This is a genomic window from Maribacter ulvicola, assembly GCF_900155985.1.
GTDB classification, from domain to species: domain Bacteria; phylum Bacteroidota; class Bacteroidia; order Flavobacteriales; family Flavobacteriaceae; genus Maribacter; species Maribacter ulvicola.
Genome location: NZ_FTMA01000004.1, coordinates 173,015 through 230,685 on the forward strand (window position 1 = coordinate 173,015; position 57,671 = coordinate 230,685).

Below are 57,671 nucleotides of genomic sequence, written 5' to 3' on the forward strand. Positions count from 1 at the left end.
CGACCGCAGAGCCCATGAAAGTTTCAATATCCGAAGCGTCTATTTCCCATTGCCCTAGGGCGGTCTTGATACCTTGGCGATACATTTGGTTTGCCACTACTGCATCTTCATCATATACTAGGGCCGCCTCTGCTCTAAACAGCCAAGTTTCTGCTGCACTTATAAGATAAATTTTACTATTGGGGGAAGACAAAGGAATACCAATATCTGATTTGTCCGCAAAATTGGAGGCACCAAAAGCAGTATCGTCCAAGCCATTCACCATTCCGGAATAGGTGCCGTTACTATTTTTACTTACAAAAACAGATAATCTAGGATCTGCCGAACCCTGTAATTGATCAATCAACCTTACGGACATTTTAATTGAAGGAAACCCCGTGCGATTATTAAACCAAGCATTACCAGTACCTTCGGTTTGGATGATGAACGCATTATGATCATTGGTTTCCATCAAAGGAGCGGTGAGACATTGGGCAACCGTGGCCTTTGACAGCGCATTGTCCGCAAAACGTATCCGCATTGCCAATCGCAACCGTACACTATTTGCAAAACGTACCCATTTTTCCATATCATTATTGAAAATGGGTTCTGAGTTAGGGTAGCCCAAAGCGGCATCTGCACCTTGTAATATTGAAATGCTAGATGTTAAACGGGCAATTAGGTCCTTGTAAATACTTTCTTGGGTGTCATAAGAGGGATGTACTATATTTTCGGTTTTTCCTTTTCCTCCTTGAGTATAAGGTATATCGCCATACGCATCGGTAGCCTTGGCATAGGCCAATACCGCAATGACATTGGCCATGGCATTACGAACGGGGTTCTGTGTTTTGGGAGAAGAGGTAATGGTCAATACTTCTTCTATGTGCCTAATGGCACCTCCGTAGAGTCCGTCGAACATGGCGTTGTAATTATTGTCGAAACCATCACCATATTGATCTGGAATTCTTGCCGTACTTCCGGCAACAAAATAATGCCCGTAGTGGCCTGCAAACCGTGAGGCAGATAGATCGGTGGTTTCTAAAAACAGGCTTCTGACCGCTTTTGTATATAGTGCGGCATCATCAATTGTGGTTACCGCATTAGGGTTACTGTAAAGGTCGTCTAACCGTTTTTCACAGGAAAATAGTACCGTAGCGATGATAGTTACCACCGCGATTTTTCTTGAAATGTGATATCGATTTTTCATGATGGTTTGTTAAAAGTTAAGTTTAAGGTTTAGTCCGTAACTTCTTGTAGACGGTAACGAAGAGTGTTCAAAGGCCGTTCCCGTAGGTCCACTGCTGTAACCTGCTTCGGGATCAATATCACCTGCCGCATTATATAAAAAGAAAAGGTTACGCCCAATGGCGGACAAACTAGCGGATTGTATAAAGGTATCACGTAGTATAGTCTGTGGAAAACTGTAGGTCAGCGTAACTTCACGTACTTTTACATTACTGGCGTCTAAAACTTGATCTTTAGACACTTCATTGCTGAAAATATCAGTAAACTGTTTTAAGAATGCCGGTGCGGCAACTTCGTTCTTAAAGCCTGTATTTTCGTTGATACCATCTTCAATGATACCATTTTCCCTACCTACAAGACTACGTTTGTCAGTTCCAAAGTAGGTACGGTAGGCGCGACCGTAAGAATAGAATTCCCCGCCTTGTTGTACACTGATCAAAGTACTTAACGATAAATTCTTAAAGCGGAAAGTATTACTGATGCCACCAAACCAATCAGGGTTTATATTTCCTAATAAAATACGCTCGCCCCTTTGTGTAAGACCGTTATCGGTAATAAGTTTTCTTCCAAAATTGTCCCTTTTGAAATCGTTTCCGTATAGTCCGCCGAATTCTTCACCAGGCCGTGCTTCTACTGAAACCGACCAAAGTCTTCCTAGTTCAATACTAGAGAGCCCTTCGTTTAAAGATGCTACAAAAGAATTATTTTTGGTAAAGTTTACCCCCAAATTCCATTGAAAATTATCGGTTTCTACAGGAACGGCATTCAGTTGTACCTCGATGCCGTTGTTCTTTATATTTCCGGCATTGACTACCACAGTTTCAAATCCGCTTGCCCCAGAGATAGGAACCGCTTGAATCTGATCTTTTGTATTCGTCTCAAAATAAGTGAAATCGAGCATCAATCGATTATTGAAAAAACCTAGATCAGCCCCAATTTCCCAAGATTTTGAAGTTTCTGGCCTTAAATCAAAAGAAGGCAGACTACCGGGAATTGAAGCCACGGTATAGGGTAGTGTTACCGTTTGGTCCACATTGTAAAAAGCTTGGGTACGATAAGCACCGGTATCATTGCCGACTATGGCATGTGAAGCTCGCAGTTTTCCTTTACTGATGAATTTAGGGTTTAAACCAAAAGCTCGGCTAAACAGAAAACTCAAGTTTTCGGAATGATACCAATAGGAATTATTGTCCTTTGGTAATGCAGATGAATTATCGTTCCGTAACGAGGTGTCAAAATAAAGGTAGCCACCCCATTGAAACTGACCCAAGGCATAATAAGATGTAATCGCTTTTTTGGTAATGCTTTCGCTACTAAAAGAATTTTTGTAATTACTGATATTATAAAAATCACGCACTTTGCTATCAAAACCATTAATATACTGGTTATTGAATGCCTCATCGCGGTGCATGGCACCCACACTGGCCGTCAATTTAAACCCGCCAATTTCTGCCTTGTAGCTCGCTAGCATATCAGAATTCCAAATTCTACTTTTTCCGTTGTTATGACTGTATTCTCCAAGTCCGCTTTTAATGGACTGCGCCCCTCTTGCACCGTGGCTGGTATAATCAAAAACACGGTAGTCCATACCCGTTCTGGCGGTAAGAGAGAAATTTTTGAACATTTTCCAATCTATGGCCAGCAATCCTTGAAAACGGTCGCGGTTATCTGTATTGCGCAGATGGTTCAGGGCCCAATATGGATTGTTAAAGGTGTTGTCTAAATTCCATTTAATTTCTTGGCCTTGGGCATTGATGGTATTGTTACGAACATCTGTCAGACGAATGTCACGCGGCATCAGAGAAAGTTGTAAGGCTGTATTCCCGTTACCTTCTGCCAAATCTGGACGGTTTTCTACTTTTGAAGTAATAAAGGTCATTTTACCGTCAATACTGAATTTATCGGTCAATTGAGATCTACCACGAATATTAAAGGTTTGTTTTCCCAAAGTATTATTACTGACAATGCCCTGAATATCTTCGTCGGTAATTGACATTCGAAAAGAAGTTTTGTCTGAACGACCTTCAAAAGCGACGGTGTTGGCAATGGAATACCCTGTCTGATAAAAATCTTTATATGGATTTCCTTGTGGAGAATAGCTATCTGTTTGTCCCAACCAATTGGTATATGATTGGCCCTCTAACCGTGGTCCCCAACTCCATGAAAACGGATAATCCAATACGGGTTTCCCATCTGCGTTGATGGGTGCAAAATCATTAAAAAACCCTGTCCCGTACTCATTTTGAAAATTAGGGGTAAGCATTATATCGGTGAACATAAATGTAGAACTTAAGCTAACCCCAATGCCAGGTCTTTTATTACCGGTTTTTGTGGTGATTAAGATGACACCATTAATACCTAAGGAACCATAGGCGGCAGAAGCGCCTGCACCTTTGAGAACGCTAATGGATGCTACATCATCTGGGTTGATATCGGAGAGCGCATCGCCGCGGTCTACCCCGCCACCTTGCCCCGTACCGCCACCGCCATTATCAATGGGGATACCATCAATGACTACTAATGGTCTGTTGTTGCCGCTAATAGTGGTAATGCCACGTAAAACGATACGGCTAGAACCGTCGACCCCGGTATTGGATTGGGTAACCTGAAGACCCGAAACTTTTCCGTTCAGGGAATTCATTACGTTATTTTCACGAACAACATTTACCTGTGTTGCATCAACTTGGGAAATGGAATAGCCCAGTGATTCTTTGTCTCGTTCAATGTTCAGGGCGGTTACCACCACTTCATCTAACTTTTGACCATCTTCTTCTAGCCTAACATTGATAATCACTTGCCCTGTTACGGGAACTTCTAAGGTTTTAAAACCTAAATAGGAAAATTCAAGTATGGCATCCTCCGCAACGTTGTTTAAGGAATAATTACCGCTGAAATCGCTCGTAGTACCAGTGGTAGTTCCTTTTACTAGAACGCTAACGCCCAATAGGGGTAGGTCAGAATCTTTTTCTAGTACCGTACCGGAAATGGATGTTTGGGCCATGCCTGATACAGTAAAGACCATTGCCGATAACAATCTTAATAGGTTTTTCATATTGGTTGGTTGATATGTTAGTATTTCATTATGGGTTTAATGACGTTGTAACCTCATCTGGTTTCATTGCTAGAATATATTCTGCAACTGCAATTTTTGCGGCGTCATCGAGATAATCTTGCGGTGGCATTTCAGGATAATCTTCTCTAAGGTTTTTAGGGTTGTTAATATAATTGACGATACCTTGAGGATTGCCGTTGTGTATTGCTTGTATAATTTCTGTTGGAGGACCGATCAAGCGGTTTCCAAAAGCATGACAGCCGGCGCAGACTCCGTAATAGGTAAGTTCGCCCAATTCAGCTTTGCTTACTGCTTTTATGGGTACAGGTTCTGGTAACATTAAAGTACGTACATCTTTTGTGTCTGTAATCTGGGCTGGCCCCCAATGATCGATGCCAAACGTGCGGTATTTGTTCTTGTCCCTAATAGTTCCAGAGCCATTTCCATAAGCAAAAATATCAGGACCTTTAGTCTCTAATTGGGTCAACATAATTGCCTTTAGTTCCCCAGTGGTTTCATTGCCATTATCAAACATGATATTATCTAAAATAATAGTACGGTCAGGGTTGCCCTCAGAATTGGGATCATTGGCTTTAGGAGCACCTGTTGCCAAATCAACAATGGTAACACCGGTATTATTGTTACCTGTAATGATATTGTTTTCAAGGATTACGTCATCTGCAGCCATAATAAGAACACCTGTTCCTGTTGGAATTCCAGCGACCGTAGATCCGGGGGCACCAAAATTTGGTGTGTTGTTATTTACCACGAAGTTATTGCGAAAGATGACATCAAAAGTCGTTTTTATGGGAAGTCCCGGGGTAACAAATGCCAATAGTCCGCCTGTATTATCGTGTACATAATTGTTCTCGACCAAACAATGTCTTGAATTTTCAATTTCGATACCGGCGACACTATTGAATGTTTCGTTGTGGAGAACATCAACATTATCGCACATGCCTACATAGATGGCAGCATCTGCGATTTCACTTACTACATTATGTTCTATAAGTCCGTTTTTGCCAAATTGAGGAAAAATGCCATAGACGCCGGTATCAATGATCCAATTGTTTCGGATAACAAAGTTATTACCGGCCTGCCCCATGATACCATTGCCTTTATAATCGATGATTTTAAAATTTTCGATTAGAATTCCGTTTCCGGAATAGAGAAAAGCATCGTTTATTTTCTTTTTACCGTCTAAGGTGGGCCATTCACCGTCTATGACGATACCTTGCAGTGCAATATTGTCTTTATCTATATATACGTTTTCGGAATAGGTACCGGGATAGACTCTGATTAAATCTCCAGGATTGGCATTTTTAACGGCTTCCTGTATGGATCCGCCACTTTTTACTTCAATAATTTTCCCGTTATAAGAATTTGATTGAGCAATTAAAGTGTCGTTAGTACTGCCCACGTTACGATAGGTCATACCCGGCGGTATGGGAACCGTTGCCTCGCTGTTATCTGCAAAATAGTTTTTTCCAACTAAAATTCCGATAGCCAATAATGCAAAGGCACCTAAAAATTTAAAAATTGTTTTCATTGTGTTGTTTTTTTTATGTTGATGGTTGTAGTCCAGAGGGTAAACGTTCTGGTATTTGTGGGATAAATGTTTCGTCTGTCAAAGTTTTTAAGAAGTCTACCAATCTATCCAGCTCGTAGTTAGACAGTTCGGGTTCCCAAATATGCCAATGGATAATTAGGTTTTCATCTTTTGGAACGGCATGACCACGACCTTGGGTATAGAACTCCACCGTTTCACGAAGGGTTTTAAATTTGCCGGAATGCATATATGGTGCTGTTTTGGCAATATTGCGGAGGCTTGGTACCTTAAAAGCGCCCCTAAGGGTGGTATCTTTAAAGGGTACTTGTGCCCCTGGATCTAAGGGCAGTCCGTTAGGTTCTGGAGATCCAATAACGGCAAATTGCTGGTTAGTGAAAAGGGGTGGTGTATGGCATTCGGCGCATCGGGCCACAAAAGAACGAAAAATGTTCATGCCTTCAATTTCATTTGCGTTTAGGGCTTCGTGATAGCCGTGCGCATAATGATCATATTTACTGTTCAATGAAATCAAGGACGATTGAAAAGCAGAGATGGCGGTATATATTTCATGCAATTCAATTGCCTCGTGTATTTTCTTGTTAGGGTAGGCCTCTGCGAACATTACCCTATATTCCTCTATGGCGTTTAAGCTCTCTAAAAGATGTTTTGGTGTATTGTTCATTTCTTCTGCAGCAAACAGTGGTTCTTGCATTTGTTGTTCTAACGTGGTTGCACGACCGTCCCAAAAGAGTTTTTTTAGATAGGCAACATTCCATAAAGTAGGAGCGCCACGTTTTGTTTTCTGACCATTGTGGCCAATACTTGTAGGCAGACCGTCTGCAAATCCTTTTTTGGGATCATGGCATGTTGCGCAAGAAACCGTGCCATCGCCAGACAAAACAGGATCAAAAAAGAGATAGCGCCCTAAATCAATTTGCTGTGGAGAAAAACCATCACGAATTTCGGGCAGCGACGTCTGTAGGCCACCTACGCCATTATCGTGGGGAGAATCATACTGTTGGTAGAGGTTAACAGCAATACATTGGTTACTTGAGTTTTTCTTAAAACCAGGTGGACATTGGGTCTTTAATTTTAAAACGGTTACATAGGATTGGGAAACATCCTTTGAAATCAAGAAAAGCATGATGGCTATCAAGAAAACTCCTGATAGTCCTGATTTTAATACCAAACTTTTTCTTTTCATAGGTTGTGCTGAACGTTCTCAGTTTTACTATTTCCGAAGTAGACATAGGAGTGCGTTCTTACACGAATAAATAAAGAATAAGGGAAAAGTGTAGGTTCTTTGGGGGCTTTGTGATGAAAAGTAGCTATACTGTGACTAATGGGACATGTTCAGCTGAAGGACATCTTCAAAAGTATTTTTATAACTAGAGGAGACAGGTAATTGTTCAAACGGTACGTTTTGTACTATTAAGGCATAACCTTTACGAGTTCTTTTGAATGATGCGATATGTGTTTTATTAACAATATACGAACGGTGGGTTTTAATAATATTGGGATTCTTTATTTTTCCTTCTAGTTCTTTTAAGCTCATGCGAACAACTTCCTTAGCGGGAGAGTTTCCTTTTAAATAAAAAATATCGAGATAATTTCCGGATGACTTTACATATAACAGTTGATCATACTTAATAGCTAAGATCACTTTGTTATTTTCTCCTGTAAGAGTTAACATTTCATCCTCTTTTTTTGTGTCATATGAGGGTGGGTGCTGTGCCAGTTCTTGAAAAGATGAGAATTTATGTTGTAATCCTAAATACCAAACAAAAAGGAGGTAGGGACCTAACATTAAAAGGGTTACATGTTTAAAGGTCAAATAATACTCAGCCAGTTTTTCAGGGAAAGTATTGAGATCGGGGCTATAGAAAAAGTATATGGACGACGTAACCAATAATAGCTCAAAAAAGCACCATAGTATTAGACCGTAAATCTTGAAATTTTGTAACCCGAAAAGGGGTTTTAACACAAATTGACTACATAAAAGAATAGCACCACCAATAAGTACATAGTTTAAATAGAGCTCTTCAGCCCAACTGTTCATGTTAAAAGGGGCATATACCATTAAGAAAATAAAAACAAAACCTACCAGAAAACCTATTAGTAGGAGTTTACTTTTGGGAGTGGCCAAAAACAATATTTCGTGTTGGAAAAACTTTTTAAGATTCATGAAATGGAGTATTCCACATCAATTTAGCAAAAAAAAATATAGTGTTTCTGCTTTCCTTACTTTCTTCATAGTTTATACGTGTAAAAAGAATGAAACTCATGTTACTTTTGAAGTGGAAGTACTGTTTATGAAATTTTAGAAAAAAACAGAAATGTGTAAAAAATAGGGTAATCATTTAAAAGAGGATGCTAGTTCCTTTTTGAGAAAAATAATTTAAGAAAGAAAGGCGACAAAGATGAAAATGCACTTTTAATTTTATCTTTCACCTAATAAGTTTGCTAAGCAAAAGTTGTGGAAACTAATAATATCAGTATTCGTTATTCATGTATTCTGAAGGAGTCATCTCAAATTGTTTCTGAAAATTACGGCCAAAACTTGTGGCCGAATTGTATCCTACTATTTCGGCTACTTCAAAAATTCTATATTTTCCTGATTTCAGAAGTTCTGCCGATTTTTTTAATCGAGCAATATTAATAAGTTCGTTTGGGCTAAGGTTAGAGATGTCTTTTATTTTACGGTACAACGTAGACCTACTCATATTCATGATTTTGGCCAACGTTTCTACATTAAGATCACTGTCAGACATGTTTTGATAAATTACCTCATCTAATTTTTTTATAAAGGTTTCATCTGTTTTAGTATTAGCTATGCTCTTAATATGTGCTAGCGGAGAACTGGCATAGTGTTCCAATATGTTTTTGCGATTCTCAATAATGTTGGTGATGTGTACGTTAAGATGCTTAATTGAAAACGGCTTCTCGATATAAGCATCTGCACCAGACTCCAAACCTTTCATTTTGGCTGACATTGCGCTTTTAGAGGTTAGCAAAATTACCGGTATATGGCTGGTTTCGAGATTGGTTTTTATTTTTTTACACAAAGTAAATCCATTAATACCAGGCATCATAACATCACTTATCACCAGCTGAATATTATTTTCTTTGAGCAGATCCAGGGCAGCCTCCCCATTTGAAGCTTTCAGCACAATATATTTTTCCCTTAATTCTTTGGCAACAAATTCTAAAAGGTCAATACTATCTTCAACTAACAAAATACAATTACTATTAGAAACAAGAGTGGTATTGTTATTATTTGGCTGACGTTTATGGGTGTATTTTGGTCTTAATCTAAACTCTCTTTCTTGATGAATAGGAAGGACTAAAACAAAGCAGTTCATCTTATTGTCATTTGTATTTAAATTTAGACAACCATTGTGCATTTCTGTTAAGGAACGGGCTAGGGCTAACCCTATTCCTGATCCTGTTTGTCCTTCTGTTCCAGTAGCTCTATAGAACGGCTCAAATATGCGCTCTTTTAATTGACTGGGAATAAGAGGTCCGTCATTTCGTAAAATGATTGTTACATCCGTTTCATTGGCAATTAGATTAACATCTACCATTTTGTCTGCATACTTGAAGGCATTACCAAATAAGTTGCCAATAATTTTTTTAAAAGCCTCTGGGTCAACACAAGCAATAACCTGCTTATGTTCTGATCTAAATTTAAAATTTACTTGTTTGTCTTGTATGGCCTCACCAAACCTTTCATGCATATTATCAATTAAATCTGATATGTTCGTTTCTACAAAGGTTAAATCAACTCTTTCAATTTCAGTTTTTCTAAAATCTAATAATTGATTTACAAGATCTAAAAGATGATTCGTGTTTTTTTTGATAATTGTAAGGTTATCTTTGACATCTGGTAGTTGATTTAACTTTTTTATCACTTTTTCAAGGGGGCTTTGAATTAAAGTTAATGGTGTTCTTATTTCGTGAGACACATTAGTGAAAAATTCTATTTTAGCTTGGTATATTTCCTTCTCTTTTCTATTGTTTAATTGTTTTATTTTTTCAGCATTATTAGCCTTAATTTTTCGAGCATAGGTTATGAACCCTGCGAAAATTATGAATCCAATAATCAATAAATATAAGATATAAGCCATCTTGCTTTTCCAAAAGACCGGTAATACTTCAATTGCCAGTGGGTGGGTTTCTTTTCCCCATACGCCACTACTATTTTTTGATTTTACAATAAATTCATAGGTGCCAGGCGCAAGTTCCGTAAAGAAAACCTTATGATCTTTTTTAAGATAAACCCACTTATCGTTTAAGCCTTTCATTTTATACCAATATTCTGTGTTTTCTGGTGCGGTATAACTTAATGCCGCAAATTCTAGACTAAACGAAGCTTGTTCTGGAGTCAGTTTTAAACTTTTAAGAGAAGAAATAGATTCTGTAAGCGTAGCATCTTGTTGGCCAACAAAAACATCTTTATTATTTATTTGCAGGCTTGTGATATATATAGGGGCACGATAGGTGTTTTGAGTAAATTCTTTTGGATTAAAGCTGATCATTCCATTTACGCTTCCAAAATACATAGTACCGTTCTTGCTCTTATGTGCAGACATATAGTTGAAATTGTCACTACTAAGTCCATCTGCTTTGGTGTATATCTTTTTTTTACCGGTAATGGGATTGAAATTCACCAAGCCTTTAGAAGTACTTATCCATAAATTACCAGAATCATCTTCTAGAATAGTATAGAAAACATTGGAAGGGAAACCATTTTGTGTGCCAAACCTTAAGAAGGTATTATTCTTGGAATCAAAAAGGTTGAGCCCATCTTCAGTACATATCCAGATGTTTTTTTTAGAGTCTTGAAAGAGGTAATTAATGTGATTGTTAGAAATACTTTGAGAATTTTCTGGACTATAGGAATAAACCGTTTTTTTATTTGTTTCTGGATTAAATGACATTATTCCGCTAAAATAGCCTCCTGTCCAAAACACACCCTCGTCATCTTCTAATAAACAATAATAACCCTGATTTGAAGGAAAAATATCAAATGGTATAAATTTTTTGGAAACACTATCAAAAGTTTTTATTCCAACCGTGCTAATGTAGTATAATTCATCATTCCTCCCTTTATAAATAGCATATACAAAATCACTAGAAATACCGTCATCCCTACCATAATGCTCAATGATGTTGTTTGTTTTAATATCAAGTACATCTATTCCATTTTCGAACATACCAATATATAGTTTGTCTTCATTAGGGTACAGGGCATGAATATTATAATGGGAAAGAATCCCTTTTTTATCTTTTTCTTGAGAGGTAAAGTTGGTAAATATATTGGTGGTGGGATTTAATTTATTAAGCCCGCCATCTTCTGTACCTATCCAGAGGTTACCATATTTGTCTTCACAAATTTCTCGTATAGCATTTCCGTTTAGTGAATTTTGTGAAGATTTAGGGAAGTATTTTTTAAATGGAGTATATTGTTTAGGTTGGTAATTGATTCCACCAAAGTATGTGCCTGCCCATACCCCTCCTTCATTATCTACCGTTAAAGTATAAACGGCATTATCGCTTAGGGCGTATGGGTCATCATAATCTTTTGTTAGATTAATATATTCTTTAGTGAGCAAATCATAAATATGAATACCGGACTCTGAAGCTACCCATAGTTCATTTTCTCTTAAAGTAAAATCTCTTACATGGGGTTTTTCAGAACCAAAAAAGTCTACATTTTTAGATTTTTTGGTGTTGATGTCAAATGATACAATGCCATGATTAGAAGTGCCAATCAGAATTGTTGCCGGGTCAATTGAAAAAATTTCATTGACAGTAAAGGGTTTTTCATTTGTAGAATTTGTAGTGTGTTTAAAAGCTTCAAAATCATCTGTTTCATAATTGTAATGATAAAGATGAGAGTTTGATGATGTCCAGATATCATCTCCTATTGTAAGGACATCGGTAGCATAAAAATAATCTTTTGGTAAAAACCAATGGCATTTCTCTTCAGATAAATTATATCTTACCAATGTACCGTTGGCAAGAAACCAGAGGTTACCTTTAGAATCTCCGGTTATTTCCCAAATCTGACTATTTTTGGTGCCTTCAATGAAATGAAAATTTTCATTCTGCTCATTGTATATATATAATCCGCTGGCAGTACCTACCCAAAGTTTTCCTTCATATTCATGTAAACTTAAAATGTAATTACTATTAAGGGTATTTGGTTGTTCTTCATCTCTTTGGAACAGTCTAAAATTATAGCCGTCAAATCTATTGAGTCCATTTTTGGTGCCAAACCACAAAAAACCTTTTTTATCTTGAAGAGAGCTCATTACCGTATTATGAGACAAGCCATTTTCAACCATATAATGATCAAAGTAAATTTCTTGCCCATATGTTAGAATGATGGGGAGAGTTAAAAATAGTAAGCTTAGTTTAATCTTTTTCAAATCGCTCGAATATCGCTATAATTTAATAAAAGGGACCTTACAAATCATCTCATTGACACGACTATTTGGTTCAATTTAAGTATGTCACAAGCAATATTTCTTTGTAGCACATTATATATGAAACAATTAAAACAGTTTATAAAGTATTCTTTTTTATCCCCTTGATAGAAAATTTTAATTAAGAGAATAAAAATGATTTTAAAAGAGAGGGCTTAGTTTAATGTCCATTACTTAAAACTTGGAAAACGGTAGGCAAGCCATTACGTATCTAGAGCCTTTCAATACTATAAAAAGAGAATAGAAGGTATTTTAAGTATAACCGGAAAAACGACTACTTAGTTTAAAATAAAATAGAGCAGAAGACCTATAGCTTCGTGAGTCCCTAGGTTTTATTGTTCTAATATATAAGTTTCATTCATAGCGTATTTGTCTACTGCTAATGTTTTAATGTGTTACAAGGCTTAAAATAGCAATTTCGAATCATTTGTACTAGATAATGAGACGTATTGAATAGAGGGTCGGAGCTAAAATTATTTTATTTGAAACACGGTTGGTCCGTTGATTTTTTTTCAGCTTTTATAAAAGAAGAACCTCCTTTAAGGTTACTTGGAGAGTTAACTATGGTAAATAGAAATTTAGGTATTCCTTTTGGTTTTGTGAGACTATATACTATATACTATAGAAGAACGCTTCTATATAAATGGTAAACAATAACAATATAATAAGGCTATGATAATAATGAGATGTTCAACGGTATACAGAAATGGGATAGTAAATAATGAGGTAACCGTTGTGGTAGGTAAATAGGGTTAAGTAATGTCAAAGTGATTTCTTGAAAATAAAAAAAAACCATTTACCTAATTAAAGTATTAACTAAAATTAAATGAATATAGTAGTTGCACCAGATTCTTTTAAGGAATGTCTTTCATCGAAAAAGGTTGCCAATGCAATCTCTAAAGGGGTATTAAAAGTAATGCCGAACGCAGAGGTGTTTGAAATTCCAATTTCCGATGGTGGTGAAGGGCTTCTTGAAACAATATTATCAAATACAGAGGGGAGCTTGGTTGCTGTAGAAGTCATGAACCCTTTGTCTATCTCTATAAAAGCAACGTATGGTATTCTAAGAGATAACCAAACCGCAATCATTGAGATGGCAACAGCCTCTGGTCTTGAATTGCTTACCGAAGAAGAAAAAAATCCAATGGTAACAAGTACATATGGTACTGGTCAATTAATAAAAGATGCTTTAGATAAAGGATGCACGAAAATTATAATTGGACTAGGGGGAAGCGCAACGAACGACGGCGGAACCGGACTTGTAAAAGCCCTAGGTGGTAGATTTTTAAATAGTAGAGATGAAGAATTGACGGAAGGCGGGGGTGGTCTTAATCAATTATTTCGAATTGATGTTTCAAATCTTGATAAGAGAATTTTAGATTGTGAAATTCTTGTTGCTTGTGATGTCTCTAACCCTTTAACAGGCTTTAATGGAGCTTCTTGGGTGTACGGAAAACAAAAGGGCGGTTCAGATAGAGATATAGAACTTTTAGATAAAAATCTAAGTCATTATGCAGCCATTATAAAAAGAGATTTAGGCTTGGATATTTTAAATGAACCAGGTTCAGGCGCTGCCGGCGGAACCGGTGCTGCATTGATGGCTTTTTTAAAAGCAGATTTAGTAAATGGAATTGAGTTGATTCTCAAAACTATTGAAATAGAAAAATATATAGAAAAAGCAGATTTAGTACTAACAGGAGAAGGTAAAATTGATGAACAGACCTTAAGCGGGAAAACTATTATGGGCATTGCTACTATGGCAAAGCAGCATAATGTGCCAGTAATTGTATTGACAGGTAAAGTTGGAGAAAATATTGAAGAGATATACAAAATGGGAGTTTGCGGTATATACTCAATTGTAAACCAGCCCATGAAGTTGACCGATGCCATTAGTGGAGCCGCTAACCTTATTGAAGAATGTACTATGAATATAATTGCTACACTACAAACTTTTAGGACCATCCTAAGGAAAAGAAACAAGGTTCTCAACCCTTAATGAATTAAAATGGCAATAGAATCGAATAAAAAAATACGGAATGGCCACATAATGGTTATGATAGGTTGTTTTGACACCAAAGAGGTAGACTTTGAATATCTATACGCTTGCTTGGTGCAAAAGGGTGTTGAGGTTATTAGTATAAATACAGGAGTTTTTGGAGAAACAGATTTGTTCCCTGTGAATTACAGCGCAGAAAAAGTTGCTTTAAATGGGGGTACGAAACTTTCTGAAATACGTAAAAACAAAGATCGTGGGTCGGCTATTGATATCATGGGAAAGGGGGCGGAAAAAATAGTCACGGATTTAGTGATTAAAGGAAAGGTTAGTGGAATTATTGGTATGGGCGGGGGCGGAGGTACGTTTATAGCACTAAAGGCAATGACGGCGGTCCCTTTCGGTATTCCTAAAATATGTTTAAGCACTTTGGCAACAAAAGACCTTTCCCAAAAAGTGGGAGTTAAAGACATTGTCTTAATCCCCACTATTGTTGATGTTACAGGACTTAATAAAATAAGTACCGTTTTAATTAGTCAGGCGGCAGGAGCTTTATGTGGTATGATGTCAACAACAATTCAACGAAGTCAAGAGGTTAAAGGTAGTATTGCCATCAGCGTTTTTGGTAATACGACTATCGCTGCTGATGCATGTACACGAGTGTTAAAGTCTAAAGGTTACGATGTTCTTGCTTTCCATTCCGTTGGTAGTGGAGGTGCAGCTATGGAAACACTAACCGTTGATGGTGTTTTTGATGCAATACTTGATTTAACAACCACTGAACTGGCAGATGAGCTCTGTGGCGGAATTTGTAGTTCGGGTACGGATCGCTTGACTGCTGCCGGAAAAATAGGTATTCCCCAAGTGGTGGTGCCAGGGTGTATTGATATGGTCAATTTTGGACCGCTAAAGACAGTGCCAGAAGAATATAAAGATCGACAACTATTTAGTTGGGCTCCAGATGTTACGTTAATGCGAACCAATGCAGAAGAAAATAAAGTGTTGGGAAAAATAATTGCAGAAAAATTAAATTCATCAAAGGGTCCGGTAACTATTTTATTACCACTAGGGGGAGTATCAAAAATAGGGGGTATCGGAGAAATATTCTATGCTCCTCATATAGATACGGTCCTATTCGATTCAATTCGTGAAAATTGCAAGGAATCAGTGAAAATAGTAGAGGTAAATGCTAACGTGAATACAGTACTATTTGCTGAACGTGCAGTCCAGCAGCTTCTGGAATTATTAGCTTAAATTTTACTTAGGACAAACAAAATATTGGAAAGTAATTAATTAGAGATATACGGTGATGGAAAAAAGTACAATAAATAAAAGTCGTTTACTATTTGCAAGTTTTTTTACAATTGTTGCCGGTGGTGTAGGCTTTGCCGTAAGGGGTTCAATTTTGGTAGACTGGGGAAATCAGTTTGGGTTTACCATGACAGAATTGGGTTCAATAACCGGTGGTGGTTTTGCTGGGTTTGGGATCATTATCATTCTATTTAGTTTAATTGTTGACCGTGTTGGCTATAAACCACTTTTGATTTTGGCCTTTTTTGTTCATTTTCTCTCATTGGTAGTAACGGTAGGTACAGTTTACATATTTAATTCAATGGGGCGTGAAGCCGCTTATTGGTGCCTGTTTTCTGGTACGTTTTTGTTTGCCGTTGGTAATGGTATATGCGAATCGGTAGTTAATCCTCTTGTGGCAACATTATACCCAAAAGCAAAAACGCATTACCTTAATATACTACATGCAGGTTGGCCTGGCGGTATGATTTTAGGAGGTTTACTTTCTATCGCTTTTCATAACATTTTAAGCTGGGAAGCTTTAATGAGTTTCTTTTTAATTCCTGTAATCATCTACGGGGGTATTATTTTTAAAGAAAAACTGCCCTTGTCAGAAGCAAAAGAAGCAGGTATATCTTATAAGGAAATGTTCCGTCAATTTGGTAGACCCTTGTTATTGGTGTTAATGTTACTAATGGTATTGATAGGATATGTGGAATTGGGTACGGATAGTTGGATTCAGAATATAACGGGAAACATTCTTCATAACCCAACAAAAGGAGTACTTCTATTTATTTATACGTCTGCTTTAATGTTCATACTCCGTTTTTTTGCAGGCCCTATAGTACACAAGATATCTCCATTAGGACTCTTATTTGTTTGTTCAATATTAGGAGCAATAGGTTTATACATATTGGGTAACGCTACATCTGGCTTGATTATGGTTTTTGCGGTTACTATTTACGGTATAGCAAAAACTTTCTTTTGGCCTACCATGCTTGGCGTTGTTGGTGAACGCTTCCCTAGAGGCGGAGCCGTTACCATGGGTTTTGTTGGCGGCGTAGGAATGCTTTCGGCTGGTCTTTTAGGAGGTCCCGGTATTGGCTATAAACAAGATTATTTTGCTTCAACTAAAATGAAGCTAGAAGCACCGGAAGCATATGATAGGTATAAGGCAGATGATAAAAACAGTTTTTTATTCTTAACACCAATTAAAGGTTTAAACGGCAGTAAGGTTGCTATTATTAAAGATAATGGAGAACAGTTACAAGGAGATATTGAGCGATGGGAAAGTACTGGGAAAGCCATTGAAGAAAATAACAATCTTAGTGAATTACAGACTTGGTGGGTCAACGCAAAGCCATATGCTTTAAAAGATAAAGAACCTGTAGAGCAAGCGGGCTTTTATGGAGCCGGTAAAGCATTAGAGCTTACTGCCTTCATACCGATAATTATGGCAATAGGCTATTTTTTACTCATCTTATATTTTAAAAAACAAGGCGGGTACAAGCAAATAGAGATTAAGTAATAAACATTTATAAATTTAATATAGAATAGTATGCCAAATCCATGGACGGGTAAAGGAAACCCTTACACAAAACAAGAAGTTAGAGATAGGTTGCAAAAGGTAGTCGATAAAAAACAAGCGATAATAGCTGCTGGCGCAGGTACGGGAATTAGTGCAAAATTTATAGAAATAGGAGGAGCGGATCTTATCATAGTTTATAATTCTGGAAGATTTAGAATGGCAGGTCATGGATCTACCGCTGGTATGATGGCCTATGGCGATGCAAATGCTGTTGCTATGGAAATTGGCGAATTCGAAGTACTGCCCGTAGTAGAAGAAATTCCGGTAATTTGTGGAGTTCACGGCAGTGATCCACGCAGAAGAATGTGGCATTTTCTAGGAAAAGTCAAGGATATGGGTTTTTCTGGGGTGAATAACTTTCCTACACATTCTATCATTGACGGCCATTTTAGAAATGTTTTGGAAGAAACAGGTATGAGTTTTCAAAAGGAAGTTGAAATGGTGAAGTTGGCAACAAAAATGGACTTGTTTTCCATTGTATACGTAGCTAAACCAGAAGAAGCTGTACAAATGGCAGACGCAGGAGCCGATGCTATAATAGCACATGTTGGTACTACTGTTGGCGGTTCTATAGGTGTTACAGGAGCAACCGTAGGTATAGATGCTGCATTAGAAAGAACACAAGCCATTGTCGATGCGGTAAAACAAGCAAATCACGACACATTTTTCTTAGCACATGGAGGTCCAATAAATACTCCGGCCGATGTTCGCTATACCCTTGATCATACAACAGGTCTTCATGGTTTTGTGGGTGCTTCTTCGTTAGAAAGAATGGGCGTAGAGGCTTCATTGACCAATTTAACAAAAGAATTTAAAGCGTTAAAACTGTAGTATAACCACCCAGAAATCTAAATAAAATATGTCCAATACCTGGAAGTTTATAAATAAAGAAGATATAATGTTCGAAAAAGCTTTCGGGCGCAATCATTATTGGCACTACCATCCTAATATGATAAAGAGTGCTGGGTCTTATATGGTGAAAGTAGAGGTTTTAGAAGGTGACGGACATGACTTTCATAGACATCCGGAAATGCATGAAATCCTATATATCCTAAAAGGACAAGCTGAGCAATGGGTAGAGGATGAAATGCAGATTCTTGATGTTGGTGATTCTGTCTATATAGATGCAAATGTTGTACATGCCACTTTTAATGCCGGTAAAGGTAAACTGGAGTTTCTGGCAGTACTGTCCCCGCCCCAAGGGTGGGAGGCAGGCACGATAGATGTAAGTCAAGAAGAACCTTATATAAACTACAGGGCTAAGTAAACGATAGCGATATAAGAACAACGAATCTGATCGAGGGAATAACTAAAAAAAATAAAGTCTAAAATGAAAAAAACGAAATCTCCTTTACTGCTAATGTTTTTTGCGGTTCTATTTTTTTTCGCATGCTCCGGCGAAAAAATGCCACCACCACCTTTAACATATACAGGGAATAATCCTAAAGTACAAGTCCCATTAAGCCCAGAAGATTCACAGAAGCATATACAATTGCCCGATGGTTTTACGGCAGAACTTTTTGCGGCAGAGCCAAATATCATAAACCCTATAGCTTTCACTTGGGATGAGCGAGGTAGGTTATGGGTAATTCAATCTAAGGATTATCCACATGAATTGGCAAATGACGTAGGTGGAGACCGCATTACTATTTGTGAAGATACAAATAGCGATGGTAAAGCAGATAAATTTACTGATTTTGCAACTGAACAAAGTTTGTCTACAGGTATTGTTTTGGTCAAAGGTGGGGCTATTGTTGCTCAAGCTCCAGACATGGTTTTTCTAGAGGATACCAATGGTGATGATAAAATGGACAAAAGAACAGTGCTTTTTAATGGTTTTGGGACCTACGATACGCACGCAGGTCCATCAAGTCTACGCTACGGAATAGATAATGCCATTTGGGGAGCGGTAGGCTATTCTGGTTTTGAAAATAAGTTTAAGGAGAAGTCTGTTAAGTTTACAAGAGGTGTATATCGCTTTGGAAAAGACGGTTCTTTTTTAGAGCCCATCGGTCAATTTGATAACAATACCTGGGGTATGGGTTACAACGAGAATTTTGAGATTTTCGGTTCAACGGCCAATAATAATCATGCGTGTTATGTGGGTATTCCTTTAAAATATTATGAGTATTTGGATAAACTGCCTTCATGGGCCATTAATGCAGATTTTATTCAAGGGCATTATGAAATTAATCCTGTAGATACCATTCCGTTACAACAGGTTGATGTAAGAGGCGGATTTACGGCAGCATCTGGCGCTAATTTTTACACCGCAAGAAATTATCCTGAGAAATACCAAAATCAAATGTACGTTGCAGAACCTACAGGTCATCTTGTACACACGGCCAATATAGTAAAAGATGGAGCAGGTTATAAAGAAGTAGATGGAGGTCATATTTTTGCCAGCACCGATGCTTGGACTGCACCTGTTTTTGCTGAAACCGGACCAGATGGAAACCTTTGGGTAGCGGATTGGTATAACCCGGTAATACAGCACAATCCTGATAAAAGAGGAATGGACAATCAAATTTGGAATGCGGATAAAGGAGAAGGAAACGCACATATTAACCAATTAAGAGATTATGGGCATGGTAGAATTTATATTATAAAGTATCATGATATTGAAAGTTCAGAGATTACCGAATTAGATGCTACAGATGACAATGCTTTATTGAATGCATTACAAAGCGATAATTTATTTTGGCGTACAACATCACAACGCTTAATTATAGAAGGGAATAAAACAGGACTAATTCCTGATTTAATAGCATTGGCAAAAGATGAGTCTAACACCGATAAAAATGGATTGAATGCCCCTGCCTTACATGCACTTTGGACGCTGAATGGTCTTGGTGCTATTAACACGAATAATCCTGATGCTGATATGGCGGTAGTTAATGCCTTAACCAGCCGTAGTTATGCGGTTAAAAGAGCTGCTATGACCCTTTTACCGGAGACGGCAGAAGGTGCAGAGTTATTAGCAAATTCTGGAATTTTAACTGATGCGGATACACAATTACGACTTGCGGCAATTTTGAGAGCAGGTGAATTACCAGAATCGGCATCATTATATACAGAAATGGAAAAGGTTTCTAAAGATGCCGATAATTCTTCTGATAAATGGTTGAATGCAGCGATCAAGGTATATTTTAGGGAATTAGATCATGAAGAGGTAGCGGTTACTTCAGTAGAAATGTTAGAGGGGCTAGGTAAAGAAAAAAACACTTGGAACTATACAGAAAAAGAACCGGAAATCAATTGGATGGCTGTTGACTTTAAAGACTCTACATGGAAGAAAGGACAAGGAATGTTTGGGGGTAATGATGAAGAGCGAATAAAAACGAAGTGGACTACTAAAGAGATTTGGTTGCGTAAGGAAATAACAATTGATCATGAGATTGATGAGCCAGTAATAAAAATAGCTAATGATGACGATTATGAGCTTTATGTGAATGGAGAACTCTTAATGGCCGAAACAGGTTCTAATGCCAGCTATAGGTACCTAAAAGTTGATAAGGACAAAAGCGGTTTTTTCAAAAAAGGGAAAAATATAATTGCTGTTCATTGTAAGAATACTGGCGGTAATCAACATATTGATGTTGAAATTGGCAAAATTGGCAAGGCAAAAGTAGATGTCACTTTTGATCTTAAAACGGTGAGCCAAGAAATGGCTTTTGATAAAACAGAATTAAAGGCTGTTGCAGGACAAACCGTAGAAATTAAATTGGAGAACGTAGATCAAATGCCACATAATTTGGTAGTCATAACTGCTGGAAGTTTGGATGTTTTTGGACCTACGGTAGATAAATTCGTTACTACACCCAATGCAGAAAAAATGGGTTACGTACCAAATTCTAGATACGTCTTAGGAGCCACCAAAATGTTGAATCCTAATGAGAGCGGTTCTGTAATTTTTACATTGCCCAATACCCCAGGTACGTACCCTTTCGTATGTACTTTTCCTGGTCATTGGAGATTCATGAAAGGTGTTATTATAGTAACTGCACCAAAATCTGAATAAGGTATAGATTGTCAATCAAAAAAGTAAAATCCTAAATTAGAAAGAAGGAAGAATTGTAAAATTTATTAAAATGAAAAAAGTAGCAATTTTATTAGTACTAGTAGGTATGGCTTTTGGGTGTAAAGTTCAAGAATTACCAAAAGAGTATAAAAACGATGCATCGGTCGGTTACTATATATCCGGTAAAAAAAGAGCCACCAAAATTGCTGTTACAGGCGGCAGTGGCTCACATGATTTTTTAAAATATTTTGGAGAGGCAGATGGGAAAATTTTAAGTCAAAATGGAAAAAATACTGTGATTTTTACTCAAGATCCAAATGAAATGGATGCTTTAATACCAGTTATGGACATATTGATGCTTACAAATAACCAACCCTTGCAAAAGGTTTCTAAAGAAGCTATTTTTTCTAGGGTGAATGTCGGTAAGCTAAACTTGTTAATTTACCACCCTAGTACGTGGTATAATTGGAGTGATTGGCCAGAATACAACAAACAGCTTGTTGGTGGGGGGTCTCGTTCACATGAAAAATTACAAGAATTTGAAGTAACGGTTGTAAAACCTAACCATCCGATAATGAAAGGTGTACCGTCTAAATTTAAAATTGTGGATGAACTATATCGCTGGGAGAAAGATGCTGATGCAGAGATAGAAGTACTTGCCGTAAGTAAAGGATTGGAGTCAGGTGAAGAATACCCTTCTATATGGATAGTTAAACATCCAAATGCAAAAATAGTAGGTAATACTTTGGGGCATGATGCCGCCGCTCATGAAAATGAAGCCTATAAAACAATATTGGAGAACAGTATAGAGTGGGTCAAGTAGCATATAAATAATCATGTGTTTTACAATCTATGAATAGATACCACGTAAAACATATGATTATATCAATTTCAACTATTTGTTTAAATAGGTTAGAATTTTACGTCAACTTGCGTTGAACAAGGGATTTGAAGTTTTCACCAAAGCGTAAGCTATTTCATTTGAAGCAGTTTTTGGCGTTGAGCCCTTTTATGACCTCCTCCCATATGTAGTATACGTATTAAAAAATGTGTGGAAATATAGGACATAAAAAAACGGTTTAGTGAAAACCAAACCGTTTTTAAACTTAGTAGCGGGGACTGGACTCGAACCAGCGACCTTCGGGTTATGAGTTCAAGAAAATTCCTACGCTAAAAAATTAACTAATTGATTATCAGTAATTTATATTTTTGGTTTTACCGAAAATTGCTTCTCACCGTATGCGGTAGCGTATTCGGTCTTATTTAAGGTGAAGATAATAAATACTTAAGGAGAAAGAAAAATTGTTGAATTAATCTTCTAATTTGAACTATTCGTAGTTAATGATTCAGCTAAAACTAAAGCGTTATAAACATTTACTACGCTTCCTGTTTTGGAAAGTTCATTGAAGGGTATTTTAATGTTGTTATCCGATGAGTCTTTCATAGAAACTTCTATGTTGTATTGGACTCCAGTTTTAAGAAGTATGTCCTTTATTTGATGGGCTTTTAATTTAGGGTAATAGCATTTTATAATGGCAGCTGATTTCGATACAACTGCCGCAGCCTCAGATGTGCCGCTTCCATAAGCGTAATCTTCATTTTTGATGGAAGTAGCAGTGTATATTTCTTCTCCGGGAGCAAAAATATCTACCTCGGTTTTACCATAGTTTGTAGCAGGATGAACAAAGGTGCTGTCTAGAGTGTAATTTGAAGTTCCAATTCTCATAAAGTTATTAGAGATTTCTGTATGACCGGTAGGGGAGTTGTCATTAGGATATCTATACTTTGGTTCAGCATCTAGATCAATACCTACATTGCCAGAAGAAACAACAATCAGAACATCTTTAGATTCAGCATACTTAATGGCATCATGTACCCAATCTTCATGAAGAGAAAAGTATTTTCCAGAACTGATGTTAATGATATCGGCACCATTGTCAGCTGCATATCTAATTGCTAGCGCCATATCCTTGTCGTTCTCTCCACCCAAACCGGAAATAGGCAATGGCATTATTTTTATGTGTTTCATAATATCTTGAAGTGATTCTTCTCCAAAAGAAGAAACAATTACACCTGCCATTTTTGTACCGTGGGTGAGTATTTCGGTATTATGACTAACGTTGCCATTACCATAATTTGTGTCAATTAGGTTGTTTAGATCATCACCTATGATTGCTCTATCGTCGTAGTCGAAATTTAATTGGATAGCGATTCTTTTTTCAGCTTTTAGCATCATGTTATCTACGTAAGAATCATCAACATTCTCATCTTGGTACATCTTATGCAATTCAATGACCTCTGCCATCTTAGGGTTCGATGATAAAAGACTATCTAATTTGGTTTCATTAATTTTTTTATCCGGGAAGAAATTACTCAAGGTTGTTTTTGTATTGTAATACAAACTATCCATTTTTTTAACTCCTAATAAATTTTCTTCAGCATATTCCATCCTTTCATTATATACTTTTTGCGCTCTTGGGAGTTGACTAGCCAACTCAGGTCTTAATGGTATTCCCATCTTTTCTGCAATTAAAAATCTGGTAAACTCATAGTGCATGAATATGATATTTTCATTTTTAGAATTGCCTATAAAATTCCAGCCATGTATGTCATCAATGTAGCCATTTTGATTATCGTCAATATGATTTCCTGCAATCTCATTAGTGTTCTTCCATATATTATTTTTTAATGCTTTATGGTCAATTTTGATCGGCATATCTATTACGGCTACAATAACATCAGTTCCTTTTTTATTAGTAAGAAGTTCCTCCGTTGCCCTTAATAGACTAATGCCAGGTATCGTATCTTTTTCAATATCTCTAATTGCCCAACTTTTTAGTTGGTTTTTCATTCCCTCTTTAGACTTTTTTGAACTTAAAGCAATGGTATGTGAACTATTTATAATCTTAGTATTATTTCTTGTACATGAGAGCGTGAGTAAAGTAAATAAAATAATAGCTGTTATAGTTTTCATAGGCGTAAGTTAAAAATAACATGAGTAGATTATAGATTCTTTTTAACAAATGATGTCACTTTCTATCTGATTTTTTGATTAATTTCAAGTTCAATAGTTTTCTTTCACTTCCTATTTAAAAAAAAGCTAAATCGAGATAACAAACATTAAGAGGAAATAGTTATGAGTTACATGAATAAATTTGGTGCTGAAGATTTAGATTATCTTTTACATCATGATGAGGGATTAAAATGTTGGCAAACAGATTATAGATTGTTAAGAGAACGCGATGAGGAATATGATACGCTAATGTGGTTGGGTGGTATGATTGATTTTAAGAATTTATGTGAATTAGATAAGCCTAAACAATTACCGAGACAGCGCCCATTGTTTACTTAAAATAGTTTGCAAGAGCATTATTACCTTAGGTCTTTGTTATGTAAAAGCGAAATGTTTTCAGAGATATTTTCACTTCTTTAAATTAACGGGTCCAATTCATTTATTTTGGAAGTAACCCATTCCATCCATTCTTCAGTTTCCTCATTAATATTCCCTTTAGAGATTGCATCTTCTTTTTTGGCTTCCATAAATTTCCTTAGAAGTTCTGCCCTTTGCCAATTTTCTGCATCTGTATAAAGTTGTAGCTTTCTTTCTTCTTCTATTTTTTGTAAACGTTCCAATTCTTGTTGTTTTTGCTCTTCTAAAGCACGCTTGTTTCTAATGATTTCATTTTTTATATGGCACTTATGCCACATGGTGCAATCATTTTCTATATAATCAAGAATTTTTGGAATTTGTTCTTCAATTTTAATGTTATCGGTATCTAGCCAACTCTTTTTGTTGGTATACCCTGTTTGAAATTCTAGTTTATCACTTTTTACAAAATCATGAGTACTCCATCCTCCCTCTGTAATTCTCTTTTCACGATGGTATTTCTGTCTAAGATTTATTTGAATGGTTTGATTGTAAAGTTCGACATAACATGTGCCAAGATTAAACTTAATATTTATACCTCGTAATTCTGCATTCGCTATAAAAATGTTCATGAAGTTTAGAGCTCTTTTTTGTAGCTTTTTATCAGTATGTATGGGAAGTATATCTTTTTGTCTTTTATATTGGGTTCTAACAACTGAATCTCTATAAGATTTTGTAATTGTTAATTGCTGCTTGGTTTTTACTACTAATGGATGTTTTTTCTTAGGAATTATAATCTGTGGTTTTATTTCACGATTCCTCTGGTTTTTTTCAATTCACTTAAGTCAATCTGTTTACTTTCATCAACCTCTTCGGATAGAGCAATATTAGTAACATGCTTGCCAAACCTTAGCTTAGTCCAATAACCCAACTCAGGTAATGGTATGTTATTTTCAGTACACAATTTTCTGAAAGCTAGATAGTCTATGTCATGTTCTTTACATATTTGTTTTATTGGTGTAGTCCATACCAATTCATATAAGTTTTTAACATTCATGATTATACTTTTATATTGTACGGTTAATTGAGTGCTATTATTTATTCGAATACGATTTTCGACTTTAGCATATATGTGTGAATTTTCCCTTATTTTTAAATAAGTAATTAAAGTATTTACCTCTGAAATAAATCGATTTTAAAACAATTTTAAACTATAGAAATATGAGTGCTTCAAATTCAATCAAGAATATAGAAAGTAAATTAGACTTTGTAATAATAGGAGTTCTATTCTTTGGTGTAATAGCATCTGTGTTATTGACCATAAACCTAATTAATTAGGTTAAAAATCTCGATTCTCTGGATTGTCTAAAAACCTGTTTAAAATATCCCTAATATGTTTAGGTTCTTTGTGTATGGGTTTGTTATTGGCAACAATAATGTCAGAGGTTGGAGTTAAGGTAAACCAGGCATCATCGTGAGATCTGTCCCATACTCCGTAAAGACATTTAGTATGTTTTTTTATTATAATGTCTTCTTTGAAACTTATGGTTCCGCTGAAACGTGGTGTGTTACTGTTTCGATAAGACCTATTGTTTTCCAGTAAAAAACTTAATCTTGACCAAGAGCTTGTATCTTGAGTGATATTCTCTAAAGTTTCTTTGTTTAACCAGTTCATAAGAAGATCCTCAAGTTTATGAGAATAGCTGACAATTAAATATTTCTCAACTATGTTTTCTTGAAGATGAATAAGACCTAGCAAATTAAATTTATAGAAGACCTCATAGTTTTCGCCATGATTTAAGAAAGATATTTTTTTGATTCCTTCTCTAATGAAATGAAGCATGAATCGAGCTTCCTCTTTATTAAATTGTGTTTCTTCAAAATGTTCAACAGCGGCATTTAATTTACTGTAAAGTTCATTTTTCTTCTTCTCTTCTTGCTCTTTTTGTTCCCGTAATTTATTTATCTCTTCTTCTATTTTTAGTTCTTCCCTAATCTCACAAAGCTCGCAGATTGGTTCATCCTTAAGAATCTGTAAAAAGTTGGACTGAGAATACACTTCTTGTTCCAGAATCATATCACATGTTCTACACTTGTATTGTAGTTCTACATATGAATATTCTTTTACCACTACATAGATGTCATGAATTCTCAGTTTATTCTCGGTAGATAGCTGTTTTGGTTTATTGGGGAAAATGCCATTTTCAAAAACCCAATAAGTATTTAGTAATTGTAAAGTTGGCTTGTCGGGATTATTCTTGATAATAATCGAATAGTTAATTTCTTGAGAGTTGTCCATAAAAAAAGCGTGGAACTGAACTTGCTGACGTCAGAGGTATCGCCAGACACCCAACAACCAAACAAGGACAGCCCACGCAGTGGCGTGGGCGTCAAAACTTTGATTGAGGTTGTGAGATGAAAACTGGCGATTTTCTGACATCCAATCAAAAGCGAAACGCTTTCGTATATATTTTAAAAGTTCTTTATATTCCTATTTTAGATTAATTATTGTTATTAGAATCCAAATTTACTGAATATAAATGATTGGTAATTTAAAGGTGTTTATTGATTTGTTTCTTTAAATACTTAGAACAGTTTATATTTAACCGTGGTTAAGAAAGTAGTGTATATAGATATGGATGATGTTCTTTGCAATTATAGCAAAGCACATGAAAAGGCATTGATAGAAAAACCGGAAGTTCTATTCCCGCAAAGTCAGCCTGGTTTCTTTGAGAATTTAGAGCCAATGAAAAATGCAATCGAATCTTTTCACTTCTTTTTGAAAAGCGATTATTTTCAGCCATTTATACTTACCACACCTTCTATATTGAATCCTTTATGCTATACAGAGAAAAGACTTTGGGTAGAAAAGCATCTAGGTTTAGAAATGGTAGATAGATTAATTATTTCTAATCATAAAGGTTTATTAGTGGGTGATTATTTAATTGATGACCATAGTGATGGTCGTGGTCAAGAACACTTTAACGGAACACTTATACAATTCGGTCAATCTGATTTTGAAGATTAGGAAGCTGTGATATGTTTTTTTCTGAAGAATTGAAAAATATTTGAGAAGTAAGAATCGGTAATTAATTTTTAATTTAGGTCATTTACAAAACTTTAACTTTTATAGGTAACAATATCATTAACTTTTTATGTGTTAGTATAGGATATTTACTCATAAATAATTTTCTATGGCTAATAGTAAACACGCACACTTGCGGTATAATATTTTAGATGAGTATTTTAGGAAAAGAGCTTATTCATTTGAAGATTTATTAATAGCTCTCAATGCAGCTCTTGAAATTCATTACCCAAATGAGAGTATCTCTGTTAGAACACTTAGGGAAGATTTAAAGGTATTTCGAGATAATATTAATGGCTTTGCTGCTCCACTTCCAGAAAAAGCCAGAATATTAAAGTATTCAGATTCATCTTTTACTATTGCAGATAAACCCTTACTGGATTATGAACAATATTTAATTGATGCTGCTCAACAATTACTTCAACGATTTGAGAACCATCCTAAATATGATAGGCTATCAGAAGCATTATTAAAGTTTCAAGAAGAAGAGCAAAAGCAAAAAAATGATAATATCAATATTTTGTTTTATGATCATAACGATGAATACAAGGGAATACAGTTGTTGAAACCAATCTATCACGCAATTAATAATAAAACGGTCTTAACTATAACTTATAAAGGATTTAAGGATAAAGAAGTAACTACATACACGTTCCATCCACATGTTTTGAAAGAGTATAATAATAGATGGTTTGTATTTGGATTTAATGATACCAAAAATATTCAAAATTGGAGTATTCCCTTAGATGAGCGTTTAATTGATTTCACGAAAAACAACGATGTAATTTACGTAGAATCAAATACCGATTGGCATTTGTTTTTTAATTCTATGGTGGGTATTGTTAAGCCCTTAAACGCTATAAAAGAAAGGGTTGTTTTACGTTTTTATAATGGTCGAGAAGAATATTTTAAAACCAAACCTTTTCATTCAGGGTATGATTTGTTTTTTGAAAAAGATAAAAAGAATCAGGTTTGGTTTGATACAATAATTAATAGGGAGCTTGTCCAACAAATATTATCCTACGGTCAAGACGTCCAAGTCTTAGAGCCAGAAATTTTACTTATTCAAGTAGCACAGCAAATTAAATCCATGAATAACCTCTACAATTCTTAATTGTGCAATTACACCGCATAGTTATTTTAGTTCTTTACATCAGATTTTTAAAATGAAACAGACTGCTTTACGGTAAACCGTAATCAAATTATATTTTTCTAGGCTACTTTAACTAATTATTAAACTTAACCAAAATAATCTATGTCATTTTTTCAAACCCTAACGATATCAAAAAACAGTGATCAAGATAAAAAACAAGCTTTATGGAAATATGAGATAAGTGATGAAGATTTAGATAGACTTATTTCTACTTTAAAATATGGGAAAATTTATAATATAGACCCTAAAGACGTTTGTTTATACTATGCTGTATGGTGGAAAAGAAAGTATAATGGTGGTATACCTAGTAAGCAAGAAATATTTGAATCTATTGGGGGTAATCTTAAATATAACCTGACGAAGGAAGAGTTTTTTAAACTTGCTAAAATAGGTGCACGACAGCTAGGGGTTAAATGGATTAAAAAACAAAATACACTTTATTTTAAAACATTATTGTTGCAAGGCGGGTTGCCATTAAAGCATATTGCTGAAAATAAAGGTGTTTATAAGGTTTTTTTGGAGGCAGTTTTAGAAGAGCAACCAGAGTCTATAGAAGATTTTATATTTAAAAACCATATCATAGATTTATTACCTAAATCTAGTCAGAATGATACTATTTATGAAAATTGTTTTGAAATAGTAAGATCTATTCTGAATGATGATGGTGCATATGATTCGTTATTTGAAAGTGAGGAGTCGTTGAAAGAGATTTCAACTGCTTTAAAAATTAAACGGAAATCTTTAGTCAAGAAGAAGAGACAATCTAAGCCTAAGAATTATTGGTTATTGAGTTTTAAAAATGATACGCCAAAAATTACACTAAGACTGGGTTTCGCAGATTCTTATTCAAAGGAAGCTTTAAGTGATATTTTAAGATTTGAACCTACCGATAGAAATTATCAATTCTTTATGGATGATAATTTAATATGTGTTTTTCGGAAAATGGCTAATGGTAAATATAAAACGGATTGGTACAGCAATCAAAATGAAGAGAGAGATGTTTTAGAAGGTATCCCTTATACTTATGTCGTTGGAAATGAATTGAAAACTGAACTTCCTGAATTTATACAAACTATACCCAATTTAGATGAACCCAGTTTATGGTCGAGGTTTAATGACAACGAATGGCGATTGGTAAAAGGGTATACTGTATCGAATAAAGATGCAGCTATACTTTACCCAAATACTTGGAAATGCTTTTTACCTGCAACCAACATTTCTATTTACGATAAAATTCTTTCTTGGGTTTCATTTGAAGGTGAAGTTGAAATTCAGAGTGAGAATGAAGAAAACACCTATATAAGTGGTGTGGATTCATTTGATTGGATTATTGAAAGTAAGCGCCCAAGTTGGATGTTAAAATCAAATTTAACCGTTACCCAGGGTCTTCCTAAAATTCTCTTATATGATGATTCTGGTTATGATATAAATAATTCTCGTTTTACAACTTTTATTAAAAGGCATAATAGTAAAGAACAATGGGAAAGTCTTAGTAGAATAAAAAACATTTCAAAAGGTTGTTATGATTTAAAAATAGAGAAAGATGGGGTAATTGCTCATGACACTTTCTTCAATATTGGAAATTTAAAGGCTAGATTTTTGGAGCAAACTATTGATACTGCTGTAGTCGATTTCACTAATAATGATTTTTATGAAATGAAATTAAGTGAGACAGATTTGGTCGAAATAGAGCAAACTGAAAATCGATATTCACTGAAAGTAAATAAAGAAAAGTTAAAAATACCTTCAATAATAAAAGGTTCTTTTGGACTTTCTAATAAAAAGAAATTGTTTTTCGATATGCGTTCTCCATTTCAAGGAATGGCTATCACTGATAGTGATGGCGGAATTATTGATGAGAACCAGCCTTTGTCTCTTGCTAATCTTTATGGACTTAGAATACTAAGTACTCCAAAAAGAGAAACCTTGTTAAAGCTTAAGAATAGCTTAAAACCAGATGTGAAGATTACAAAGGAAATCAAAGATTCAACACAGCCATTAATAGCTTATAAAGATGAAATTGTTAGGCTTTTATATTTAGCTGACGTCATGAATCATGAAAATACGGTTACTTTAGAATTGTCAGAAGGTAGCTATAGAAGGACTTATCGAATTTCGGGTTTTAGCCACACACTAGATGTTAGCAATCAATTAGAATACCGTGTAGATGTATTTAACTCAAGTGATAAATTAGAATTATATGCTGTAGCTCTAAATTGTAATTCTGAAAAAATTACACCAATTTCTTTAACTAAAATAGAAAGTGGTTATGAAATCCCAACATCTATTGAGTCTAACGAATTAATAGTGTTCTCTTCTAAAATAGATGGTAAGCAATTGATGCCAAGATTTGTTAGAACTACTGAATTTTACTCGGGTATTGATAAGGCAGAAAGAATTGAAAAATATCATACCAATCTCTCTTCAGCGGGCTTTAGCGATGAAATTTGGAAAGAAGTATTGTCTTATTTCAAAATCTGTATAGATTTTGATATCCCATTCTCAACCTTTGACCAATTAAGAGCAATTTCTAGAAGTTCAAATGTGGCGTCAAGGGCTTTTCTTTATTTGGGAATTAATCATCATGACCCCAATGAATATATCCAAAATGTTATTCCAGAGATGGAGAAAGATTTAGGTTTTTGCTTTCATTGGATTTCAAAAATAGATTGGGGTAATGCTATAGAAGAAGTTAATGAGCTTACTGGTAATAACTACTACAATCATATTCTAGAACTTCTTTCATCCTATTTAAGTTTAAATGGTCAGACGAAACTTTTTAAATTTATTAGCGGAGCCAAAATCGAGACTAACAGTATTTCCCAAAGAGATATATTAGATCTTCGTCAGCAATTAGGTGAAAGAGTTTTAAAAGAGCTTCCATATCACAGTCCTAAAATTAATAGTACTTATAGTGTTCAAATTGAACAGCATAAAGCAGTAAAAGTATTATTGAGATCACCAATTGCAGTTGCAGAATCAATTAACAATATTGAAAATGAGAACCCTATATGGGGAGGTGATGACTTTAGGGATGTAATTAGGAGAAACATCCAGTATAGCCAATATTTGAAACCAGATTTTTATAATAGTATCATTTTACATGTCCTTAACAGAAACTAAACCTATGAATTTCAAAGACTTTTATTCTAAAACTGAAAATAGATTAACCGATGCAATTCTCTCGCTTTGGGCTACAGGAGATAAAGAAATGCAAGACTATTTTAGATTTTTACTTTCGCAAGAACCAATTATGGCAGACGCGGTTTTTCAAAATACTTTTCCGTGGGAACAAGGTAAAATTGAGTTTGGAGAATCTGCAGGAATATTTAATCAAGAGTTTGTAAATGCTTTAGACGCTATTAAAGACAAAGATTTTAGATTCCCAAAGGACAGAAAACCATACAAACATCAATTAGAAAGTTGGAAGATTCTTCTGGATAAAAAGAAATCGATTGCGGTTACTACCGGAACAGGTTCTGGTAAAACGGAATGTTTTATGCTACCCGTTATACATGATATTCATGAGAACTGTAAAAATCAAGATGGAGTAAATGCTATTTTCTTGTATCCTTTAAATGCGTTGATAGCTAGTCAAAGAAAACGTATGCACGCTTGGTGCTCTGCTCTAGATGGAGTTAAGTATGCGCTGCTAACAGGTGATACACCAAATAAAGAAAGTAGTAAGGATAAAAAACAAAAAGCGTTACCAGAATTAATTTCTAGAGAACAAATTAGAGCAACACCTCCTCAAGTTTTGTTCACAAACCCAACAATGTTAGAGTATATGTTGGTTCGTAATGCAGATGTGCCAATAATAGAAAAATCTAAAGGAGCGTTAAGGTGGATATTATTAGATGAGGCCCATACTTTAACTGGTTCTAAAGCCGCTGAAATTGCCCTGCTAATAAGACGTGTTGTATCTGCATTTGAAGTGAATATAGAGGATGTAAGATTTGCAATTACCTCAGCTACCGTAGGTAGTGGAAATACAGATTCTCTTAAAAAATTCATGTCAGATTTATGCGGAATTTCTAAAGATCAAATTGAGGTTATTACAGGTGAACGTGTAAACAATCAAATTGTAGATCAAGATATACCTAGTTTGTCTCCTGTGTTATCTAAAAACAACATAAAACTTCTGAGACAAAAATTTTTAAATAGTAAAGCGATTTCTCAAAGTGAAATAGGTAAAGATTTTAATGTTTCCAATAAGTTAGAACAGCTTGCAATAATTGATACTCTTTCAGAGCATAAGGTAAATAATGAAAATTTACTTCCAGTTAGAGGGCATTTTTTTACGAGAGGAATAGGTGGTGTCTATGTTTGTACGAACAAAAAATGTGATAAACATAAGGGAGAAAAACCTAATAAAGCTATGGGTACCATGTATACTATCGCAGGTAAAAAATGTTCTTGTGGCCATCCTTTATTAGAACTTATTGCATGTAGAAGTTGTGGTAATATGATGATGGAGGGAGAAAGAGTTAAAGGAGCAACTCCAAAATTAGATAGAATAAGACAAAAAGCATCTTTAGGTTATGAAGCATTTAGTGTAGAAAATGAGACTGATAATGAAGACGAAGAAAAAAGAAATGATGAAATAAGAGATAATGGGTTAATTAGACTAATTAATAGAGATCAAATTAATCAAGATATTGATTTAACTCCCTGTGGTATTAACAATGATGATACTATTGATTATGGTAGTGAAGATTTTTTCATGACAGATGATACTCATTGTCCTCATTGTGGAAATCAAAATGAGTATCCAATTCATTTTAGAATTTCATCTGCATTTACCAATAGAATTCTTTCAGATATAGTATTGGATCAAACTGAAGTTGCAGAAAAGCAAACGACAAAAACTCTTTATAAAGGAAGAAAGTATATTTCATTTACTGACAGTAGACAAGGGACGGCAAAGATTTCAGCCTTAATTAATATTGATAGTGAAAGCGATTGGATTCGTTATCAAGTATATCATTACCTCTTAAAAAAAGCCCATGCTAATAAGATTGATTCAAGTAGAAGTGAATTACTTTTAGAGAGAGCTAAATTGGTAATAGATCTTGAAAATACACTTCCATTTAGAAAGATAAGATTACAAGAAGATATTGATGCAATTGATGCCGCGTTGAAACAAAGCGGTAACTCATCAAATTTATTAGCTAGTAGATCTTCATGGAGAGAAATTGTTGATTTTATTAAAGAGAAAGAGGATTTTAAAACATTATTTAAAAAAGGAGCAAGAGGTAATAATTTAGCAATTGAGAATGAAGCATATGCTAAATCACTATTATATGACCAATTTGCAAGAAGAATACCAAGAGAGCGATCTTTAGAAAATCTTGGTTTAATAAATATCGTTTATCCAAGTCTTGATAATCTTCAGGCACCTGATATAGCTGTAAAAATGGGGATTGATAATACGGAGTGGGTGGATCTTTTAAAGATTGCTATAGATTATATAATTAGATATAATTTTAACATTTTCTTCGATGATGCGATGCGGGTATTTACCTCTAAGTTTTACCGTTCAGATTCAATCTATCCTTCAAATAATGAAATTGTTAATGCTACCAAGTGGAGATTATATAACCCTCAGTCCATTGCTCAATCTCGTTTGGTTTTATTGATTTGTGCAGGATTAGAATGGCATGATAGAGCTGAAATTAGTGAGGAAAGAGAAGACTTGCTAAATGAATTACTTGAAAAAATATGGAGAACACTACAGCAAAAGGTTTTAAAGGAAGACGGGACTGGTTTTAAGCTTGATTTTTTTGAGAGCACCAATTTTGAGATAGCAGGTAAAGAGTTTTTATGTCCGGTAACGAATAGATTAATAGATAAAGTATTTAGAGGTTATTCCCCGTTGATTAAAGGTAATTTAGAGTCAAATAATATTGATAACTATAAAATAGATGAGTCTAAGAATTATGAGTTTCCAGTTTATTCTAATCCGTTTCATAGAAATGAAGAAAACGATACAATTACATATGAAGAAGTAAGTCTATGGTTAGAAAATAATAGTCAAGGGGCTAGAGAGAAAGGACTTTGGAATAACCTGCACGAACGAATTTTTGATTATTCTAAATTATATTTAGCAGGTGAGCACTCAGCTCAGCAAGACAAGAGAAGGCTTAAAGAATTAGAAGAGCAATTTGAGAATGGAGAAATAAATGTTCTAAGTTGTTCTACTACCATGGAGATGGGTGTAGATATCGGCGGTATCTCAGCTGTTGTAATGAGTAATGTTCCGCCTATGCCAGCAAATTATCTTCAAAGAACTGGTAGAGCAGGGCGTCGTTCCGAGAATAAATCTCTGGCTTTAACATTTTGCGCTCCAAACCCTATTGGTCTGCGTACTATGAATAATCCAAAGTGGGCGCTAGAGCATAAAATAGCTTCACCAATTCTTGCTTTTGATAGTAAAAACATAGTTGAGAGACATGTAAATTCATTATTGTTCGGCTTTTTTGTTAGGTCTCAGCAAAATACCAATAGAGGTTTAAACGTAAAAGAGAATATTGAGAAGTTTTATTATGAAGATACACCAAGCATAGCTGAAAGTTTTCTCAATTGGTTAGATGGAGATGAAGTTTTACAGTATAAAAAGGAGCTTAGTTATATTGTTAAAGACACGCAATTATCAGAAGCAAGTTCAGAAGAATTAATTTCAACTGTTAAGGATAATTTTAACCGAACTATAATTAAAATTAGAAGTCAAAAAGAAGGCTTCGAAAAGAAACTTTCAGAATTAAAAAAGGAGTTTGGAGATTCTAGTCCTGCTTATAAAGCGATAGGGTACAGAAAAGGTCAATTCTTACAGAAATTCGTACTTAATTATCTAGCAGAAGAGAACTTTTTACCAAATGCAGGTTTGCCAACAGGCATAGTTGATTTCGAAAAAATCACCTTATCAGATTTGCAGAAGAGTAAAAGCAAATTTAAATCCAATCCAAGTTATACCATTTCTAGAGCTCTTACAGAGTTTGCTCCGGGTAATAATATTCTTATTGATGGGCTTAATTATAAGTCTTCAGGAATTGTGATGAAAAACAATTGGGGGCAAGCTACAGAAAGAAATGTTATACAAGGTTGCCGAAGCTGTGGATACCAACGCACAGTTGATTTAGAAGAGAAAGTAGGGGATAACTGTCCAGAATGTAACGCGGTTAATTCTTTTAATGGTTTAGATTTAGGGGAAGACAGAAAGTCATATACTGAGTTAGTTGAACCTGCAGGATTTTCTATTGATTTATTCAGTACTCCAACAAGAGTTATTTCTGAAAAAAGTAAACCTCAATATTTAGAACCTCTATTGTTGAATATTAAGCCTTGGGCTAAAGATCAGAATCAATTCATTGATTTTAGAACTAGTTCAAGTGAAACGGAAACCCAAGTACTATTTTATAATACAGGAGAAGGCGAGGGGTATAGCTTGTGTCTAGATTGTGGAAGGGTCGAGATGTCTACGGAACGTTTAGAAGATCATAAACGTTTGAGAGGAGGAAAAGATAACAATGGTGAAAGCTTATGCTCTGCACAAAATATACGAGAGCATATAATTTTAGGAAGTAGATTTAATACTGATTTTACTGAAATACGCCTAAAAAATAAAAATCAATCATTCGTTAATGATAAAATGCTAGCATATTCATTAGGGGTGATTTTTAGTAAGTCTCTTGCTGAGTATTTGGCTGTAGAAGAATCTGAATTAGGTTTTGGTATTAAACAATACAAAGGTTATCAAACCATATTTATATATGATACAGCAAAAGGTGGTGCCGGCTACGCATCGCAATTCAGGTTGTATGCAGAAAAAATATTGAATCTTGCATTGCAAGTTTTAGATAATTGTGATTGCCAAAATGCATGTACTAAATGCATGATAGATAGAAGTACACAATGGCATATTGAAGATTTGGATCGTCATTTGGCTATTGATTGGTTGCGTGCTGCACTAGAAAATCAACTTCCTAAAGATTTAGATACACCTAATAATGATGTTAGTTTGGTCTTTGGTTCTATGCATGATGAACTTAAAAGACTTAATTATCATTACGGTATTAAATCAATTAATATTCATGTTAACAATACAATTTCCGAATGGGACATTGAAAGTTTAAAATGGTTAGAGGAATTAAAGAGAGAAAGAATAGTTGTCAACTTAATAGTTGAAGGTAAAATTAGATACTCAAACAATCAAGAGAAAATCTCAGTACACTTATTATCTTATAATTTTAATCTAAAGCAAGGTATAGGTAATAAGCTTAAAAACTACGCGATTCATGCATCTGTAATTTTGCAAAATAACAAGTGTGTTGGTTATATTTCTAATGAAGGCTATGATAGCTTAAGTCCAGAATGGTCTGTAGATCTTAAAGAAAAGATTTATAAAGTTGAAAATTTCATATCGTTGGATCATGCTGGTTATGTAGTGCCAAACTTTTCAACCAGTAATTTATATGAATCTAGAATTAAGGGAAATCTACCTAGAAACAGCCAAAGTAATGATGTAGCGTTGTTAATGTCTGAAAATCTTTCAAATTTTAAAGAAATGTTGTCAAAGGTAAGTGGTAAGAAATACCAGGTTTCTTATTTCGATAAGTATAATCAGTCCGAGTTTTCGTTACGCCTAATTTTACAGTTTATAAATCAAATCAGAGAAATCTGGTCAATAGAGGTTTCTCAGTTCAATGTGCATTTATCTAAAGCAGATTTTAAAAGCTTCAACTATCCAGAGTATATAATCCACAATTATAAAGAACTTGATGATTACGTATATGATCTTAAGGAGCTTTCTGCAAATTTTGATTTTGCTATCGATTTTAAAGAAGAGCGACGATTACCTCACTATCGTTATTTTGAGTTTAAATCAGAAGAAACATCATTTAGTATTAGAATAGATGCTGGTATCGCTCACGGTTTAAAACCAATAGATAGGTTGACATCAAATGATATGAAAATGGATAATCAGGTGTTTGAGATAAGAAAAGATGTAAGTCATGATATCATTTATAACATTAGTATAGATTAATGCAGCTGGTTATAGAGTGCGGTTATTTTGCACACTTTATTAATAAATTTGATCAAGTTAAAAAGTAATAGTTTTTATCATGAATTACCCATTAAATATTCTTCATCCTCAAGAATTAGAAGTTCTTTATAAAATGTTTAATCTTCAGAAGAAAGAGGATAAGAAACAACGTTTAGAACTAAAATTATCAAAACTTCTTTTACCAGCTAAAGGACTTTTTCAAAAGGGTATGGATTATCCTGAGTTTTTAAATAAAATAGCCGAGAAGAATAAGATTAAGTTCTTAAAGACTGATTCTATTTACGAAAAAGAGTCCACTCTATTTGTAAAGTTGTTTTCTAATAATTTCAACAATTTATCTGAAACTGAAAAAAAGCATTTTCTTAACGAACTTCAAGCTAAGGGGCTAACTAAAGATCAGGTTGCTTCTATAACAGCATTATCTACTATCGGTGCTGCTCAATTATCAGGTTTTGGTGTGTATTTGTTAGCATCTTCAACTGTAGGTGCTCTAAGTTCAGCGCTTGGGGTGGCACTGCCTTTTGCTTTTTATACGGGTATGTCAAAAGTAATTAGTATTGCTATAGGTCCGGTTGGTTTGCTACTAGCGGCTTACCCAATTTATAGGTCCTATAAGGGAGTTAATTCTTGGGATGATTTTAAAAATCGTTCTAATGATCATTATTCACTTCTTCTTAAAGAGGGTGGTTCTCTAGTACATGGTAATTATGAACATGCTGAAACTGTTTTTAATTACTGGGCTGGACTTAGAATAATGAAAATTCATGAAAAAGAAATAGAGATATCCAAGAATGAAAAGAGTATTGAGGAATTAACTAACAAGAAGGCAAAGGTATCTCTAGAAAAAATAGACATAGATTTAAAGATTGGCACATTTGATGAAAAAATCACATCAGAAGAGCATGAAGTTTTATTCTTGAAAAGAAAAATTAGTGAACATGAGAATAAAATTGAGGCTTTAAAAAAAGAAAAATCTGGAGTAAGAGGTAAGCAAATGACACTGGATAATTATATAGCTAAGATGAAAGATGAAATACGTGAAAAAGAGTCAGAGATTCCATTACTAATATTAAAGATTGATGAATTAAAGAAATAAAGCATATGAAAGATTTTAAGCAACCTATTAAAAGTATCAGTGACTGTTTTACCCCAGAATTGACAAAACAATTCCAGATTGAAATGGATGCTGCGATAAAGAAAATAGATATGATTCCAGTGCTGGCTATTCTTGAAAAATATCAAATAGCTCATTTTCAAGATTCAATAGACTTTGTTGAAGCGCTTAGACCTTATATAACTGGGTGGCAGAAAGAAAATGAAGGTTCTAAATTGTATAGCGATGTAACCACCTCTGAAAGTAGATGTATTGCTTGTGAATATGGAAAGGGAATGGTTATCTATGAATTTGAGTTCATACATTCGTTAGCCCCAGAACCAATGAATAGAGTGGTATATGGAAGAGACTTCGGAATACTATTCGATATTAGAAATGAAATTCTATTTGAAGTACGAGTATGCAATGCTTTTTTAGATAAAAAGGAAATGAAATTATTGTAATAGCACTATTGATGTTTTAAAAATAACATCCTCAATTAGGTAAAAGGGGGCTGATTAATAGAGAAATTATCTTGTAATTTATTAGTTATTGATTTAGATAATCAATAACTAATAAATAGGAAAGGATGGTAATTTTGATATAGTCTAAGAAAAAAATAGAAAGATTATCCTTCTCTTAATTAATTTTAATCAACTTCCATCCCCAGGCATCTTTTTTCTTATTAAAAGATAATAATGCAAGACCATCAATTAAATCATTGTTATTTAATTTATGATTATTAATAAGATCAGGGGAAACAAAAACATCATCTATAAAACCAAATCTTTGACCTTCATTGCGCCTTAAAACGTTATTAATTGGTTTAACTATATCTAAATCGCCTAAATCCTTTTCTGTACATTTTTCAATAGATAAAGCCTTGTAAAAGCCCTCTTTTCCTATCGGTTGAAGCCTTACAACTAATATGTCACCTATAACCGGCTTTTTTAATAAATCTTCATAATTGAAGAAACCATGATAGGTTTTACTCTTGATAAAATTGATAATCTTCTTATCGCGATTAACAAACTCTACTACAACCTTTTCAGTAGGCACATCTTGGAATAATATTTCTTCAGCCTTTTTGAGATGTTTGTTGTAAAGAATATTGTTATCCTTAAATGTGTCATTATTTGTATACCAATCAGTAGTTATCCATTGTGATAATTGATTATTTATTTTCCACCCATGCTTTTTACGTGTTTTTATAATTTTACTAATTTCAGTCTTCGCCTCTTCATAGAGTTCTTTTGAAACAAGTAATTCTGCAAAATTTTGTCTCGTTTTAACAATAAAATCTTCTCTGGTTTTTAAACTCAACGCTTTACAATAACAAGCAAATTGCATCTCAGTATCTGTTTCGAAAATTTCTGCCATTAACTCCCAAACCCAAAAGTCATTGCGTTTTTGCTTTGCAAAAGGCAAGAATGCTTTTAAAACATTGTCATCTTCTCCGAGAGCTAATAGTAGTTTAGCCTTAAAATAAGGTGGATATTGGTACGTTGGATATTCTTCAATTATCTTGTCTAATTTAGGTAAATAGGAATTTATTTTATCAATATCAATTCTTTTTTGTTTTCCATAAGCATCTAATGGTTCACCTTCAATTAAACATTTCGAATATGCAATATATGCCTGTTCTGCAAGTGCCATTATTTGCCTGCCATTATATTGTTCTGTAGAATAATCCTCAGGACGAAAGTTCTCAAATCCCCACCAATCTGAAAACTCTAGATAACGAGACCAATTTTGGTAACCTTTGTGAAATGATTTATATAGCAAACTATAACTATCTGAAGGTTTTGTAAAATGAAATTCTTTTACAATGTCAAACATTGTATTTATCTTAAAATAGTCAACGGGTTCGATTTTTTGAATTTTAAAAATAATACTTGCTATTTGCCACGCTGCATTATCAAAAATCATAACCTCGTTCTCTAGAAGGTTAAGACCTTTTAATTTGTTTAATATCCCAATAAAATCATCACAATTAAATTCAGTAGCGTATTTTTTTAGATATTCATAATAGACCCAGCTAATATTTCTTTTGCCCCAAATATTATCTGGTTGAGCTTCTAACTCAGATTTTGCCATAGTAAGAGCCTCTTCTAACTTACCAGCTTGTCTTAATTCTTTGATTTCTTTAGATGGCATAATTAGTAAGTTTTTTGATGAGTGAATTTAATTTTAAATCATTTTCAGACTGAAAGGTTTTAGGCATAGCTGTAGAGAAATTACCATTGCCTTTAAAATAAAACTGTATGTATGAAAATATACTATCAGTTCGTAAATAATATGTCACATAGTATTTATCAAGTTGTTCTTCAATATTTGTAATTGAAATATCTAGTTCAGCACATGATTCTCGCATTACCGAATGTAGAATTTCTAGATGATTTAGACTTGGTTTATAATTAACATAGTAAGTACTATTTTTTTTAGTATTGAAAACCTTTTCCAATTCTTCTTCTAAAGGAGTATTTGATGAATTTTGAATTTTGAAAGTATCTATAAAATGTCCAGATTCTTTATGACTGGCCTGAATGAAATACTTTATGTTTTGTGAATCAATCACAGTGTATCGTTCTAAATAACCAGAAGTCTCTACATTTGTAATTTCAAACGACTCTTCCTCTAAAGCCTCCTTAATTTCCCAAAACTTCAAGCTCTTACCCTTATGATGTTCTGAATTATGAAAAGGAGATGTGTTAACATGAGTGAGAGATAAGGCATTTTTAGGAATATTATTAACTGAAACGACTTCTGAAAATTTTAGTTTACTAAAGTTTGTAAATTGAGGTGGATTTATTGCGTATAAAGTGTTTACAGCTCTTGTGGTAGCTGTATAACACCATCTCAAGGCATCGTTATATAAACCAATGCGCCCAGAATAGTCAACAAATACTTTATCCCATTCGCCACCTTGAGCTTTATGGCAAGTAATTGCATATCCATATTTCACTCTTAATGCGTTATAATATGGGTCAGATTTAAGTGCTTGTTTAAATTCTTCAGAACCTACTTTGTGTATTTGAAGACCCGATTCTTTACGTCTATCCTGTTCCTCATTAAAACGCATTACGAAATTGATGTACAATGCTTTGGTCATTTCGATTGTTAAATCTCTATCTATCGAGTTTAGCAAGGTTTCTATGATATAGCATTTGATTTCCCCGTCGTAATTTGGGATCCGAATAGTAATCTGCCTAAAATTCAACGAAATGGTGACTCTAACTTTTTTTCCGTTCTTTACCGCCCAAACTGGAGCTGAAAGTGTTTCTGTATTTTTATCTACATCTATTACTTTAGCGATATCACCATTATATAATTCAGTTGAATAGGTATGGTAGTTGTTGTTATTGATTAAAACCAAATCTCCAGAAAGAATATCCCTTTCGTTAGGGTAAAGTGCTTCACGAATAGCATAATTGTAATGGTAGCATTGCGCATTCGAGAATGATATGATGACCCCATCACCAAGTTCAGGCTGAGGATATGCATTTATGAATTTATCAATAATATCAATATTGGTTAATTCTATATAAGATTTGTCATCAAACTCCAGTTTTAATTCATTTCTATGCTCAGCATTCAAAACATCTCTTATTTGAGTAGCATTTTTTAATATTAGATTATTTTCTTGACGTTTAATTTCTGTTAATACTTCCATCTGAACGGAGTATCCTAAGTTTTTAAAATACTCCAAATCCAAAGCATATGAATTATTGTCGCCTACTGGTGCTAGCTGCGCAGGGTCACCTACAAAAATGATTTTATTGTTTTTATTGGAAGAGAAGGCATAGTTAAGTAAATCATCAAGTAGAACGTTAGTGCCAAAATCAAAAAGCTCATTTTTAGACTCTCTACTTGAAATCATTGAAGCTTCGTCAATGATTAAGACTTGCTCGTTTTTATTGTTTAAATCAATGGGAAAGGAGTATTTGATACTATGATCTGCAACTTCATCAGAACCAGCATTTAAGGTCTCTAGCTTTTTTAAATTATAAATGACACTATGTATGGTTTTACCATCGTCTGTTTTATCCCTTAGTATTTTTGCAGCTCTACCGGTAGGTGCCATTAATTGAAGATTCTTCTTAGTACTTTTCAAATATTCAACTACTCCCTTTAATAGTGTTGTTTTACCACTACCAGCATAACCTTGAAGAATAAAAATACTATCATCACTTTCAAAAAACCTAGATAATTTTTCTAAAGCATTTTTCTGATCTTGAGTTAGGTTCAGATTTTTGAAATGGGTTAGTAGTTTCATGCTTGTCTCTTAATAAATTATTCCCTTATTCCCTTATTCCCTTATTCCATTAGTAGCTTTCAAACATAAATTGAAAATCAACATTAATTCTACTTTTTTAAAATAACTTTTGTCATTATGGATGTAATCATTTCTCCAATTTTTTACACTATTTAAATTCTTAATATCTACACTATTTAAATTAGCTATTTCGAAATAATCGATAAAAATACCGGCTAGACTATTAAACCAACTCGGTTTGTCTTCTCTTTTATCTTTAATGAATTTGCCTTCATTTATTGCTCTGCCTTTTGAAAAATAGTACTTGTTCATCTCTATTTCATCAAGACCTAAAACAATATTGAGATTCTTATTTTTTACATAATAATTTTTAAATTTTTCTAAATAATTATAACAATTTAAAAAAACAACATCTAAGGTCATGGAATCTAAATGGCTTATATTGAGCGAAGAAAGCTTGATTAAATCAATCTGTATTTTGCTATCTTTTATAAAATCCATATAGGGATCTTTATCATCAATAAATTCATTTACTAATCGTCCTTTTATGGCAGAACAGATACTTGATATTTCTTTTAAAAACTTTCTATCTAATGCGGTATTTATTGATTCGATAAACTTTGTAATAGTTTCATAGGAAAAATTATCATCAGCACTATTCTCAATACCTTCTTTGATTATAAAATCATCTGCTCCTTCTTTTAAAAGAGCTTGAAGGTTCCAAATTTTATTTGTTGCCGAAAAAATAATTACTTGAATTCCTGGATTTATTTTCTTGATTTCTTTCAAGATTTTAAATCCAGTCATTTCATTAATGGATTCAGCAGTGAAATCTGAAGGATGAATACGCAAATCCAAAATCACAACGTCAGGCAGATCTTTTATTTTTAAGACTTCCTCTTTACATAACTTAATGATTTCTTCTTGTGATTTATGACGCAGTAAATTATCATCTATGTAATGAAAATCTATCATCTTAGGGTTATTATCACATAAAAGCGTACAGAATATTTCGTACCATCCTTTATTTGCTTCATCATCAATTAATAAAACCTTTCCTTTATTTTTAAGTCCTAACTCCAAAGAAGTTCCAATATCTGATTGCTCTATTTTATTAACTGCTATTAGATATTTAAAATATAAATCTGTCGAAACCGTATTGTCAATTAATCCCAATTCTTCATTCTCATCGCCTAAATTACCTAAAGCTTTTGACCATTTATACATAGCCCATTCATTTGTTAGGCTATGATTCGATTGGTGACTATCAGGTGGTTTTATTTTTATTCTTGAAAGGAATTTATTGTATTCAGAGAAGCTCAATGAAGGTTTGTTATCAGTTCTCCAATTATTTATTATCCATTCGTACTGTTGCTCTAATTGTCTATATTCGAATTTTGTTGTGCTAAATGTTCCTGAAGAAAAAAGAAAACTTCCATAATCAGATAGTTTAGCTATTTGCTCTTTTGTTTCGTGAGCTATAAAGACTATTGGAATAGTTTTGTGATTAAACTCATCGGTTAATCTTATGTGTAGGGCTATCCTTAAACCAGAAAGTTCAAGATAATTATTCGTCGATAAGCTGTAGGGAATAAATATTACATTAAATTTTTCACCTTTAAAAGCTTTGTATAATTGATTGTGTGCTTCCTTATCAAATGAAAAGTCATATTCCAGTATTTTTGCTTGTCCAATATCAAACTTCAATTGATTTTTGAAGTTATTGATTAAAATTGTTGGTAGATTATCATTGTGAATGAGTAGTGCGTTCATATTGAAATAAATATTTTATCAATTGAATTGTCAATATTTTTAATTTCGTCTTTTATGGTTTGCCCGAGGGTAGAAATCTGATCTTCTAACTCAAATTTCACCTCATTATTCGGCTCTGCATCATATCTCGTTTTAAGCTGTCTATATCTAAGTAATACTTCTAATTTCCATTGATCACCATAAACTAATTCTAATAGACTTACAATTAAGCCGTTAGAGTAATTTTCTAAAAATTCTTTCAGTCTATCGGTATATAAATTAGAAGAATTAATTGATAAAGATTTAAATTCCATTGTTTGATATAGAACTTGACTTAGACCACCACTAAATAGTATCAAGTCGATTTGATTTTTTTTACATAATTCACGTAAATTCGATAAGCCAATTGGCTTGAGAGAAGACTTATGTACTATTACTAAATTATAGGTGTTAAAACCATTTTGCTCTTTAGAATTTAAGACATTAAGCCACTCCCTACATTTATCTTCACTTGGCATGTTTAAATAATTCAAACTATTTAAATAAGTAATTTCATCATTATTGAAAAATTGTGCTTGTCTGCCTGGCCTATCTTCTATCAGTAATATTTTTTTCATCCAACTAAAAATTTTAAAATAAACTTAAATCCACCTGAATCTTTAATGTTCTTTTGAACATATGGCTTCCATTCGTTTGATTCTACTTCATCATATAAATAATCGATACGTGCATATAGAAGATTTCCATCGTCATCCTTAAATCTTGATTCTATAGAAAAGTCACATAAACTTAATAGTGTTGTCCTTAAAATTGAAATGTCACCAGTTTTTTCAGCTATCAGTTTTGGGTGATGAATATGCATATCTGAATATGAATTTAAATGAAGTATTTCTAATACATAGAGATTTTTATCACAATCTAGAGTACAAGAAATATTTATAGATTGACTTTCTGACCGTGATTTTATCATTTTAAATATTCTAGAAATTGCTTTTAGTATGTTTTCAGTATTGGTGTAGAAAGAACATCCTTTTAAACTATCTAGTTGAGTTTTATTTACATTATGATTGGGTAGATTTTTTTGCAATTCTGTTTTTACTCCTACCCAAAAACTATTTTGTCGAAATTCTATTTCATTTTTAAATATATTCACTACATCCTCAAAGGTTTTTAAAGTTTTTCCAGGGATATTTGGAACTCTGTCTTTTGGAAGTTCCATTGTTAGGGGAGTAGATGCCATTATTCCTTTGCCATCAAAATTATTCTTACAAAATGATTTAACATCATTAGGATATTGCCATCCTAGACCAATCTTATATCGCCCCCACCCAAATAGTTTTTCACCTGAAAGCTCAATTTTCGTAGGTTTATTCTGAAACAGAAAAGGATATATTTTGTTCCAATATAAATCTGTACTATACTTTTGTAAGCTATAAAAGTCATATTTTTTATGTTCATCCATTAGACCGCTAATATAATCCTGATAGGAGTTATATAAGTCGTCATCCCAGGGATGTGTGCTAAATTTAATAGCCGTATTGTCTATAGTGAAATATTGCAGCCATTCATTTACTTTTTTTGGATTATGAAATTTTTCCTTCGTGTTTAAATATTTATTTGATACTCTATCCAGGTTAGTATTTGAATAATCCTTATTGTGATTAGAGAATCTGACATTACTCTTTTTCGCTCTCTCTTCATCAATTAATGTTTCTCCATCGTTTTTAGCTCCTTTAATATTTTTAACATGAGCTCCCTGCATTGTTATCATATTTTTATCAAAGAAATCAATAATATCCTGAGTTATATCTTCTGGTATAATGTAAGTATCTCGAGATATTTCAATTTTTTCATAAATACCTTCATTGACGTTTTTTTGTGCTATTAAAAAAAACATCTTATTTACAATTTTTTCTATGTCCAAATTACTTCGGTTTGCATGATTGTTGTAAATATTTTCTAATAAAGAAGTTTCAAGGTTTTTAGGAATATAGATATTTGAAAGTTTTTCCTTTTTATCTTCTAATCTTGTAATTCGAGGGTCAATCTCTCCGTTTTCTTTTTTTTTGCAAGTATACTCTAAGGTGTTTGAATATTCCTTTATAAATAGTTTGCTTTCAAACTCTTTATTCTCGCCATTTATCGCGGTATGTTTTTCTATTCCTTCAGTTAATATTTTAAAACCTTCATCACCAATTGTTTTTTTAGGGATACTAGTTGCTGCGTCAATTAATATTTTAAAGCCTTCATCACTGATTATTTTTTTAGGTTTACTAGTTGCTGCGTCAGTTAATATTTTAAAACCTTTATTATTACTTACCTGTTTAGGCTTGTTATTTTCTATACCCAGAAGTGTCATAAATTCCTCATCTGAGTATTTTTTATCAGTATTATCAATTTTTGTAGAGGTAATACCTTTAGATGGTGTTTGTGCTTTTTTTCTAGAACTAACCTCTCCATTTACACCGACAACTATGTCGAAAATATCCATTACTTCCTCATCATCAGTTAATTGTTTTGGTTGAATTTCATCAGCTAATCCAATTTTCTCTTTTATTAATTGAATCTCATTCAGTATATGTTGCTCATTACCTTCTACTCTTGTCAATTCTTTTGTTACAAGTTTTAGTACACGCTCTTTCTGCGAAGCTGTGAACTTTTCTTTTTGTAGTAGTTGGTTTATAAAACTGAATTTATTCACAAGTCCTTATTTTATTTATTATACAATTCCATTGCTTTTTCAATACCTTGGTTTTCCCAAACTTTTAGTATTTGTTCTAACATACTTTCATTTTGTAATAATAACTCAAATCGAGAATTTAGCTTAATGAAAGTAGAATCAAACGGACCTTTAACCATTTTTAAGTACTCTAGTTTACCAGTAATTACATTAATGAAATTAGGCTCACTTTTTTTGATATGACCTCTATCTAAAATGTAATTTTTTTTGAAAATTATCTCCGCTCTTTTAAAACCATATTTCTCCCAATAATAAAGCCACATTCTCAGGTTTTTGATATATCGTCTACTTACGTTTACCTTTTCATTAACAATTAGCCCAGTGACTTCCTGTCTATATCCAGACTGTTGTAAACGAGTTTTCTTTTCATTAAGTACCAAACCTTGATCTTCGGTTATAATTCTGAGTAACTCTTTTTGAAAGTCTTTTCTTTTGAAAACACTTACTTGTGATGAAAAGGTAATATCATCAGCATATCTAGAGTAATTGATCTTAAATTTTTTAGCTAACCCGTTTAACCTGCGGTCTAAAGTGGAACATAGAATATTAGATATAGTAGGGGATGTAGGAGCACCTTGTGGTAAAACTATTTTTAAGTTATCATCTACTTTAAATGGGTGAGTGCATAGGCAAGATAAAAGAAAGGCAATAGGCTCTCTATCCTTATTAAGATTAAATGGCTTTTGCATAAAGCCAAGTTTCACTCTGTTTCTGTCAAAAGAATGAAAAAAGTCTTTTAAATCTATATTGTAAACATAATGGTTGCCAACATGGAATTTTGCATTTGTAACTACAGATTTGTTAATTACAAATCCGGTTGCTTTATGATGTGGTTCCGATATACATTGTAGCACAAAATTTAAAGTTTTTAAAATAGACTTTAATCCTTTTACCGGAGCATTTATGGTCCTTGTACCTCCGCTTTTTTTGTTAATTTCAAATGAAGTGTATCTTTCAGTACAAAAAGCAGGATTAGCATAATAAGCTAAAGTTGATTCTTTTAAAGTAAATGCGTCTTCCCCATATAATAATACGTTTGCTACATTAAGTAGATTTACCAAATCTTCTTTAGTAGAAAGAGAATTAAATTTTTCTCGTATTAACGCTATATCTTCTTTTGTTGTTTTCATTATTAAATTAATAAAGCTCTTGAAACCCAAACCTTTTATTCATTTTGTATGACGATTGAAAACCTTAGTAGCATTCAAGCCTTTAAAAAAAAATAAATTATATGAACTGTAAATGAAATAATGACAATGTTATCAAAAACATAAAAGTCTTTTCTTTATTTGCCATGTCTATTTACAATTAACAAATAACATTCATCCTATATTTCTATAGGATTATATGCCGATTATTGCCTTTGAATTAATCATCAGGCCAGCATATGCTTTCAATAATTTCAGTTTGGGTTTTCAAAGAACTTTGCAAATATTACTATTATGTGTGCAATATATATGCACTTATTTTTTAAAATGGTTTTGTTTGTTTTTTTTGTATTAAATCAACTGGATCAAGCTGCAAAACCTCTACCTCTTTCTGCTAACTCATAAAAATGCTGAAAAATAACATCCGTCTTTTCTGCGAATATGTTTCTATCATAAGACTGTGGTAAATCTTTATTCAAGATTTTCTTAATTTCCTGTCTTACCATTTCTTGAGTGGCTTTTTCCTTATGCCATTCTTGGATTAAAATTTTGTTATCGGCATCAAATAAAATTACTAGTAACTCAGCAGCTGCAAGTTTTACATTTTTTTCTTCTTCTTTAGTTAATTTTTCTTTCTTTAATAAATCAAAAAGTTCTTGCTGCTCCTCGGTCATCCCACTTTTTGCAGCTCGTTCTTGTTCTTCAGACATGCTTTCAGCGTGCTTCATCAAATCTTCGTAGGCCTCTTCAATAGATAAGCTGCCAGAATTATAATCTTCTATAATTTTTTCAAAACGTTCTAAAAATGACCCTCTAGTTTTATTCTGAGCTAACATTTGTTTTAGCTTAACTTCCATTAGTTCTCGTAAATCAGCGAACTGAATATTCTTATGCTTCTTTTCGGGAAACTCTGCTCTTAACTTACCAAAATCTAACTTACTTAAATCTATTTTAGTAGAGTTGTCAATTATATAATCATGCGTTTGATCTTGTAAATCTCCTTTCCCAACTACACTGGAGTCTAATAAAGTATCTAAATTTTTCTTAGCCCTTTCTATTGCTTCATCTTGATCAACATGTCTGTCAACTACATTACGTAAATATTCAAATACATCCCTTGCTTTCTTTACTTGAGGATACCCATATATTTCTGGTTTTGCTGAATCGTACAAGCTTACAATAGTGTTTACAAATAAACCTAACTGCTTCTTATATTCATCTTTTTCAAGAATTATATTTGCGTATTCTTGAAACAATTCAACTTCCTTAAAACCTCTTTCTCCTAAATTTAAAATGGCATCAATATCCGCACCTAATCCTTTGCAGTATATTTTTGTTTCTAAAATTGCCTGATCTAAAAGCGCCAATAAATCCTCAAATTCTTTTACAGGAAACTCATCTTCATCATCTGTTTGACTCTTTCCTTGAGTTCCTTCTGCATAATCTGCTAAGGCTTTTTTAAGGTTTCTAAATACTCCAAAATAATCTACAACTAAACCATTCTTTTTGCCTTCAAAAACTCGATTTGCTCTGGCAATAGTTTGCATTAAGGTATGATTCTGCAATGGTTTATCTAAATATAACGTAGATACTGCAGGAGCATCGAAACCGGTTAGCCACATTGCGGTCACAAAGACTATACGGTATTGACTGTTTGGGTCTTTAAAGTAATCTTCAATATTACGACCATCTTCATCAGGATGATCCATTAGCTTTCTGTGCGGTGTAATATTAAGTCCTTCTTTCTCAAAAATCTCTTTTTCCTCTTTGTCTGAACCTTCCTGACTAACCACTGCAGACATTTTACTTTCTTCCATAAAAGTAATTGCTCTTTTGTAGCGTTCTTTTATTTCAGAATCCTGTTCTCTAGCAATCTTCTTTCTTAAATCTTTAATTTCTTCCTTTTGAGCCAATTGCACAAACTCATACATTCTAACTGCCGTAAACTTATCTATACAGACCACCATTGCTTTCATGGGTTTACGATCTTTTTCATCATTAAGAACATCCAGTCTATATGGATAATGTTGTACTATGTGTTTTGCAATTTCCTGTAAACGGTCTTCTCGACGCACTACTTGAAGTAAAGTTGAATATTCTCTATCAAGTTTCTTCTTTTGCTCCTCCGTTAGATTTTCATTTTCTAAAATTTCAGCAGCTTCGCCTACTAAGTCCTCATTAATTTGATCAACCCTAGGTACAGATTTTTTATAGTATAAAGGTACGGTAGCCCCATCTTCTATACTTTGAGCAAAATTGTATTCTGAGACATAAGGTCCAAACCAATCTTTTGTTAATGCGCTTCGTAATAAAGGAGTCCCTGTAAAAGCAATATACTGTGCATTTGGCAAGGCAATACGCATATTTTCACCATATCCTTTATACTGTGTTCTGTGTGCTTCATCAACTATTACAATCCAATTGTTACGATCTGTAAGTTTTGGATAGGTTTTCCCTTTTTCAATACCGAATTTATGTATTAAACTAAATACATACGATCTATTAGACTCTAAGTATTCTCTTAACTTGTTTCTACTACTCGGTCTATAATAGTTCTCTTTTTGTTCTTTGGTTTCTAATACAACTTCTGTCTCTTGAAAGTTCCGATAAATCTGGCTATCTAAATCTGTTCTATCCGTTACAATTAGAAACGACCAATTACCAGGTACTTTACGCTCTATTTTTTGAGAAAAGAAAATCATGGAGTAGGATTTTCCAGAGCCTTGTGTGTGCCAAAAGACTCCTAATTTTCCTTTTTTATCTTCTTTGTTTAACAAAGATTCAATGGCATTATTAACACCTAAATATTGATGGTTTTTAGCTATAATCTTTACTTTGTTTTTATGATACAAAACAAAATTTTCAAAGTAATCTAAAAGATTAGCTTTTGTACATAAACCTTCTCCAAACAATTTTAAGCTTAAACGTTTATTAGATGATTTGCTTTCTGCCTCTACTTCTAAACGTGTTAGCTGACTGTTTGATATAGCTGTATCCTCCAACTTTACCCAAGAGAAAAAATGCTCCCATGGTGCATTAAATGAACCCACACGAGTTTGAATTCCGTTTGAAATACATACAAACATATTGTACCAAAATAACTGTGGAATATCTCTTTTATAACGCCTAAGGTTAGTATCATAACCTCCTTTTACTTTTTCGGTGGCATTTTTAAGCTCTATCATTACCAAAGGCAAACCATTGACGTATAATAATAAATCTGGTCTTCTAGTAATATTACTTGTTTGAAGATATTCTATGCTTAATTGTGATACAACTAAAAAATCGTTGTTTTCTTCATCCTCAAAATCTAAAACCTGTACATAGCCATTTACTTCTCTACCTTCCTTATTCTGATAAGAAACCGGAACACCCTTTTTAATTAAACTATAGACTTCTTTATTAGCAATTACAGGCGTTAAGCTAGCTCTACTTTTAGATAACTCATCAATAGCAAATTCAATACTTTGCTTTGGCAAGTCTGGATTTAACCTTTGTAAGGCTGTTCTTAAATCGTGCTTTAAAACAACATCTTTTAAACTGTCTCTACCAATAAGCTGTTTCTCCCAAGCATTTATGTGGGCATACCCTAGCATTAATTCAAAAAATTGAATATCAGCTTCTTCTATGTGTGATTCGTTTAAAAATGCCATTTATTTAAATTTAATTTTATAACCATCAGCTTCTACTAAAAAACTATTATTATCAAAAAAAGTATCGTTTTCAGAGTACTTAAAAATACTTTTCAAGTATTTAAATTCCTTATTAGCATCCAATAAATTAGTAATTAGTAAAATATCATAATTATCTTTGTTTAAATGCCCAGTTAAAACTTCATTGTTACTAATGTAAAATCCTTTTTGTGAAGTAGTTGTGCTTTTTACTTCTACGTATCTTGAAACACCATTCTTTACACATTCAAAATCGTAACCATAACCATCTTTTCCACCTGAAAAACCAGCTCTAATTGCGTTTTCAGACTTCCAATAGACTTTATCATATTCTTTTTTTAATAACTCAAAAGCATACTTCTCTCCAATAAAGCCTATATCAGAATTTGGTATTGCAGAGCGACCATTATTATTGTTTGATTGCCTTGGTTTCTTGTTATTTTTCCGCTTACTACTTTTTTCAGTTTTTTCAGGGTTATAAAAATCAATTTCTAAATCTAATTCTTCTATATTTTTTTCAATTTCTTCAATTAGAGTTTGATCATCTGCTATATCAATTTCAATGCTTTCTTCTGATAATTTTACCGTTCTTCTTTCTTTTTCTTCATCTAGATACGATGATTTATAATCACTAAAAGCGTCATCCAACATTCCAAAATATACCTTATTCTTAAACTGATTATCATATTGCTTAGAAAGGAAAAAATCTGCGTTGTAGATATTTTCTTTTTTTAAAGCATTTTTAAGTTTAACCAAATTGTCTCTATAAATTTTCTCTACATCTAACGAGGTTTCTGTTGAAATATCAAATCCACTTAAATCAAACACCTCTATTATAAATTTAGAGTAGAGCTCATTTAAATCGACAAATAAAGATTCATCGATTTCAATAAGTGATAAATCAACAGAATTAAATTCCTCTATATCTCCAGAATAAGATTTATGAAAACCTTTAGAGTACAATTTAGCTTGATACTTCTTGCATCCTATTATATGTAGGTTGTAAATTTTATTTAAATAAAACTCATAGAAATCTAATTTAAATTTAGAATATCTATTAAAGTTTATTAAGTCTATCCCAAGACTAGAAAACAACTGTTTAATTGGTTCATAATTTTCATATCCTTCAATTTGGTTGTAATTAATTTTACGATAAATATCAAAAAACACATCCCATTTTATCCTATCACCAATTAATTTATAAATCTCCTTTTCGTCTTGAAGTTCAATATTTTTAAACTCTAACCTACAAGCTTTTAAAACACCTCTCCAAAATTGTTCTTTAACGGAAAGTGCACCTTTAAAGTTTTTTAATACTTCGTTTTCTAATTCATGAAAGTTTGAAAATTCTCTAGTTAAGATTTCTTTCCATTTAGAATGACGTTGACCAATAATTAACATGAAATCTTTTCTGTTTTCTGTAACTGCTATTGCACCACAAACGATATCTGCTAAGGTTTCTGTAAATCTGTAATCATGCTTCAAGTCTTGGTAAGACCTAATGGTTGAGGATACATGTATGTAGTATGTTTTAGACTTTTTCTCATATACATATTCATTCTGCTTTAAGTTTAAAGATTGTTTTTTACCATTTAACTCAAAATGAACAGTAGAACTTTTACATAATTTTACTTTTAAACTTTTTAAATCTCCAAGTTCACGATCTTTTTGCTTCTTTTTTAGATTTTTTTGGTATCTGTAAATAAAAAACAATGGTTTCAGTTCTTCTAATTCTTGACTAAACTGCTCATTTAATTCTTTATTAAATTCAGGTTTAACAACTTCAAATTCAATATAGTCAATTGGTTCTATCCCAAATAAATCTTTAATCCTTGTATTACCAACTCTTTGTCTTACTTTTGACACTTTTAGTTTTGAAAGCAAATCTTGACTATGATTGGGATTTAAAACATAAGTTGCTTCTTTAACCCTTACATATTCGTTTTTACCATCAACTTCGCAAAGCACATAGCCATTTTCAAGGTAATAGTCCCTTTTTTCTATATCCCAATTAAAGTTCTTAGGTAAATTTTGGGTTGCATCTATAATTGAATTATACAATACCGATGCAGAGCTAGACTTCTTATCAAAATATCTATGATGTTCATTTAAAAAACCATACATAACATCAATAGATAGGTCTTTAAAACTCTCTTTTACACCTAATCTATTTAAGATTAACTCTATTTGATCGGTCTGAATATTATAGTAATCAAATACTTCTGCTTCGTAATTTATTTGTGGTGAATGCACTAATGGTGATAAGTTTCCACTATTATCAACACATTCTATTGGTTTTACTTTTAAACCGTCATCTACTGGTATGAATTTTTGAGACTTTAAGTAAAATAAAATATAAGATTTTATGTCACTATCTTCAATGTATCGGTGCTTTCGCACTTGGTCGAATAAAAACCAAAATTCAGCTTTATCAAAATCTAAATCACGAACAATACTTTGGTATAAATCTTTATCAACTAAAAACCAAGCAAGCAAATATTCTATATCTGTATTTTTAACGATACTATCAAAATTATCATACCAAAGAACTTTTAAATCGTGTCCGTAAGTTGTTTTAATTACTTGATTGGTTTCAAATACTTTATGATCATCTGGTAATGAATAGGGGTATTTTAAACTATCAAAAACATGATGGACAAATTCAAATTTATTAGGAATATTATTGTTTTCTAAAACAACTTTTCTAGGTTGATCTGCAACACCTATCCATTTGAGATATTTTTCGATTTTTGAATGAGAATGTTCTTCTACAAAGGTCTCAAGACTATTTATAACAAGTGAACCAACAAATAAATCCTTACTGTTTTTTACACTTTTTAGAAGTTTATGACATAAATAACCAGCATCGTATTCTTTACCAAAATACAGTGAATTTGCCGAAACTAATTTACCATTTCTTGTAAACAACAATGGTGAAGGTAAACCTTGAAAGAAACTAGTTTTATTAAAATCATCTTTAAGACCATCATAAATATGGAATAGTACTTTGTGCATGCTACCTATAATAGCCTTCTTATCACTCGACTCATTTTTCGCAAGCTTGTGTGATGCAGAGATCACCTTTCTTGCAACAACGGTCATTGAATACTCATCTACACCAAAGACACGTAGTCGTGTCGATAAATCACGAATATCTCCACTAATTTGAGTTTTTAGTAACTCCGTAAAATCTTTATCTAAAAATTGAAGCTCTAGTTCTTTAGGTAAATCATAAATTTCACCCTTGGGAGGTAAAATCATTTCTTCTTTACCTGTTTTTATAACCTCTCCTTTTGTATTTATTAGTAAGTTAGGAAGTACAGAATCTTCTTTAAAATAAAAGTGCTTGGTATGTTCACTTAAAATTGAAACCCATTCTACTTTTTGGTCTATAGTAAAGCCATCTTCATCTACAATTTTATTTATACGAGCAGTGAATTCTTCTTGGTAATAGTTTAATTCCCCTTGTTCTTGCCATAGATAATTTACTATAGCTTTATCTGAAGTTGATTTTAAAAATCCCTTAAAATCCGAATAGTAAGTTTCTGGAATTAAATGGTCAATTTTTATTGCATAAAATATAGGTTCATCATCAAGGGTGATATATGTATTGTTAATGGTAGGAAAAATAGCAGCCTTATTAATTGAATCTTTAATCAAATCATTAAAGTCCCAAGGGGATTCAAATAATGACGAATGTTTATACTCTTTAGGGATTAATAATCTTAAAGCATCATAATTACTTTCTTCACTTTCAGTTAGTTTTAAAGCACAATCGACTAATAATTTGGCTAATTTTTTAATTAATTGAATATTGAAATCATTTTTATCTCTTGCCAAATGATTTCTATCAGACTTTAATTCAAAAGAGCCATGTGCAATTACAGGATAGGGAAAATCTACTTCTGTTCTAAAATATGAGAATAGCTTATTAAACCTTACATCTTCATTAGGGTTATACGCTATTTTAAGCTCATAGTTTTTAGTTTCTTCTGTGCCTTCAATTGTTCCCTTATCTTCTAAAATATTCCAAACCCATTCGTTACTTTCTTCTTCTAAAAGGTCTGTTCGTAATAGCCTAATTTTATTGTTAGATAATACTACTTTAGAAATTATAAAATGTTCTGTTGGTGTTTGTACTTCTAATTCTTCTAACTTATTTAAAAACAATAAGATTTCAGGAACTATATCAACTTCTATTTGTTCTAAAATATCGTCATAAACATCCTCTTTTAAGGTAAGCTCTATTACGGTATCAAACTCTTTTTCTTTCTTTTTAGAAGTATCATTTTCAAAGTAGGGACAACGCAAAACCGAAATTGGAATTTTCGTTTTGGTTTTGCGTTCAAGCGTTTTTTTTATTTCTGGATTTTCAGTAAGCAAATCATGTAAAAAAGCTTTTGCATGCTGCTGTGAAAACTTTAAATGTAAATCATAACTAGCGATGTAAATTTCTTTAGACCAGTTGAGAATAGAACGAAAACCAAGCCCTTTTTTACCCACTTTGTTTTCCTCCATAGTTTTTGGACTCAAATCGCTATACATTAGCGATTCTACTCCGCCTAAAGAAAACGGGTTACCATTATTGGCTATGATTAAACTATTTTCATCTACCTTAATGAATACTTTCTTAGCCTTTCTCGTATCGCTCTCGTCATTGGCATTCTGTATCATTTCTAGCAGTTGTCTGCCATTGTACTCCTCTATATTTTTATTTTCGTTATTGTAATCCTCAACAATACGTAAAGGCGCTTGTAAATATTCTTTACGCCTTAATTTAATAAGGTCTTTTATTGCTGAATTGTCTATAGGTGTAATGAGCAGGTCTTGCATTTGCTTACAATATTTTATGAGGCTCCGCAGCCATATTCATTTCTTCTACTTCCAAACCCTCTACAGACAACTTACCACTTATTAATCGTGGTAATAATAAATCTCTGGTTTCTTGAAGGATTTGATTTTTCTTTAAAAGAAGAATTATTTCATCAAAAAATGATTTAGTTATATCTGAAAACTTTTCTAGTAATTCATCTGGTGGAGTGATAAATTTTAATTCTGAAGTATCAACTGGACTTAAGTTTTGTTGTGCAGCTCCGTTAGAGTAATTTTCTAAT

General features: G+C 33.3%; 33 protein-coding genes (2 of these 33 running past the window's edge). 14 read left to right on the forward strand and 19 right to left on the reverse strand.

Translation table 11 applies throughout. The features are described from left to right. The 6 genes from BW936_RS12945 to BW936_RS12970 form a co-directional block, all read right to left on the reverse strand. Positions 1 to 1,186 carry the 5' portion of a SusD/RagB family nutrient-binding outer membrane lipoprotein gene (locus BW936_RS12945; protein ID WP_076548823.1) on the reverse strand. Its footprint begins 287 nt before the window's first position, so the window shows 1,186 of its 1,473 coding nt (coding positions 1–1,186); the start codon lies at positions 1,184 to 1,186; its stop codon lies off the left edge, out of view. Positions 1,187 to 1,195: 9 nt separating this feature from the next. Beyond that, on the reverse strand, positions 1,196 to 4,276 hold the full coding sequence (locus tag BW936_RS12950; RefSeq protein ID WP_084182075.1) for a SusC/RagA family TonB-linked outer membrane protein: 3,081 nt from the start codon (positions 4,274 to 4,276) through the stop codon (positions 1,196 to 1,198). Positions 4,277 to 4,304: 28 nt separating this feature from the next. Further along, a complete protein-coding gene (locus tag BW936_RS12955; RefSeq protein WP_076548825.1) occupies positions 4,305 to 5,825 on the reverse strand; it encodes a parallel beta-helix domain-containing protein in 1,521 nt (506 codons plus the stop codon). A gap of 13 nt (positions 5,826 to 5,838) precedes the next feature. Continuing rightward, a complete protein-coding gene (locus BW936_RS12960; RefSeq protein ID WP_076548826.1) occupies positions 5,839 to 7,029 on the reverse strand; it encodes a cytochrome-c peroxidase in 1,191 nt (396 codons plus the stop codon). 135 nt (positions 7,030 to 7,164) lie between these two features. Next, positions 7,165 to 7,884 (reverse strand): LytR/AlgR family response regulator transcription factor, encoded by a 720-nt coding sequence (locus BW936_RS12965; protein ID WP_159439023.1) that lies wholly within the window; start codon positions 7,882 to 7,884, stop codon positions 7,165 to 7,167. 433 nt (positions 7,885 to 8,317) lie between these two features. Next, positions 8,318 to 12,259 carry a hybrid sensor histidine kinase/response regulator transcription factor gene (locus tag BW936_RS12970; RefSeq protein WP_076548828.1) on the reverse strand — a complete coding sequence of 1,314 codons (3,942 nt, stop codon included), beginning with the start codon at positions 12,257 to 12,259 and terminating at the stop codon, positions 8,318 to 8,320. Between the two features lie 883 nt (positions 12,260 to 13,142). Between BW936_RS12970 and BW936_RS12980 the strand changes: the two genes are divergently transcribed. The 7 genes from BW936_RS12980 (at position 13,143) to BW936_RS13010 (ending at position 22,031) form a co-directional block, all read left to right on the forward strand. Then, positions 13,143 to 14,312 (forward strand): glycerate kinase, encoded by a 1,170-nt coding sequence (locus BW936_RS12980; RefSeq protein ID WP_076548830.1) that lies wholly within the window; start codon positions 13,143 to 13,145, stop codon positions 14,310 to 14,312. Positions 14,313 to 14,321: 9 nt separating this feature from the next. Continuing rightward, the gene (locus tag BW936_RS12985; RefSeq protein ID WP_084182077.1) at positions 14,322 to 15,563 is read left to right on the forward strand and encodes a Tm-1-like ATP-binding domain-containing protein; all 1,242 of its coding nucleotides are present in this window, start codon (positions 14,322 to 14,324) and stop codon (positions 15,561 to 15,563) included. A gap of 55 nt (positions 15,564 to 15,618) precedes the next feature. Continuing rightward, the gene (locus tag BW936_RS12990; protein WP_076548831.1) at positions 15,619 to 17,127 is read left to right on the forward strand and encodes an MFS transporter; all 1,509 of its coding nucleotides are present in this window, start codon (positions 15,619 to 15,621) and stop codon (positions 17,125 to 17,127) included. 30 nt (positions 17,128 to 17,157) lie between these two features. Then, on the forward strand, positions 17,158 to 18,018 hold the full coding sequence (locus BW936_RS12995) for a phosphoenolpyruvate hydrolase family protein (protein ID WP_076548832.1): 861 nt from the start codon (positions 17,158 to 17,160) through the stop codon (positions 18,016 to 18,018). 28 nt (positions 18,019 to 18,046) lie between these two features. Continuing rightward, positions 18,047 to 18,454 carry a cupin domain-containing protein gene (locus BW936_RS13000; protein ID WP_076548833.1) on the forward strand — a complete coding sequence of 136 codons (408 nt, stop codon included), beginning with the start codon at positions 18,047 to 18,049 and terminating at the stop codon, positions 18,452 to 18,454. A gap of 63 nt (positions 18,455 to 18,517) precedes the next feature. Beyond that, positions 18,518 to 21,208 carry a PVC-type heme-binding CxxCH protein gene (locus BW936_RS13005; protein ID WP_084182078.1) on the forward strand — a complete coding sequence of 897 codons (2,691 nt, stop codon included), beginning with the start codon at positions 18,518 to 18,520 and terminating at the stop codon, positions 21,206 to 21,208. 70 nt (positions 21,209 to 21,278) lie between these two features. After that, positions 21,279 to 22,031 (forward strand): ThuA domain-containing protein, encoded by a 753-nt coding sequence (locus BW936_RS13010; RefSeq protein WP_076548835.1) that lies wholly within the window; start codon positions 21,279 to 21,281, stop codon positions 22,029 to 22,031. Positions 22,032 to 22,526: 495 nt separating this feature from the next. On the opposite strand, the gene BW936_RS13015 is transcribed toward BW936_RS13010, so the two are convergent. Continuing rightward, positions 22,527 to 24,182 (reverse strand): S8 family serine peptidase, encoded by a 1,656-nt coding sequence (locus BW936_RS13015; protein WP_076548836.1) that lies wholly within the window; start codon positions 24,180 to 24,182, stop codon positions 22,527 to 22,529. 162 nt (positions 24,183 to 24,344) lie between these two features. Here BW936_RS13015 and BW936_RS13020 point away from each other — a divergent pair, with 162 nt between their 5' ends. Beyond that, positions 24,345 to 24,560, forward strand: a complete 216-nt coding sequence (locus BW936_RS13020; protein ID WP_143744149.1) for a hypothetical protein — start codon at positions 24,345 to 24,347, stop codon at positions 24,558 to 24,560. A 77-nt stretch (positions 24,561 to 24,637) separates the two neighbouring features. Here BW936_RS13020 and BW936_RS13025 read toward each other — a convergent pair whose 3' ends face one another. The 3 genes from BW936_RS13025 to BW936_RS13035 all read right to left on the reverse strand — a co-directional run bounded on the left by BW936_RS13025 (position 24,638) and on the right by BW936_RS13035 (position 26,874). Further along, positions 24,638 to 25,207 carry a hypothetical protein gene (locus BW936_RS13025; protein ID WP_076548838.1) on the reverse strand — a complete coding sequence of 190 codons (570 nt, stop codon included), beginning with the start codon at positions 25,205 to 25,207 and terminating at the stop codon, positions 24,638 to 24,640. Positions 25,208 to 25,380: 173 nt separating this feature from the next. Next, the gene (locus BW936_RS13030) at positions 25,381 to 25,632 is read right to left on the reverse strand and encodes a hypothetical protein (RefSeq protein ID WP_076548839.1); all 252 of its coding nucleotides are present in this window, start codon (positions 25,630 to 25,632) and stop codon (positions 25,381 to 25,383) included. A 282-nt stretch (positions 25,633 to 25,914) separates the two neighbouring features. Then, complete coding sequence (locus BW936_RS13035) at positions 25,915 to 26,874, reverse strand: hypothetical protein (RefSeq protein ID WP_076548840.1); 960 nt, start codon at positions 26,872 to 26,874, stop codon at positions 25,915 to 25,917. A gap of 309 nt (positions 26,875 to 27,183) precedes the next feature. Here BW936_RS13035 and BW936_RS13040 point away from each other — a divergent pair, with 309 nt between their 5' ends. From BW936_RS13040 to BW936_RS13065, 6 genes are all read left to right on the forward strand, one after another. Continuing rightward, positions 27,184 to 27,603: a 5' nucleotidase, NT5C type gene (locus BW936_RS13040; RefSeq protein ID WP_208611122.1), complete on the forward strand. Its 420-nt coding sequence runs from the start codon at positions 27,184 to 27,186 to the stop codon at positions 27,601 to 27,603. Between the two features lie 166 nt (positions 27,604 to 27,769). Next, positions 27,770 to 28,774, forward strand: coding sequence for a helix-turn-helix transcriptional regulator (locus BW936_RS13045; protein ID WP_076548842.1), 1,005 nt, complete (start codon positions 27,770 to 27,772; stop codon positions 28,772 to 28,774). A 141-nt stretch (positions 28,775 to 28,915) separates the two neighbouring features. Next, positions 28,916 to 31,936: a hypothetical protein gene (locus BW936_RS13050; protein ID WP_076548843.1), complete on the forward strand. Its 3,021-nt coding sequence runs from the start codon at positions 28,916 to 28,918 to the stop codon at positions 31,934 to 31,936. 4 nt (positions 31,937 to 31,940) lie between these two features. After that, the gene (locus tag BW936_RS13055; protein ID WP_159439024.1) at positions 31,941 to 37,856 is read left to right on the forward strand and encodes a DEAD/DEAH box helicase; all 5,916 of its coding nucleotides are present in this window, start codon (positions 31,941 to 31,943) and stop codon (positions 37,854 to 37,856) included. 79 nt (positions 37,857 to 37,935) lie between these two features. Then, positions 37,936 to 38,973, forward strand: a complete 1,038-nt coding sequence (locus BW936_RS13060; RefSeq protein ID WP_076548845.1) for a hypothetical protein — start codon at positions 37,936 to 37,938, stop codon at positions 38,971 to 38,973. A 5-nt stretch (positions 38,974 to 38,978) separates the two neighbouring features. Then, positions 38,979 to 39,434: a hypothetical protein gene (locus tag BW936_RS13065; protein WP_076548846.1), complete on the forward strand. Its 456-nt coding sequence runs from the start codon at positions 38,979 to 38,981 to the stop codon at positions 39,432 to 39,434. Between the two features lie 175 nt (positions 39,435 to 39,609). On the opposite strand, the gene BW936_RS13070 is transcribed toward BW936_RS13065, so the two are convergent. The 9 genes from BW936_RS13070 to BW936_RS13110 all read right to left on the reverse strand — a co-directional run. After that, positions 39,610 to 41,127, reverse strand: a complete 1,518-nt coding sequence (locus BW936_RS13070) for a DUF7017 domain-containing protein (RefSeq protein WP_076548847.1) — start codon at positions 41,125 to 41,127, stop codon at positions 39,610 to 39,612. Continuing rightward, entirely contained in the window at positions 41,117 to 43,246 is a 2,130-nt protein-coding gene (locus BW936_RS13075; RefSeq protein WP_084182079.1) for an ATP-dependent DNA helicase, read from the reverse strand. The genes BW936_RS13070 and BW936_RS13075 overlap by 11 nt, the downstream gene beginning before the upstream one ends. Positions 43,247 to 43,279: 33 nt before the next feature. Beyond that, a complete protein-coding gene (locus BW936_RS13080) occupies positions 43,280 to 45,019 on the reverse strand; it encodes a response regulator (RefSeq protein ID WP_076548848.1) in 1,740 nt (579 codons plus the stop codon). Further along, complete coding sequence (locus BW936_RS13085) at positions 45,016 to 45,615, reverse strand: hypothetical protein (RefSeq protein ID WP_076548849.1); 600 nt, start codon at positions 45,613 to 45,615, stop codon at positions 45,016 to 45,018. The genes BW936_RS13080 and BW936_RS13085 overlap by 4 nt, the downstream gene beginning before the upstream one ends. After that, positions 45,612 to 47,699 carry a hypothetical protein gene (locus BW936_RS13090; protein WP_076548850.1) on the reverse strand — a complete coding sequence of 696 codons (2,088 nt, stop codon included), beginning with the start codon at positions 47,697 to 47,699 and terminating at the stop codon, positions 45,612 to 45,614. Before BW936_RS13090 ends, BW936_RS13085 begins: the two co-directional genes overlap by 4 nt. An 11-nt stretch (positions 47,700 to 47,710) precedes the next feature. Continuing rightward, positions 47,711 to 48,868 (reverse strand): reverse transcriptase domain-containing protein, encoded by a 1,158-nt coding sequence (locus BW936_RS13095; RefSeq protein WP_076548851.1) that lies wholly within the window; start codon positions 48,866 to 48,868, stop codon positions 47,711 to 47,713. A gap of 383 nt (positions 48,869 to 49,251) precedes the next feature. After that, a complete protein-coding gene (locus BW936_RS13100; RefSeq protein WP_076548852.1) occupies positions 49,252 to 52,539 on the reverse strand; it encodes a type I restriction endonuclease subunit R in 3,288 nt (1,095 codons plus the stop codon). Then, positions 52,540 to 57,390, reverse strand: coding sequence for a protein NO VEIN domain-containing protein (locus BW936_RS13105; RefSeq protein ID WP_076548853.1), 4,851 nt, complete (start codon positions 57,388 to 57,390; stop codon positions 52,540 to 52,542). A 4-nt stretch (positions 57,391 to 57,394) separates the two neighbouring features. Continuing rightward, positions 57,395 to 57,671, reverse strand: partial view of a restriction endonuclease subunit S gene (locus BW936_RS13110; RefSeq protein WP_076548854.1) — the end only. The gene runs 1,043 nt beyond the window's last position; the window shows 277 of its 1,320 coding nt (coding positions 1,044–1,320); its start codon lies beyond the right edge, outside the window; the stop codon is at positions 57,395 to 57,397.

Coding starts and splice junctions, on each gene's coding strand:
- BW936_RS12950 (WP_084182075.1), bottom strand. CDS start 4,276: ATGAAAAACCTATTAAGATTGTTATCGGCAATGGTCTTTACTGTATCA.
- BW936_RS12955 (WP_076548825.1), bottom strand. CDS start 5,825: ATGAAAACAATTTTTAAATTTTTAGGTGCCTTTGCATTATTGGCTATC.
- BW936_RS12960 (WP_076548826.1), bottom strand. CDS start 7,029: ATGAAAAGAAAAAGTTTGGTATTAAAATCAGGACTATCAGGAGTTTTC.
- BW936_RS12965 (WP_159439023.1), bottom strand. CDS start 7,884: ATGAACAGTTGGGCTGAAGAGCTCTATTTAAACTATGTACTTATTGGT.
- BW936_RS12980 (WP_076548830.1), top strand. CDS start 13,143: ATGAATATAGTAGTTGCACCAGATTCTTTTAAGGAATGTCTTTCATCG.
- BW936_RS12985 (WP_084182077.1), top strand. CDS start 14,322: ATGGCAATAGAATCGAATAAAAAAATACGGAATGGCCACATAATGGTT.
- BW936_RS12990 (WP_076548831.1), top strand. CDS start 15,619: ATGGAAAAAAGTACAATAAATAAAAGTCGTTTACTATTTGCAAGTTTT.
- BW936_RS12995 (WP_076548832.1), top strand. CDS start 17,158: ATGCCAAATCCATGGACGGGTAAAGGAAACCCTTACACAAAACAAGAA.
- BW936_RS13000 (WP_076548833.1), top strand. CDS start 18,047: ATGTCCAATACCTGGAAGTTTATAAATAAAGAAGATATAATGTTCGAA.
- BW936_RS13005 (WP_084182078.1), top strand. CDS start 18,518: ATGAAAAAAACGAAATCTCCTTTACTGCTAATGTTTTTTGCGGTTCTA.
- BW936_RS13010 (WP_076548835.1), top strand. CDS start 21,279: ATGAAAAAAGTAGCAATTTTATTAGTACTAGTAGGTATGGCTTTTGGG.
- BW936_RS13015 (WP_076548836.1), bottom strand. CDS start 24,182: ATGAAAACTATAACAGCTATTATTTTATTTACTTTACTCACGCTCTCA.
- BW936_RS13020 (WP_143744149.1), top strand. CDS start 24,345: ATGAGTTACATGAATAAATTTGGTGCTGAAGATTTAGATTATCTTTTA.
- BW936_RS13025 (WP_076548838.1), bottom strand. CDS start 25,207: ATGAACATTTTTATAGCGAATGCAGAATTACGAGGTATAAATATTAAG.
- BW936_RS13030 (WP_076548839.1), bottom strand. CDS start 25,632: ATGAATGTTAAAAACTTATATGAATTGGTATGGACTACACCAATAAAA.
- BW936_RS13035 (WP_076548840.1), bottom strand. CDS start 26,874: ATGGACAACTCTCAAGAAATTAACTATTCGATTATTATCAAGAATAAT.
- BW936_RS13045 (WP_076548842.1), top strand. CDS start 27,770: ATGGCTAATAGTAAACACGCACACTTGCGGTATAATATTTTAGATGAG.
- BW936_RS13050 (WP_076548843.1), top strand. CDS start 28,916: ATGTCATTTTTTCAAACCCTAACGATATCAAAAAACAGTGATCAAGAT.
- BW936_RS13055 (WP_159439024.1), top strand. CDS start 31,941: ATGAATTTCAAAGACTTTTATTCTAAAACTGAAAATAGATTAACCGAT.
- BW936_RS13060 (WP_076548845.1), top strand. CDS start 37,936: ATGAATTACCCATTAAATATTCTTCATCCTCAAGAATTAGAAGTTCTT.
- BW936_RS13065 (WP_076548846.1), top strand. CDS start 38,979: ATGAAAGATTTTAAGCAACCTATTAAAAGTATCAGTGACTGTTTTACC.
- BW936_RS13070 (WP_076548847.1), bottom strand. CDS start 41,127: ATGCCATCTAAAGAAATCAAAGAATTAAGACAAGCTGGTAAGTTAGAA.
- BW936_RS13075 (WP_084182079.1), bottom strand. CDS start 43,246: ATGAAACTACTAACCCATTTCAAAAATCTGAACCTAACTCAAGATCAG.
- BW936_RS13080 (WP_076548848.1), bottom strand. CDS start 45,019: ATGAACGCACTACTCATTCACAATGATAATCTACCAACAATTTTAATC.
- BW936_RS13085 (WP_076548849.1), bottom strand. CDS start 45,615: ATGAAAAAAATATTACTGATAGAAGATAGGCCAGGCAGACAAGCACAA.
- BW936_RS13095 (WP_076548851.1), bottom strand. CDS start 48,868: ATGAAAACAACAAAAGAAGATATAGCGTTAATACGAGAAAAATTTAAT.
- BW936_RS13100 (WP_076548852.1), bottom strand. CDS start 52,539: ATGGCATTTTTAAACGAATCACACATAGAAGAAGCTGATATTCAATTT.
- BW936_RS13105 (WP_076548853.1), bottom strand. CDS start 57,390: ATGCAAGACCTGCTCATTACACCTATAGACAATTCAGCAATAAAAGAC.